The organism is Streptomyces sp. NPDC001914, from assembly GCF_042891215.1.
Lineage (GTDB): Bacteria > Actinomycetota > Actinomycetes > Streptomycetales > Streptomycetaceae > Streptomyces.
In genome coordinates this window covers 860,130-917,244 of record NZ_JBIASW010000002.1, presented here as the reverse complement: position 1 = coordinate 917,244, position 57,115 = coordinate 860,130, and the positions used below count along the sequence as shown (strand labels likewise).

Below are 57,115 nucleotides of genomic sequence, written 5' to 3'. Positions count from 1 at the left end.
CCTGTTCCGTACACACGGATCTTCCCCTGGTCCGCCAGGTCGCTCAAGAGCACGCGGACCACTCCGAGCGGCATCCTGAGAAGAGCGGCGATCTCGGCCACCGTACGCATCCGGCGGCAGAGTTCGACGATGGCCCGCATCTCGGGCATGACCCGGGTGGTGAGCGAGCCGGCGGTCAGCTCCTTGCGCGCCTCCGGGGCCTCCAGCGCCGCCACGAACGTCTCCACCAGCAGGACGTGGCCGAAGCGCGTCCGTCCGCCGGTGAGCGAATAGGGGCGTACGCGGGCGGGCTTGCGGTCGCCGCCGCGGACCGGGAGCTTCTTGACGACGTTCGACGCGGTCATCAGGCACTCCCGGGAGCGTCGGCCTCGAGAGATTTTCGGAGCTCGATGCGCAGCTCGGGGGTCAGGACGTGTCCGGCCCGGCCGACGAAGAGCGCCATGTGGTACGCCACCACGCTCATGTCGCAGTCCGCGGAACCGTGCACGCCGAGCAGCGATCCGTCGCTGATCGCCATGACGAAGAGGCTGCCCTCGTCCATCGCGACCATGGTCTGCTTGACGCCGCCGCTGTCCATCAGCTTCGCGGCGCCGAGGGTGAGGCTGCCGATGCCGGAGACGATGGTGGCGAGGTCGGCCGCGGAGCCCTTGGGCCCGGCCGGCCTGGCGCTGTCGGCCGTCCTCGCCTCGGCGTTGCGGCCGGGGTCGGAGGAGAGCAGCAGCAGGCCGTCGGAGGAGACGACCGCGACCGACTGGAGGCCGGGCACCTCCTCGACGAGATTGGTCAGCAGCCAGTGCAGGTTACGTGCTTCGCTGCTCAGGCCGAAGGTACTGGTCGCGGTCAACTGCTTGCCTCCTCGACTGTGCCCCCCGATGCTTCTACGTCCTGGGTGCCGGTCCCGTGCGCGGTGGGCGCGGGTCCGGCGGGCGCGTGTGCGGGTGCGGGGGCCGGCGGGGTCTGTCCTTCGGGCGTGGGGGTCTCCGCCGTCCGGTCGGCGATCTCGGCCTCCACGTCGCGACGGCCTTCGATCGCACCCCGGTGGAACCCGCCGAGCCTGCGGCGCAGGGCTTCGGCGTCCACTCCGCCCACGCGGGGCCGCGGGGCGGCGGCGGGGGCGGAGATCTTCGGTGTGCGTTTGGGCAGGCCCTTGTCGGTGAGCCTGGGGTGTTCGTCGGCGACGCGCTCGTCGTCGCCGGCCCGCTCGTGGTCGTCGGGGCCGATGGCGTACGGGTCGGCGGCGGCATCCGCGGGAGTGCCGGCGTGGGTGGCGCCGGCCTGGTGGGGGGCGCCGGGCGTACCGGTGGTGCCGGGGGCCGCGCCCGCGGGGGCCTCGGTGGCCGTCCCCGTGGGGGCGTCCGCCGTCCGAGGGCGTTCCGCGGAGGGTTCGCCGGCGGCCGGCGCCGCTTCGGCGCCGGTGACGCCGGGGGTCGTCGCGTCCGTGGCGGGAGCCGGCTCGGCGGCGTCGGGCGCCTCGGCGGGGGCCGGGGCGGGTGCGTCGGCCGTTCCGGCCGTCCCCGTCGTGCCGGTCGGTTCCTCGGCCGCGTCCGACGCGGGGGCCTCCGGGGCGAGCTCCGGGAGCAGCAGCTCCATCGTCGTCTCGGACGGGCTCTCCGGTTCGGGCACGCGGGGCGCCGGGATGACCGGGACCTGGGTGGCCGGTCCTGACTCGGCGGCAGGTGTCCCCCCGGGTTCCGTCTCCGGTTCGGTGGCGGATTCCTGGAGGGTCGCCTCGGCCGCCGCGATCAGCGGGTCCTCGTCGTCGGCCGGGGCCGTCGCCGAGGCGCGCAGGATCGAACGGCCGCGCAGCACATTGGAGTTGGCCTCGGCGTCGGCGCCGGGCAGGGTCACCGCGGGAGCTCCGCCGGCCAGCCGGACGGCGTCGGGGACGGTGGACGCCGGGGCGGCGGCGAGCAGCGCCTTCGGCAGGACGACCACGGCGGCCACCCCGCCCTGCTTCTGCTCGCGCAGCTTCACCCGCACGCCGTGCCGGTGGGCGAGCCGGGCCACGACGTACAGGCCGAGCCCGAGTCCCTCGCCGCTCTCCTGGTCGTAGGTGTCCTCCGGGTCGAACTCGGAGAGGCGGGCGTTGAGGTGCCTCATCCGCTCGTCGGTCATGCCGATGCCCTCGTCCTGCACGGAGAGCATCACGTCACCGCTCTCCAGCAGCCAGCCGGAGACCTCGACGGGTACGTCGGGCGGCGAGAACGCGGTGGCGTTCTCCAGGAGTTCGGCCACCAGGTGGCTGATGTCGTCGGCGGCGTACCCGGCGATGTGCGCGTGCGGGGGCAGCGCGGCGATGCGTACCCGTTCGTACCGTTCGATCTCGCTGACCGAGGCCCGCGCGATGTCCACGAGCGGGACCGGGCCCGCGTGGTGCTGGACGTGTTCCGCGCCCGCGAGGACGAGAAGGTTCTCGCTGTGCCGCCGCATGACGGTGGCGAAGTGGTCGAGCTTGAAGAGGGTGGAGAGGCGGTCCGGGTCCTGCTCGCGCTCCTCCAGGCCCTCGATGACTCCGAGCTGGCGCTCCACGAGGCCGAGGGTGCGCAGCGCGAGGTTCACGAAGGTGCTGTGGATGGTGCCGCGCACCTGCTCCAGGTGGGCGGCCGCCTCGGCGAGTTCGCCGCGCAGCCGGTCGCGCTCGTCGGCCATCTGCTGGCGCTGGCCGATGAGGTGCTTGCGGTCGCCTTCGAGGGTGGTGTTCCGCTCGTGCAGGGTGGCCACGTGCTGGTGCAGCGCGTTGACGGAGCGGACGACCTGGGCGAACTCGTCGTTGCGGCCGGTGAACTTGACCGGTTCCGCGGAGGACGGGTCGGCGGCGAGCCGGGCCGAGCCGAGCCGCAGGACGGCGAGCGGCCTGGTGAGGGTGCGGGCCATGGCCATCGTCATGCCGGCCGCGACGAGCATCAGGACGCCGAGGAGGGTGACGCGCAGCTCCAGCGCGGTGACGTCGTCGTCCCGCAGCTTCGCGAGGTCCTTGCTGCGGTGGTCGTTGAGGGAGGCCTCCGCGCCGCGCATCAGGTCGATCCGGGCGGACAGGGCCGCGTCCAGCTTCTTGGTGTTGGTGCCGAGCCCGGCGTCGGAGAGCGTGGGCTGCCCGGTGAGGTTCGCCAGGTACTTCTCCGCGGAGCCGACGTCCGGACCGGTGACCGTGGAGTCGTACGACGTCACGGCCTGCTTGGGCGCGGTCTCGCGGAAGTCCGCGACGGCCGCGTCGGAGCGGAGGCGCGCCTGCTGGGCGGCGGCGCTCAGCGCGTCGCGCTGCTTGGTGTCGGCGGCCGAGGTGACGTTCGTGGTGCTCGTCAGGCCCGTGACCGGGTTGTAGACACTCTGGGTGGTGTGCGGGATGCCGAGGGCCGCCAGGAGCAGTCCGCGGGCTGCGGCGGACTGCTGGACGGCGGTGTCCAGCTCGGCGAGGGCGTGTGCGCCGGAGCCCGCGCGCGGCGGCATCCGATCGGCCAGGTCCTCGGCGAGGGCGTGGAGTTCGGCGATGGCGTCGGAGTACGACTGGTGCGCCTCCAGAGCGGTGCTCTTGCCGGTGAGCGCCGCCCGCCTGAGCGTCGCGATGCCGTCGAGGTCGTCGAGCAGGGCGGCGGGGGCGTCCGCGTCCGCGCGCAGCTCCTCGACCTGCCGGTCGACCAGGGCGCTGCGCTTCTCGGAGGGCGCCTTGGCCCGGGGCCTGCCGGCCGCGACGTACGTGGTGACCTCGTCGCGCTCGTCGGCCAGCGCGTGCGCGAGGGTCAGCGCCTGCTGGGTGCGCTGGGCGAGCGTCACCAGGTTCTGGGAGTCGTTCAGTTCCTGTGAGGCGGTCAGCACCATGGGCGCGCCGGCTCCGGCGATGGCGGCCGCGACGACCGCCACGGCCACGATCAGCCGGTTGCGTACATGGGCGGTCCTGCCCCGGCCCGTGGAGCCGGTGGCGTCGCCGACGGCGCCACCCTCTGTGGAGTTGGAGGCCGTCTTCTTGCCTGTGCGCCTCGGCCGCGTCTTCTGCACCGGTGCTCGCATTCCTGACTCGTGTACCCATTTGGGGCCCGGGTGACGTCCCGTCAATCGCGGCGTACGCCCGGTACGGCTCCCGACCCTCCCAGTGCCGGTGGGCAGTGGTCCCGCATCATCTGACCCGCCACCCGAAGGAGTGAACATCGGAGGGGAGTTGGCGGGCAAGTCTCCCCGGCGCCCGCGACCGGCCCGCGCGGCGGGCCGGTTGGACGTCGGGGACGGGCTTTGGCAGTATTCGCCGCCACGTTTTGCCGGAGTCGATCATTCCAGGCCAAACCCGGCGCCGGAGCCGCTGAACCGCACGTCGGGCGTTCCCCGGGTCCTTTCGGCTCCCTTGTGAAGGGCTCGTGCAGACTGGCGGAATGCGCGCTGAACTCGTGTCGGAGTCCGGGGACCCGGACCGCCCCAATGAGGACTTCGCATCGGTCGGGCTTCCGGCTTCAGGACAGGGCGGTTCACTGATCGTGCTCGACGGGGTGACACCGCCCCGGGGTGACGACGGCTGTCTGCATTCCGTCCCCTGGTTCTGCGCACGGCTCGGCGGGGCGCTGACCGAACTGTCCGTTTCGCAGGGGGATTTACCCCTCCCGGAGGTCCTGTCCCGGGCGATTCGCCGTGTCGCCGACGCCCACGCCGACACCTGTGACCTTTCTCACCCGCGCACGCCTCAGGCAACCGTGGTCCTCGCGCGGTGGTCCCCGTCGCAGGTGGAGTACCTGATCCTCTCGGACTCGGCCCTGCTGGTGGAGTCCCCCGCCGGAGAGGTCACCGTGCTGCTGGACGACCGGCTCGACCGGCTCCCCCGCGCGTCCCTCGTCTCGGACGCCGTCGCCGACTCCACCGTCCGCAACAAGGAGGGCGGCTTCTTCACGGCGGCCGCGGATCCCTCGGTGGCCTCCCGGGCGGTGACGGGGACGCTTCCCCGGTCCTCGGTGCGCGCCCTGACGGCTCTCACGGACGGCGCCACCCGGTGGGTCGAGAGGTTCCACGCGGGCGACTGGGCCGAGCTGTTCGCGCTGGTGCGCGAGGAGGGCTCCGCCTCGCTCGTCGAGCGCGTACGACACCTGGAGCGCACGGACGCCGCGGACCGGCCGGGGGCCCGGAGGGGCAAGACGCACGACGACGCGACGGTGGTGTTCGTGGAGCTGTGAGGGAACCCGGACGGCACGGCGAGCGCGGCCGCGCCGACCGGCGGGCCGAGCCTCGATCACCGGCCCGGCCGGGCACGTCCCGCGACGAAGGCCACGGGCCACGGACGCCGATCCACCGAGGCCACGTCCCGTAGGGAGAAGCACCGGCGCCGGTTCGGCGCGGGCCGGCCCCACGGGCGGAGCTGCGGACGCCGATACAGCCGGAACCGGTTCCCTCGGAGAGGACCGCGGACGCCGGTCACGGGGGCGGAGCTGCGGGCGTCGGTCCGGCGGGGGCCGCCTTCCTCGGCGAGGGCCGCGCGCTGGTCCGGGGCGGGCTGCTTGCCTCGGCGTGAGGCGTCGGCGCCGGTCCGGCGGGGGTTACTTCTCCATGCCGCGGTTGAGCTGGTTCAGCAGGCGGGCGAGTTCCGCCACCTCGTTCTGGTCCCAGTGGGCGAGTTGGCGGACATAGCGGGCCCGGCGGGCCTCGCGGACGCTGGAGACGCGACCGCGGCCCTCGTCGGTGAGGTGGACGAGCCAGGCGCGGCCGTCGGCCGGGTCGGGTTCGCGCGCGACCAGGCCCAGTTCCTCCAGGGCGCGGAGCTGACGGGACATCGTGGCCTTGCCGACGCCGATGTAGGCGGCGAGTTCCGTGGCGCGCTGGCGGCCGCACTCCTCCAGCCGGACGAGGAGTCCGTACGCGGCGGACTCCAGGTCCGGGTGCACCTCGCGGGCCATCTCCCCCTGGTTGGCACGGGCGCGGCGCAGGAACACGGTCAACTCGCGTTCCAGGGAAAGGAACTCGCGGTCCCCGACGTCGCGCGTCACGGGCCGGTCCACACCATTTCCCGACACGCCGGATTCGACCGGACGTCCGCCGTCGTTCCCGCCCTCGTGCACGTCAGCACCCCTGACCCGGTTTCCCGATCCTGAAAGTTTCTGCCAGAACTCACCGTTGCCGCAGCTCCGCCAGTATTTCGCAGGCGTAGACCAACGGCAGCCTCCGGCCCCTCTTCCCACGCCGTCGTCTACGTGCGTAGCTTCTTTATCAGACACCTTTACTGGCATGCGCACGCCACTCCCAGGCCGACGACGACCTGATCCCCCCGGGGCACGCATGCCCGCGCTCTCCCCCCACCGAGCTCCACCGAGCTCCCCCAGGGCTCCGGAGCTCCCTCGCCCTTCGGAGGCACGCACATGTCCGTGCACAGATCCGGAACGGCCCGCCGCCTGCGTGTGCTCGCGGCCGGAACCCTGCTCGCCGCCTTCTCCCTCCTCTCCACCCTCCCCTCCTCCGCCGCCGACGTCCCCGCCCGGGGCACCGCCCGGATGGGCATCGGAGTCGTCGCCCACGACGGTCAGGGCGGCACGCCGACCACCGGCAACGCCACCCAGACGGAAGGGGTCGACGTCGCCGGCTACCAGGGCAACGTCGCCTGGTCGACGCTGTGGAACAGCGGAGTCAGGTGGGCCTACACCAAGGCGAGCGAGGGGACGTACTACACGAACCCGTACTTCGCCCAGCAGTACAACGGCGCCTACGACATCGGCATGATCCGCGGGGCGTACCACTTCGCGACCCCCGACACCACGACGGGCGCCACCCAGGCCAACTACTTCGTCGACCACGGCGGCGGCTGGTCGGGCGACGGCAAGACGCTGCCCGGCACCCTCGACATCGAGTGGAACCCGTACGGGGCCGCCTGCTACGGGAAGACACAGAGCGCGATGGTGAGCTGGATCAGCAGCTTCCTCAGCCAGTACAAGGCCAGGACCGGCCGTGACGCGGTGATCTACACGGCCGCGAGCTGGTGGACGCAGTGCACCGGAAACTACGGCGGCTTCGCCTCGGCCAACCCCCTGTGGATCGCGCGGTACGCCTCCGATCCGGGGACGCTCCCGGCGGGCTGGGGCTACTACACGATGTGGCAGTACACGTCGTCGGGACCGACGGTCGGGGACCACGACAAGTTCAACGGCGCCCTGGACCGGGTCAAGGCCCTCGCCACCGGCTGACCGGCACCCGCCCGGGCCCCCGCCGGGGGCGGGCACACCCCCGCCGTACGGCGCGGGCGCAGGGCACGGCGAAGGCCCGGGCCTCCCTCACGGGACCCGGGCCTTCCCTTCCGGCGGCGTCCGTCACGCCGCCACCGGAACCTCCGGCACGGCACCGTTCGTCGCCGGCGCCAGTGCCAGCTCCAGGACCTGGCGGACGTCCGTGACGGTGTGGACGTCGAGCTTCTCCAGGACCTCGGCCGGGACGTCGTCCAGATCGGCCTCGTTGCGCTTGGGGATGATCACGGTCGTGACACCCGCCCGGTGCGCGGCGAGCAGCTTCTGCTTCACCCCGCCGATCGGCAGGACCCGCCCGGTCAGCGAGACCTCACCGGTCATGGCCACGTCCGTGCGGACCAGCCGGCCCGACAGCAGCGACGCCAGGGCGGTCGTCATCGTGACACCCGCGCTCGGGCCGTCCTTCGGGACCGCGCCCGCCGGGAAGTGGATGTGCGCGCCACGGTCCTTCAGGTCGCCGACGGGGAGTTCGAGCTCCGCGCCGTGCGAGCGCAGGAAGGAGAGCGCGATCTGCGCCGACTCCTTCATCACGTCGCCGAGCTGGCCCGTGAGGGTCAGACCGGCCGCGCCCGTCTCCGGGTCCGCCAGCGAGGCCTCCACGTAGAGGACGTCACCGCCCGCTCCCGTGACCGCCAGACCGGTGGCGACACCCGGCACCGCCGTGCGGCGCTCGGCCGGGTCCTGCGCCGACTCGGGCACGTGGTGCGGGCGCCCGATGAGCTCGCGCAGATCGGCGTCGGTCACCGTGAACGGCAGCTCCCTGCGGCCCAGTTCGTGCTGGGCCGCGACCTTGCGCAGCAGTCGGGCGATGCCCCGCTCCAGGTTCCGCACGCCCGCTTCCCGGGTGTACTCCCCCGCGAGCTTGCGCAGCGCGCCCTCGTCGAGGACGACCTCGTCCTTCTCCAGACCGGCCCGCTCCAGCTGACGCGGCAGCAGGTGGTCCCGGGCGATGACGACCTTCTCGTCCTCGGTGTAGCCGTCGAGGCGGACCAGCTCCATACGGTCGAGCAGGGCCTCCGGGATGGCTTCCAGGACGTTGGCCGTGGCGAGGAACACGACGTCGGAGAGGTCGAGTTCGACCTCCAGGTAGTGATCGCGGAAGGTGTGGTTCTGCGCCGGGTCGAGGACTTCGAGCAGCGCCGCCGCCGGGTCGCCCCGGAAGTCGGAGCCGACCTTGTCGATCTCGTCGAGCAGGACCACCGGGTTCATCGACCCGGCCTCCTTGATGGCGCGGACGATCCGGCCGGGCAGCGCGCCGACGTACGTACGGCGGTGTCCGCGGATCTCGGCCTCGTCGCGGACGCCGCCGAGGGCGACGCGGACGAACTTGCGGCCCATGGCGTGCGCGACGGACTCGCCGAGCGAGGTCTTGCCGACCCCGGGCGGGCCGACGAGCGCGAGCACGGCACCGCCGCGCCGGCCGCCGACGACTCCGAGACCGCGCTCGGAGCGCCGCTTGCGCACCGCGAGGTACTCGGTGATCCGCTCCTTCACGTCTCCCAGACCCGCGTGCTCGGCGTCGAGCACGGCCTGTGCGCCCCTGATGTCGTACGCGTCCTCGGTCCGCTCGTTCCACGGCAGCTCCAGGACGGTGTCGAGCCAGGTCCGGATCCAGCTGCCCTCGGGCGACTGGTCACTGGACCGCTCCAGCTTCTCGACCTCCTTGAGGGCGGCCTCGCGGACGCTCTCGGGAAGGTCGGCGGCCTCGACCCGGGCGCGGTAGTCGTCGGACTCGTCCTCGCCGTCCTCACCCTTGAGGTCGCGCAGCTCCTTGCGTACGGCTTCGAGCTGGCGGCGCAGCAGGAACTCGCGCTGCTGCTTGTCGACGCCCTCCTGGACGTCCTTGGCGATGGACTCGGCGACGTCCTGCTCGGCGAGGTGCTCGCGGAGCTGTTCGGTGGCGAGCTTGAGCCGGGCCACCGGGTCGGCGGTCTCCAGCAGCTCGACCTTCTGTTCCACGGTGAGGAACGGTGAGTAACCGGAATTGTCGGCAAGGGCGGAGACGTCGTCGATCTGCTGCACCCGGTCCACGACCTGCCAGGCGGCGCGCTTGCGCAGCCAGCTCGTGGCCAGAGCCTTGTACTCCTTCACCAGGTCGGCGACCCGGCCGGGCAGCGGGTCGGGCACGGTCTCCTCGACCCGGGTGCCCTCGACCCACAGTGCGGCACCGGGACCGGTGGTCCCCGCGCCCACCCTCACGCGCCCGCGCCCGCGGATCAGCGCGCCCGGGTCGCCGTCGGCCAGCCGGCCGACCTGTTCGACCGTGCCGAGCACGCCGGTGCTCGCGTAGGTCCCGTCGATGCGCGGCACCAGGAGTACCTGGGGCTTGCCGGGCGTTGAACGGGCGGCGGACTGGGCCGCCTCCACCGCGGCGCGCACATCGGGATCGTTCAGATCGAGCGGAACAACCATTCCGGGCAGCACTACCTCGTCGTCGAGCGGCAGCACGGGCAGGGTGAGTGATGCGGACGTCGAAGCCATGATCTCCCCTTCGGCATTCAAGTTGAGCTATGTCGACTCAATGCACGGGGGCTCCGCAATGTTCCCCGGCCGCCGTTCGCTCTGAGCGATCGCTTGCCTGCCGCTGATCCGCGGGGGAAGTCCGCCACCGGTCCGCGGGGAACTGGGGGCTCGACCGGGGACTCCGCCACCTGTCCGGCGTCCGGGAGGAAGTCCTCAACCGATCAGCAGGGGATGTCCACCGTCGATCCGCGGGAGATGCCCGCCGCCGAACCGCGGGAGATGTCCCGTCGCCCGGGATGCGGGGTGGCCGTCCGCCTCGGATCGTGGAGGCATGAACCATCACCTCGCCCAGAACAAGCTCGACATCGACACCCGGCTCGTCACGACCGGCGCCGTGCTCACCGCGGCCGGCGCAGTGGTGGCGTGCACCGGCATGGTCATCGCGGCCGCCGCCGTGTTCGCGGCGGGCCGGCGCATGATCCGCGCCATGGACGTGCCTCCGTCGCAGGTGGCGGCCATGAAGTGGCGGCAGGCGAAGGAGGCCTCCCTGGCGGGCGTGCAGGCGTGGCAGACCGCCTCCGACTCCCAGAACGGCGCGCCCGTCCGTTGACCGCCCTCCCTCCGACGGCTCAACGGGCCGCCTCCCGTCCGCCGGGACGAGGAGAAGGCCCGTGAGCCGCGAAGGGGGGCCGCGGCGACCGGGTCCGAAGCCCCGGGCGGAACCGCCGGCCCGCAATACCCTCCGCCCCCCGGCGACCTCCGACCCGTGCCGCCCCCTGCCCGCGACGGCTTCCGGCCGTGGCCATCTCTGGCCCGCGACCATCTCCGAGCCGTGACCATCTCCGGCCCGCAACCACCTCCGAGCCGTGACGACACCGGGGAAGGGGGGCAGCAGTCGGCTCCCGAGTCCCGGGCGCGACCGCGGGCCCGTGACGGACTCCGGGCCGCGGTGGACTCCGGGCGGCGGCGGACTCCGGGCTGCGGCGGACTCGGGACCGCGACGCCCTCCGGCCCGCAAGGCAAGCACCCTCCGGCCGGTGACCACTTCCAGCCCCCATGACTCCGACCACCTCGGGCCCGTGACGGCCTCCGGCCCGGGGGTGCGTCAACCTTGGGTGAAGCGTCGTCACCCCGGGGGCCGAGGGAGCTGTCCTGCGGGAATTCCCGCGACCCGTACAGGTGAAAATGCCAGGATGGCGGCCATGACCGCCCCCTCGTACGAGACTCCCGAAGTCCTCGACCGCCGCCAGGGCCCGTACGGCGAGGTCGTCCTGCGGCGTCACGGCGACCTGCTGCAGATCATCGCCAACGGGTGCTTCCTGATGGACACCTCCGACGGGCGCTCCGAGCGGCTGCTCATGGACGCCGCGTACGACGCCCTGGACGGGCGCCCGGAGCCGAGCGTGCTGATCGGCGGGCTCGGCGTCGGGTTCTCACTGGCGCACGCCGCGGCCGACCGGCGCTGGGGGCGCATCAGTGTTGTCGAGCGCGAACGGGCGATCATCGACTGGCACCGGGCCGGGCCCCTCGCCTCGCTCTCGGCCCCGGCGCTCGCCGACCCGCGCACGGAGATCGTCGAGAGGGACCTCGTCGACTACGTCAATGAGATCTCCAACACGTTCGACGCCCTGTGCCTCGACATCGACAACGGGCCCGGCTGGACGGTCACCGAGGGCAACGCGGGCCTGTACGGGGCGTCCGGACTGGCAAGCTGCGCAAGGGCGTTGAGGCCGGGCGGCGTCCTCGCGGTGTGGTCGGCGCAGCCCTCTCCGGAATTTGAAGGAACCTTGCGGAATGCCGGATTCCGACAGGTCCGTACCGAAGTAATCCCCGTTGCCCGGGGCGTTCCCGACGTGGTGCATCTCGCGGTGAGGCCTGGATAGCCGAGCCGTACCCACTGCCCGTACCCTGCTTGCCTGACGCGGATCATTCAAGCGTCAAGCGCAGTCATGGGATCACCCCACGGATTCCGGAAAGCACACTTCAGGGGCGGGCGATGGAGCAGACACACACCTCCCAGAACGGCACGGCGGCGACCCCGGGCGCTCAGCGCCGGGTTTTGGTCGTCGAGGACGACCCCACGATCGTCGACGCCATCGCGGCCCGTCTGCGAGCCGAGGGATTCCTCGTGCAAACCGCGGGTGACGGCCCTGCCGCCGTCGACACCGCCGAGGCTTGGCAGCCCGATCTGCTGATCCTCGACATCATGCTGCCCGGCTTCGACGGTCTGGAGGTCTGCCGGCGCGTGCAGGCCGCCCGCCCGGTGCCGGTGCTCATGCTCACCGCGCGCGACGACGAGACCGACATGCTGGTCGGGCTCGGAGTCGGCGCCGACGACTACATGACGAAGCCGTTCTCGATGCGCGAGCTGGCCGCCCGGGTGCACGTCCTGCTCCGCAGGGTCGAGCGCGCGGTCGTCGCGGCCTCCACCCCGCGCAGCGGCATCCTGCGGCTCGGCGAGCTGGAGATCGACCACGCGCAGCGCCGGGTGCGGGTCCGCAGCGAGGACGTGCACCTCACCCCGACCGAGTTCGACCTGCTGGTCTGCCTCGCCAACACCCCGCGTGCCGTACTCTCGCGCGAGCAGCTGCTCGCCGAGGTGTGGGACTGGGCGGACGCCTCCGGTACCCGGACCGTCGACAGTCACATCAAGGCGCTGCGCCGCAAGATCGGTGCCGAGCGGATCCGTACGGTGCACGGTGTCGGCTACGCACTGGAGACCCCGACTCCCTGAGCCGGGACTCCGTAGGTACGTCGGAACCCGTGCGAGCGGGACCTGCGTGAGGGGCTGATGTGATGAGCGGACTCGGAGAGCGGGGACGCGGGCTCGGCGAGCGCGCGTCCGCGGAGCGCAGGAGCTCGGGGTGGGGCGAGGTGCGGCCCTTCTCGATCAAGACCAAGCTGGGCGCGCTGGTCGTCATCTCCGTGCTCATCACCACCGGTCTGTCGATGATCGCGGTGCACACCAAGACCGAGCTCCGCTTCATCACGGTCTTCTCGATGATCGCCACGCTGCTGATCACCCAGTTCGTGGCGCACTCGCTCACCGCGCCGCTGGACGAGATGAACGCGGTGGCCCGGTCGATCTGGCACGGCGACTACACCCGCCGGGTGCGGGACGACCGGCGGGACGAGCTCGGCGACCTGGCCCAGACGATCAACCTCATGGCCGACGAGCTGGAGGCCCAGGACCGTCAGCGCAAGGAGCTCGTGGCGAATGTCTCGCACGAGCTGCGTACCCCCATCGCGGGGCTGCGGGCCGTCCTGGAGAACGTCGTGGACGGTGTCTCGGAGGCCGATCCCGAGACGATGCGCACCGCGCTGAAGCAGACGGAGCGCCTCGGTCGGCTGGTGGAGACGCTTCTCGACCTGTCGCGGCTGGACAACGGCGTCGTACCGCTGCGCAGGCGGCGCTTCGAGGTGTGGCCGTATCTGTCCGGGGTGCTGAAGGAGGCCAACATGGTGGCCTCCGCGCGCGCGGACCTCACCTCGGGCTCCGGCGGCGGCCACACGCGCACGGACGTCCATCTGCACCTCGACGTGTCCCCGCCCGAGCTGACCGCGCACGCGGACCCGGAGCGGATCCACCAGGTCGTGGCGAATCTCATCGACAACGCGGTCAAGCACAGTCCGCCGCACGGCCGGGTGACGGTGCGGGCCCGGCGCGGCGACCTTCCCGAGTCGCTGGCCCTTGAGGTCCTGGACGAGGGGCCCGGCATCCCGAAGTCGGAGTGGCACCGCGTCTTCGAGCGCTTCAACCGCGGCGGGGTGCCCGCGCCGCACGGTCCGGGCAGCGACGGCGGTACGGGACTGGGGCTCGCGATCGCCCGCTGGGCGGTGGATCTGCACGGCGGACGCATAGGTGTGGCCGAATCTCAGCGGGGATGCCGCATCCAGGTCATCCTTCCGGGCCTCCCTTCTCTGCCAAGTTGACGTAGAGTCCGAACCGGAGCCACAAGATCCACCGCTGTCGCCCGGTGCGTACACGTGTGATCAGGCACAGGGCCGCGTGAAGCACGCCGCGACCCGTGGTCGACGTACCCATTCTGAACCGGAACCTCGCTTGTTTCCCGCCATTTCCATGGGCGAAACACGGATTCCGATGTGACTTACGCGACGTTGGACGGGCCCGGCCTGACCTTCTCGGCCAGGGAGGCGTAGCCTTTATTCCCGCTGTCCATCACCTTGCGAAGCGGAAGAGGGCGGTTAGCGCCGTGTCGCCACAGTCCCCCAGTAACTCGAGTGTCTCGACCGATGACCAAGCCGCCGGGAAGAACCCCGCGGCCGCCTTCGGTGCCAACGAGTGGCTCGTCGACGAGATCTATCAGCAGTACCTCCAGGACCCGAATTCGGTAGACCGAGCCTGGTGGGACTTCTTCGCCGATTACAAGCCGGGGGCGCCCGCCGCCTCGGCTCCGGCGGGTACTGCGGCCGCGGGGGCCGCAGGGACCACCACCACGGCCGCTCCGGCCGCTCCGGCGGCTCCCGTGCCGCCCGCGGCGCGCCAGGCTCCTCCCCAGGCCCCGGCCGCGCCCGCGCCCGCTCCGGCCGCCGCTCCCGCGGCTCCGAAGCCCGCCGCCGCAGCGCCGGCTCCCGTGAAGGCCGCTCCGGCCGCCGCCGCGAAGCCGAAGGCCGCTCCGGCCGCCGAGGCGCCCGAGGGCCCCGAGTACGTCACCCTGCGCGGTCCCGCCGGTGCCGTCGCGAAGAACATGAACGCCTCGCTGGAGGTGCCCACGGCCACGTCCGTGCGCGCGGTCCCGGTGAAGCTGCTCTTCGACAACCGCATCGTCATCAACAACCACCTGAAGCGCGCCCGGGGCGGGAAGATCTCCTTCACCCACCTCATCGGGTACGCGATGGTGCAGGCCATCAAGGCCATGCCGTCGATGAACTGGCACTACGCGGAGAAGGACGGGAAGCCCACCCTCGTCAAGCCCGCGCACGTCAACTTCGGCCTCGCCATCGACCTGGTGAAGCCCAACGGCGACCGCCAGCTCGTCGTCGCGGGCATCAAGAAGGCCGAGACGCTGAACTTCTTCGAGTTCTGGCAGGCCTACGAGGACATCGTCCGCCGCGCCCGTGACGGCAAGCTGACGATGGACGACTTCACCGGGGTCACGGTCTCCCTGACCAACCCCGGCGGCCTCGGCACCGTCCACTCGGTCCCGCGTCTGATGCCCGGACAGTCGGTCATCATGGGCGTCGGCTCCATGGACTACCCGGCGGAGTTCCAGGGCACCTCCCAGGACACCCTGAACAAGCTCGGCATCGCGAAGGTCATGACGCTCACGTCGACCTACGACCACCGGGTCATCCAGGGCGCCGCCTCCGGCGAGTTCCTGCGCATCGTCGCGAACTACCTGCTCGGCGAGACCGGCTTCTACGACGAGATCTTCGAGGCGCTGCGGATCCCCTACGAGCCGGTCCGCTGGCTCAAGGACATCGACGCCAGCCACGACGACGACGTCACCAAGGCCGCCCGCGTCTTCGAGCTGATCCACTCCTACCGGGTCCGCGGCCACGTCATGGCCGACACCGACCCGCTGGAGTACAAGCAGCGCAAGCACCCCGACCTGGACATCACCGAGCACGGCCTCACGCTCTGGGACCTGGAGCGCGAGTTCGCCGTCGGCGGCTTCGCGGGCAAGTCCCTGATGAAGCTGCGCGACATCCTCGGCGTCCTGCGCGACTCGTACTGCCGCACCACCGGCATCGAGTTCATGCACATCCAGGACCCGAAGCAGCGCAAGTGGATCCAGGACCGCATCGAGCGTCCGCACACCAAGCCGGAGCGCGAGGAGCAGCTGCGCATCCTGCGCCGGCTGAACTCCGCCGAGGCGTTCGAGACCTTCCTGCAGACGAAGTACGTCGGCCAGAAGCGCTTCTCCCTGGAGGGCGGCGAGTCCGTCATCCCGCTCCTGGACGCCGTCATCGACAGCGCCGCGGAGTCCCGCCTGGACGAGGTCGTCATCGGCATGGCCCACCGCGGCCGCCTGAACGTCCTCGCGAACATCGTCGGCAAGTCGTACGCGCAGATCTTCCGCGAGTTCGAGGGCAACCTCGACCCGAAGTCGATGCACGGCTCCGGCGACGTGAAGTACCACCTGGGCGCCCAGGGCACCTTCACGGGCCTCGACGGCGAGCAGATCAAGGTCTCGCTGGCCGCCAACCCGTCCCACCTGGAGACGGTCGACCCGGTCATCGAGGGCATCGTCCGCGCCAAGCAGGACATCATCAACAAGGGCGGCACGGACTTCACCGTCCTGCCCGTCGCCCTGCACGGCGACGCGGCCTTCGCCGGCCAGGGTGTGGTCGCCGAGACGCTCAACATGTCGCAGCTGCGCGGCTACCGCACGGGCGGCACGGTCCACATCGTCATCAACAACCAGGTCGGCTTCACCGCCGCGCCGGAGTCGTCGCGCTCCTCCATGTACGCCACCGACGTGGCCCGCATGATCGAGGCGCCGATCTTCCACGTGAACGGTGACGACCCCGAGGCCGTCGTCCGTGTCGCGCGCCTGGCCTTCGAGTTCCGTCAGGCGTTCAACAAGGACGTCGTGATCGACCTCATCTGCTACCGCCGCCGCGGGCACAACGAGTCCGACAACCCGGCGTTCACGCAGCCGCTGATGTACGACCTGATCGACAAGAAGCGCTCGGTGCGCAAGCTCTACACCGAGTCCCTGATCGGCCGCGGCGACATCACCCTCGAAGAGGCCGAGCAGGCGCTCCAGGACTTCCAGGGCCAGCTCGAGAAGGTCTTCACCGAGGTCCGCGAGGCCGTCGCGCAGGCGCCCGAGGCCCACGTCCCGGACGTCCAGGCCGAGTTCCCGGTCGCCGTGTCCACCGCGGTCTCCCAGGAGATCGTGAAGCGGATCGCCGAGTCCCAGGTCAACATCCCCGACAACGTCACCGTGCACCCGCGGCTGCTCCCGCAGCTCCAGCGCCGCGCGGCGATGATCGAGGACGGCACGATCGACTGGGGCATGGGCGAGACCCTCGCCATCGGTTCGCTGCTCCTGGAGGGCACGCCGGTCCGGCTGTCCGGCCAGGACTCGCGCCGCGGCACCTTCGGCCAGCGCCACGCGGTGCTGATCGACCGGGTCAACGGCGAGGACTACACCCCGCTGCAGTACCTCTCGGACGAGCAGGCCCGCCTCAACGTCTACGACTCGCTGCTCTCCGAGTACGCGGTCATGGGCTTCGAGTACGGCTACTCGCTGGCCCGCCCGGACGCGCTCGTGATGTGGGAGGCGCAGTTCGGCGACTTCGTCAACGGCGCGCAGACGGTCGTCGACGAGTACATCTCGGCCGCCGAGCAGAAGTGGGGCCAGACGTCCGGCGTCACCCTGCTCCTGCCGCACGGCTACGAGGGCCAGGGCCCGGACCACTCCTCGGCCCGCATCGAGCGCTTCCTCCAGCTGTGCGCCCAGAACAACATGACGGTCGCCCAGCCGACGTCCCCGGCGAACTACTTCCACCTCCTGCGGTGGCAGGTGCACAACCCGCACCACAAGCCGCTGGTGGTCTTCACCCCGAAGTCGATGCTTCGCCTCAAGGCCGCGGCCTCGAAGGCGGAGGAGTTCACGTCGGGCCAGTTCCGCCCGGTCATCGGCGACGACTCGGTCGACGCGGCCGCCGTGCGCAAGGTCGTGTTCTGCGCCGGCAAGCTGTACTACGACCTGGAGGCCGAGCGGCAGAAGCGCGGCTCCACGGACACGGCGATCATCCGCATCGAGCGCCTGTACCCGCTCCCGGGTGCCGAGCTCCAGGCGGAGATCGCCAAGTACCCGAACGCCGAGAAGTACCTGTGGGCCCAGGAGGAGCCGGCGAACCAGGGTGCCTGGCCGTTCATCGCGCTCAACCTGATCGACCACCTGGACCTCGCGGTCGGCGCGGACGTCCCGGGCGCCGAGCGCCTGCGCCGCATCTCGCGTCCGCACTCCTCCTCCCCCGCCGTCGGTTCCGCGAAGCGGCACCAGGCGGAGCAGGAGCAGCTGGTGCGTGAGGTGTACGAGGCGTAGGCCTCCGGCACGACAGCATGAAGGGGCCTGGCCCCGAGCCCATGCGGGCTCGGGGCCAGGCCCCTTCGCGCTGGGCGGTACCCGAGACCCGCCCCCGCTTCTCCAGGAAGCCGGACGTCCGCCGTGTACGACGGCTCGGCCGTGTTCAGGTCGTCAGGGGCTCGAAGTCCCAGTACGGACGTTCGCGGGACCGCGCGGCGCGCGTGCGGGGATGGCCGGGGCCCAGTGTCGCCGCCAGATCGTCGAGGGCCCGCGCCTCCAGCCGGTCGGCCTCGGTGCGGTGGCCGGTGGTCCGCAGATCGGCGCAGAGGGCGACACGCGCGGCGAGCGTCAAGGGGTGCGCGGATCCGAGGACTTCGCCCCGCTCGGCCCTGGACAGAGTGTCCCGGCTCATCACGAGTGCCGTCTCGTGATCACCGGTGAGGGCTGCGGAAGCGGCGGCGTTGAGAGCGCAGCCGAGCGCCCAGGGATGGCCCGGTCCGACGGCTCGTGCCATGACGGCCGACGCTCGGCCCGCCAGTACGGCGGACTCCTCCCGTTCGCCGGCCGCGCGCAGGACCAGGGCCAGGTTGGTCTGAGCCCCGGCGACGTACGGGTGTGCCGCGTCGAGCATGCTTTCGTAGCGGGCGACGACGGATTCCATGGTCGTGCGGGCCCCGGCGAGGTCACCGTGCTCGCGCGCGAAGCAGCCGTGGGCGGTGGCGAGGATCAGACTCAGTGGGTCGTCCTCCCCGAGGACCCACTCGCCGCGTGCGCTCAGGGACGCGAACAGGGAACCGGCCTGCGCGAACTCCCCCGCCCGATCGTGGCACATGGCCAGATTGTGCTCGGCGTGCAGCGTCTGCGGGTGATCGCGACCCATCTGTGCGCGGTGCCGTTCCACGCAACGCCGCTGAGCGAGGAGTGCCTCCCGTTCACGGCCCAGCAGGCGCAGGTCGATGGCGCAGGACGTCTCCGAGAGGAGGGTCCAGGGGTGTCCCGTGCCAAGGGTCTGGTAGCGGGCGTGCAGGGTGCTCCGGTCGCTGTCCAGCGCGCCCCCGTATGCGCCGAGCAGGCGAAGCGAGACGGCCAGGTTGTTCCGCGCCGCCAGAACGTCCGGATGGTTCTCGTCCGCGAGGAACTCCTCGTGGGCGTCGCAGACCTCCCGGGACAGCGCGTACGCCTCTTCGTAGCGTCCCAGGGCCCGTAGGTCCGCGGCCAGACCGGCCACGGCGCGCAGATACAGCCGCGGGTCCTCGCCACGGTCCCGGGCACCCCGGTGGCGCTCGGCGGCGGAACGGCTCACGGCCTCGCTGTGCCGGTAGTCGCCCACGGCACGCAGCAGATTCGCGTAGTGGTGGCTCAGGTCCCAGAGGCGCGGATGGTCCTCACCGAGCAGGGACTGCCAAGCCGGGACCGCCTGTTCAGCGAGGTGAAGACCTGTGCCGTACTCGCCCGAGAGATACAGGTGGCGCAGGCAGTCGACGACGAGATCCTGTACGGCGGGATCGATGTCGTGCAGCGAGTCGGCGTATTCCAGGTGAGGGACGATCTCGGCGTAGACCGGCCACGCCTCCGGATCCCCCGGGCGACCCGGGGCTGCTGCGGCGAGCGAGGCGCGAGCGGCGGCGGCGAACCGTTCCGCGGTGTCCACCGGCATGTCCTGACGAACCATCTGGTGCACCATCCGGTGCAGGTACAGAACCGTCTCCCCGGACTCCAGCCGGGCCACGGAGTACTGCGACAGCTTCCGGACGGTCCTGTCCCACAGGTCCTGGTCGCTCACCAGTCCGGCCAGTTCCGTCGGCCGCGCACGCTCCGGCACGCCGCGCAGAAGGCGAACGGGTACGGAGCCGGGCGAGAAGAACGCGCACAGGCGCAGCAGGTCGACGGACTCGGGGACGGTCTCGCGGAGTCGGTCGAGCAGGATCGCGCCGGCCGGGCGGAGAGCGACCGGGAAGTCCGTGGAGGCGGCGAGGAGGTCGCGGTGGGCGCCGCGCTCCAGCAGGGCCATGTACTCCTGGACCGGCAGGTCCGAGTCGTTCAGCCAGCCGGCGGTCTGGTCGAGCAGGAGGGGCAGATCCTCAAGCGCCTCCGCGAGTCGGTACGCCTCGTCCGGGGTGACCCGGGGTGCGCGACGCCGGATGAAGTCGACGGACTCACCGCGTTCGTAGAGCGGAACGTCCAGCAGTTCGACGCCCTGCTGCGCCCAGGCGGAGTTTCGGGTGGTGATCAGGACATGGCCCGTTCCGGTCGGCACCAGATCGGTCACGCCGTTCACCTCGTCGGCGCTGTCCAGGACGAGCAGCCAGCGGTCGTACGGCACGCCACGGCGCAGCGCCTGCTGGACCGCGCGGATGCGCTCGCCGTACCCCTGGCCCGTCGTCAGCCCCAACGCCGTTGCGAGTTGGGCGAGTTGCTCACGGAGCGTGCCGAGCTGGTCGGCGGTCGCCCACCACACCACGTCGTACTCGGAGCCGAATCGGTAGATGTACTCGGCGGCCAGCTGTGTCTTTCCGACCCCCGACATGCCGCGGAGCGCCACCGCACCGGACTCCGTGCCCCGGAGCCGCTCCGCCACGCTGTTGAGCAGCGCGTCGCGGCCGGTGAAGTCGGTGTTGCGCCGCGGCACACCGCCCCACACCGCCGGGCCGTCGGACGGGAAGCGGGGACCCGGCCTGCCGGCTTCTTCGGGGAGCGGTGAGGTCGGCAGGCCCAGCCGCTCCAGCAGGAGCCGTTCGGCATCCTGCGCCCCGCCGCGCGACAGGTCGAGGGGTTCGAGGGCGGCAACCGCCGACGGCAGGGACGCCGTCGTGACCACGACGGCCACGAAACGGTCGGCGTTCGGGAGAACGACCTCCCGCAGGGCCCTGTTCCAGTCGTCGGTGCTCCGCAGGCCCACTTGGAAGTACGCGTCGTGAAGGACCAGGAGCACGGGTCCCGGGGCCGGGAGGTACTCGCGCAGTGCGTCGGCCGTGGACATGGCGTCCGGTGGATCCCAGCGGTGCAAGGTGACCGTCCGGCCGCGCCGCTCCAGCCGGTCCGCGATCCACACGGCCCAGTCCCGGTTGAAGCCCGTGTGGCTGATGGTGACGGTGGGGTGGCCGGTGCCCGTGATGACCGGGGCGGACCTGACGGCGGCGTCCGATGGCTCGGTGTCGCGGGCCGGTGCCGGGCGCCGGTGGGGAGACGGCCCGGCCGCACGGGCCCGTACGACGTCCGCGAGCTGGGCCGCCGGAGCACGCCCGGGCTCCCGCTCCCAGATCTCCGCACGCAGTTCGGCCTTGCGGATGGGTACGCCCCACTGGTTGCTGACCGTCAGCCACAGTGCGGCGGAGCCGGGCAGCGAACCCGTGGAGACGCGGAAGGCGGCCGGCCCATAGGTGCCTCCGAACCTGTGCAGGACCACGCTGGGGTCGTCCAGCGCCGTACAGACGAAATGCGGGGAGCCGTCGAGAGCGACGGTGAAGGTGAACTCCTCGTCGGGGTAAGGCCATCCCGCCTCCCCCGAGGGCAGTGGTCCGCGGAGGTCGACCGTGACGAGGTAGTCGCGGTGGGTCTCGGCCCGTCGTGGCCAGGCGACGACGGGTTCGACAAGGAGGGGGAGCCCGTCGGAGGCGGGCAGGGAACTCATCGCGCTCCGCCTTTCCCGGCCTCCCGGGCCGTCAGTCGCAGCGTCGTCAGGGGGTGACCGTAGTAGTGGAACATGAAGGCGTACAGCAGCCGCAGGATTCGTTTCTGACCCACCTCGTCGACGAGGCCGTCGTCGTCTCGGATCGGCGGGATGACGGACGGCGGGCCGAAGACCTCGGCAGCGCGGGCTCTGAACGACAGCAGTGTGTGAGTGACGGGCCGGTGAGGATGCTCGGCGACCTGCTCGACGAGGTCGCGCACCAGCGAGCGGGCTTCCTTGTCACCCACCTGCCCCGACGTGACGATGCAGCCGCCGGCCCCCTTGCGCAGGAAGAGTTCGGCGAATCCGCGCAAGGCCTGTTCTCCTTGGGCGCTGTTGAGGACGGCCCGTCCGGAGTGACAGGCGTTGAGGCACACCAGCGACCGGTCCGCGCGCAGCGCGCCCATGGCCTGGCCGTTCAGCTCGGCCCAGGTGCGATTGCCGAGAGTGAGGCGTGGGACGGTCTCGCCGTAGGTGCCGTGGCAGCCCATGTAGACGAGTCCGGTGGGTTCGCCCGGAGTGTCGAGGGAATGGAGGAACGCGCTCATCCGGGCGTGGAGTTGGTGGGCGTACGGGTGGAAGACACGTCCGTCGTCGGCCATTTCGTGGTGAAGGTAGCCGAGTACGCGACCACGGCAGGCCATCGTCTCGCGCGGCAGGTCGTGCCCGCTGTCGTGCACGGTCGTCCACCGGGACATCACCACCTCCGCCCCCAGCCATGCCTCGCGGAGCCCCCGTGCGCGGTCCCCGGGCAGCAGGAAGAGCTCCCAGGGGAGTTCGTAGCCGGTGTCGTCCCAGACGAGGAGCCTCAGCGTGGCGCCGTGCCGGGCACGGACGCGGTTCAGCCAGTCGCCGAGTTCCGGTTGGTTGCGCGACCACAGATGGATGGCGTGCAGGACGTCGGCCGGGTATTCGCCGTCGCGGCGGATGTTGCCCAGTCCCGCTCCGGGGGCGTTGAGCCGTGGTGATTCGGCCCCGCCGCGCACGGTGAGGTCCCCGCACCAGCCGGACACCCGGTAGGCGTCGCGGCCCGCGCTGTCGTGGGCACGGACCACGTACAGCAAGGCGTCCCCGTCCTGGAGGTGCTGGTACGGATGAGCGACTGCGCCTCCGACACCGAACGCGGTCTCGCGCGGCTGCCGGAGGTTGCGCAGGGAAGCCGGGGCGCGGCGGGCCGCCTCCTTCAGACCGGGCAGGGACGCCCGGCGCACCATGGAGCCCGTACCGGACAGCCACCGGGCGCCATGCTGTGGATCAGTCCCCATGACCTGCCCGTCCCTCGACGACGGTGGCTCCGAGCTTCTCCGCCAAGGCGAACGGCAGGTCCCCGTAGGGCGATCGTGCCGCGTCGACGACCGCCACACGCAGTCGTCCGCGGTCCAGTGCGGCGAGGGGAGCCGCCGCGGCGAGACTGTCCTCGACGCCTTGGGCCGCAACGGGTCCGTGCAGACGTCCGGTATGGCTGGCCTGCAACGGCACGTTGCCGCGGCCGTCGGTCACCACGACCAGCCATGCCTCTGCCAGGGTGCTGCCCTGCAGGCGAAACGCCTGGCGCAGCACCCGATCGGCCTGCTCGATGCCGTGGGCGAGGGGCGTCGCGCGCCCCTTGGCCCGGTAGAGGGCGGCGAGCACCCGTGGGTCCAGTACGCCTCGCGCGGCGAACGACTCGGCACGCAGTTCGTTCGGCGCTTCGGCGCCACCGACCTCGATGACCTGAAGGGCGGCCCGCGTGGTGTAGGCCCACTGGAGGAAGGGGGTGAGGGCGTCCTGCCAGTCCCACTCGCCCCGGCACGTATGGTCGAGCAGAAGGGTGAGCAGATGTTCGGGGGCGGGCGCACGGACGTTGCTGTGCAGGTCGGCGGGAACGACGGTGAACTCCGTGTGCCCCCGGACCCGTTGGTACAGGGCGGCCTCCCGCACGGTCCGCACGAGCGCGAGGTCGCGCAGGTCTCTCGCGCGCCGGGTACCCACGACGGTTCCGCGCACCGCGGCGGGCCCGGAGCGCCGCTGCCACGGGTTGCGCAGCGGCGTGAACTCGCGCAGTGCCACCGCCTCGTCCTCCGGGTACGGTGTCCCGGCCGGGGCGCCCGGCGCCGCACCGACGCCCTGGGCCGCGCCGGGGGCCAGCAGTGGCGCCTCGTCCGCAGGTCGGGGGTTCTTCTCGCTTCGGGCTCCCCGGCGTGTGCCTTCGCCGGACGGCGGCAGCGGTGGGGACGGCGGAGGCAGGCGGGGTGTTTCGCCGTCGGCGCGGTCGGTGGCGGGCGGTGCTCCGGTGATGCGCAGCCCGATGAGCCGTGCCGCGTCGTCACAGTTCCGCGCCGTCACTTCGCCGTGTCCGCCCAGTGTGGCGAGGGCTCTCGCCAGCCGTGCGAGGGCAAGGCTACGACGTGGGCCGGCACCGGCGCCGAGGATCTCCTGTACGCGAGTGACCGCCTCGTCCGTGCTGAAGGCCGGCTTCTCCGGCATCGCCGACGTCATGCGGGGCCATTCGCCCGGAACCGTGCGCAGTCCCGGCACTGCGAGCCGAAGCGCGAATCGATCGAGGAGGTGCGGAGTGACCCGGCCTGCGTCCTCGGAGCGGCAGACCGCGAGCCACCGGGCCCGTGGTCTGTCATGGAGGCGTAGCCCCGGCTGCTCGACGCAGACGACGTCGGCGCCGACAAGCTGCACGGCTGCCCTCGTCCCGGCGAAGCTGAGGTGCGCGAGATCTGGCACGACAGCCAGGGGTGGCGGGCCCGTCTCGGTCATGAGGGGGCCGGGCGCGACGGAGAACGCGAAGCCGTCCCGCTGCCGTTCGAGGCGGGACGTGGTCCAAAGATCCTCCTCGCGAGTGGCCGCGCCGAGCGGGATACGGGCCGCGGGCCGGCCCGGTTCACCGAGGATCGCGGCGAAGAGCCCGGCGACGGGTCGGACCAGCCGGGGATCGAGGTCGAAGAGCAGCACGCCGGACAGAGCCGGGTCGAGGGCCGAGCACCGGAAGACGAGTTCGAGTCGTCGCACGTCGTCGAGCGGTTCGGCGGCCATGAGGGTCATCGGGCGCGTTCATCCGGCGTCGAAGAGATCTTTGATCCTGGCATCGTCGTCAGGCCCCCAGTCGAAGGTGCCGCCGTGTGCCGTCTCGGGGCGGCGATGGCGCAGGGCGAGTGGCAGGACGCGGAGCAGATGGTCCGGAGCGACACGATCGGAGCCTTCCAGGGCGGCAAGGGCGCGAGCGGCCTGGATCGCGACGATCTCACCGCGCTGTCCGACGGCGTCGAGGCGGCCGGCCGCCTCGGCGCACAGCCGCACGACCCGGTCGGGCACGTCGACGCGCGGAAGCCGCGACCGGGCGGCTTCGAGGCGGTCCCGCACCGCGGCGTTGTCCCGCTCGGCCTTCGCGAGCCACTCGGAGTTCTCCAGCGACCGCGCTTCCTCGAAGGCCAGGACCGTGCGGATCATGCGGTGCCGGGCGTCCGCGTCCAGATCCGTCGCCGTCACCATGAGACCGAAGCGGTCGAGGAGTTGTGGCCTCAGTCCGCCCTCTTCGGGGTTCATCGTGCCGACGAGACCGAAGGCGAGTGGCTTCTCCGTGGCCAGTCCCTCGCGCTGCACGGTCAGCACGCCCGTGGACACGACGTCCAGGATGATGTTGACGACGTGGTCGTCGAGGAGGTTCACCTCGTCGACGTAGAGGATGCCCTTGTCATGCGCTTCTTCCAGGAGCCCGGGCTGCTCCAGCGTCTCGCCGCGGATCAGCGCGTCGAGCCGCCAGCCCCCGACGACCCGGTCGTCGGTCGCGTTGATGGGCAGGGTGACCGGCAGCTCTCCATGAGCCATGAGCGCGAAGCCGCGGACGAGGGTCGACTTGGCCGTACCGCGAGGCCCGGCCATGAGTACGCCGCCGATGCGCGGCGCCACTTGGTTGAGCTCCAGGGCGAGTTTCAGTTCGTCCTGTTCGACGACACGGCTGTACGGAAGGATCGACCCGCGCCATCGGCTCGTCTCCGTCACCGCGGCGCTCACGAGGCGACCCCGGCCGCGCCCTCCGCCGTGTCCGCAGCTCCGGAGGTCTGCCATCGGAAGGTGATCTGCAACTGGGCCTCGGCCCCGCTCTTGACGAGGGCCGCCACTCCCGCGTCGACCTTGATCGAGAGCTGCATCTCGATCTCGTCGGGCCGCAGGCTCGCGTCGAGTTCCTCGAATCTCCTGACGGCCTGCGCCGCGCACCGGCGCGCGAGGTCCAGTCCGTCGCTGTAGGCGTCGCGGGCGACCTCGACCACCCGGTGGGCCGCTCCTCCCCTCGTGTCTTCGTCCCCGTAGACGAGGTCGAGACCTCCGGCGGCCGGTTCACTCTCCACTTCGACTGGAATGGGTCCATCCGCGCCCACCGGGACAGGCCCCACTAAGATCACCACGCGCCCCCCTGATTGAACTCTCGTGCAGTGCATGGCCGTTGAGAGAGAACTGGGTCATTCCCCGGCACACTGGCGGTTATGCGCACCGGGGCTCGGCATCGGCGGTCACGTCTCCTGTGGTTCGAAGTCCCAGAAGGGCCTGTTGCGGGAGCGGGCGGAGACGGTGTGGACGTGCTGGGCGCCAAGGGTGGCGGCCAGGTCGTCGAGGGCCGCCTGTTCGACCTTCTCCGCCTGCTGGCGGTCCCGCAGGCCGCGCAGGTCGGCCGCGAGCGCGATGCGGGCCGAGAGGGTCAGCGGATGGGTGCGGCCGAGAACCTCGATGGCGCGGGTGACCGTTTCCTGGGTGAGCGCGGCGGCCGACTCGGGGTCGCCGATGAGGTTGCGCAGGGCGGCGGCGTTGATGGCGCAGCCGAGCGTCCAAGGATGACGCTCTCCCAGGCTCGCCTTCATGTCGGCCAGTGCCTGCTCGATGACGACATGGGCTTGGTCCCGTTCGCCGACATTGCGCAGGACCAAGGCATGATTGGCACGGACCCCGGCGATGTAGGGGTGCCCCTCGGCGAGCATCACCTCGTATCGCGCGACGACGGCCTCACCGATCTCCCGCGCCTGGTCGATGTCGCCGTGCTCACGGGTGAAACAGCTGGTGGACGCGGCAAACCTCAGCGTTTGCGGGTCCGACTCGCCGAGGGCACGCTCGCAGCGCTCCAGCACCCGGGTGAGCAGGGTGCCCGCCGTCAGACGGTCCCCGGTGCGATACAGACACAGAGCGAGGTTGTGCTCGGCTTCAAGGGTCTGCGGAGCATCGGCGCCCATCACGCGACGGTACTCGCGCACGTTCTTGTCCTGGATGGACTCGGCCTCGGTATAGCGACCGAGCAGGCGGAGGTCTACGGCGTAGTGGAGTTCGGAGGACAACGTCCACGGATGCCGGGCCCGCAACAGCTGTCGGCGGGATTCCAGCGTCTGCCGGTCGATGTCCAATGCCGCTTCGTAGTGGCCGAGCAGCCGCAGGGACACCGCCAGGTTGTTCCGGGCACCCAGGGTGCGGGAGTCGGCGTCGCCCAGGAGGTCCTGGTAGGCCGTGAAGATCCACCGGGAGAGTTCCAGGGCCTCGTCGTAGCGGGCGAGGCCGCGCAGGTCGGCGGCGAGGCCGGTGGCGGCGCGCAGGTGTTCCAGGTCCTGGGGGCCGCGTTCCTCGCGCAGATGCTCGACGGCGGCGCGCTCGATGGCCTCGGTGTGCTGGTAGTCGCCGACTGCGCGCAGCAGGTTGGCGTAGTGGTGGGTCAGCTCGTAGACGCGCGGGTGTTTTTCGCCCAGCAGGGGCCGCCAGGCCTCCATGGCGCGTTCGCCGAGCCTGATGCCCGACTGGTATTCGCCCGAAATGTACATGTAGCGAAGGCAGTTGAAGACCAGCGTCTGCACCGCCGGGTCCTTGCTCTGCAGCACGTCCGCGTACTTCAGGTGCGGGACGATCTCCGCGTAGCCGGGCCACAGGCGGGTGTCCGTGGGGCGGCGGGGGTCGGCCGCGGCCAGGGCGCGGCGGACCACGTCGATGAACTCGCGGCGGTCCTCGTCGGGCATGTCCTTGTGGACGATCTGGTGGACCATGCGGTGCAGGTACAGGGACTCGCCGGAGGAGGCGGCCTCGTCGCCGGCTCCCGCCTCGTGGGACTCCAGGCGGACGACGGAGTACTGGCGGAGCTGGTTGATCGCCCTGTTCCAGAGCAGCGGGTCGTTGAGCAGGCCCGCGATCTGCTCCGGCAGTTGGTCGTGCGGCATCTCCTTCAAAAGGCGTACGGGGATGAAGCCCGGCGCGAAGAAGGTGCACAGGCGCAGCAGGTCGACGGACTCCGGGACGGTGTCGCGGAGTTTGTTCAGCAGTATCGACCAGGCGGTCTGGAAGGCGACCGGGAAGTCGGCGGAGATCTTGACGACGTCCTGGTCGATGCCGCCGTCGAGGAGGGCGATGTACTCCTGGACGGACAGGTCCGAGTCGTTGAGCCAGCCGGCCGTCTGGTCCAGCAGGAGGGGCAGGTCCTCCAGGGCTTCGGCGAGCTGGTCGGCCTCGGGTTCGGTCAGGCGGGGTGCGCGGCGGCGGATGAAGGCGACGGACTCGTCACGGGCGTAGACCGGCACCTCCAGGAGCTTGCTGTTGTGCTCGCTCCACTCGGGGTTGCGCGAGGTGATCAGCACGTGGCCGGGACCGGTGGGGACGAGGTCGTAGATCTGGTCTGGCTCGTCCGCGCCGTCCAGGATCAGCAGCCAGCGCGCGTACGGGTCGCCCCGGCGCAGCGAGTCCCGTACGGCACGCAGCCGTTCGCCGTACTCGGCACCGGTCGACAGGCCCAACTGCGGTGCGAGTTCGGCCAGTCGGCGCCGGTAGGTGACCCGCTTCTCGGCGTTGACCCACCAGACCACGTCGTACTCGGAGCCGAAGCGGTAGACATATTCAGCCGCAAGCTGGGTCTTGCCGACGCCGGACATGCCGTGCAGCGTGACCACGCCCGCGCCCGCCTCGGCGCCCTGGAGCAGGTGGTAGGCGTCGTTCAGGAGCGGCTCGCGGCCCGTGAAGCGCGTGTTGCGGCGCGGGACTCCGCCCCACACCTCGGGCATGGCGGCCGGGAACCGGGGGCCGCGCCGGACGCCCTCGACGGACTCGGGGAGAGGGTCGGAGGGCAGGTCGAGGCGTTCCAGGACGCGGCGCTCGGCTTCGTCGGACCCCATGTTGTTCAGGTCGGTCGCGCCGAGGACGGTGGTGGCCGTCGGCAGCGTGGCGTTGGTGACGGAGACGGCGGCGAAGCGGGACGGGTCGGGGGCGACGACCTCGCGCAGCGCGGCGTTCCACTCCTCGTGGGTGCGCGGGCCGAGCTGGAAGTACCACTCGCTGACGACGATCAGGATGCGGCCCTTGGCCAGCGTCAGGTCACGCAGGAGGTCGACGAGGGGCACCTCGGCCGGTGAGTCCCAGCGCTGGTACACGACTCGGTGTCCGCGCCGTTCCAGGCGGTCCCCGATCCAGGCCGCCCAGGCCCGGTTGAAACCGGCGAAGCTGATGGTGACGGTCTGCTTCGCGGGCCCCCTCTCGGCTGGCCCGACCGGTGTACGAGCTCCAGACATGCAGCGGCCTCCCCGCGCGTGATTTTAGAACCGCCGCGAGGGTCGGCGATAGGGCGCAGACGCACGCCGGTCGCTTGCTCCACGGTTCCTTCCCATACGTGTTCAGCGTCGATCTTGGCGCACGGACCCTCCCGCGTCCGGGAACCGACTTCTTTCGGCGAGGATGGCTCAATCGAGACGGGCCATGGCCTGATCGACCGGCGCGCGGGGCACGTACCGGGGTACCGACGCGACTCGGCCGGCCTCCGCCGCGCCCCCCTTGGGATGCGGGGTTCATTCGCCCGGTGCGTGGCGCCGGTTCCACAGTCCCCGGGCGGCCTGGACGTACGCCGTCGCGCGCGCCGCGTGTCCGCGGGGCGGCGGCTGCTCGGCGAGCCGTTCGTACACCTCGACCATGCGGTCGACGAACTGGCGTCCCCGCACGGTGAGATCACCCGATCCGACGAGCGCCGGCAGGACGGCCCCGACCTGTGCCTGACAGCGCGCGTGCTGCGCCCAGGCGGCGTCGCGGCGGGCGGGAAGCGTGGCGGCGAGCGCGCTGCGCTGGAAGAAGTCCGCGAGCGCGAGGTGGGAGTAGGCGCCCTGCAACAGGCCGTCGTACGGGCGGGGATCGGGGCGCCAGGGGGCGAAGTGACGTCGAGCCGGGCTCGCGTGATGGAGCGTCATCATGTCGCCGAGCGCGGCGAGTTTGGTGTGCTGGATCTCGTGGACGAGGGTGGCGGCGAACGCGGTCGCCGTCGCGGGCGCGCTGCTGAGGACCGCGCCGAAGGCCTCACGCCGGGTGCCGCTGCAGCTTCCGCCCGTGCCGCCCGGGACCGAGCCCGGTGGCGCGGCCAGCGGGACCAGGCAGCGCAACAGGGTCACCGACTCCGCGAGCCGGTGCTCGCCTCCCGTCGCGAGCGCCGCGGCGGTGCCCGACCAGGTGTGCAGCCAGTGCTTGCGGTCGGCCTCTTCGAGGGTGGCCGGGCCGCTCAGGGTGTCCGGGCGTGGTCCGCCCCGGGCGGTCCGGTACGGGTCGAGATCGTCCAGCGGTACCGCGGCGGAGCCCGGCACCAGCCCGGGCAGCGTGTACGCCGATGTCCAGGCGGCCGACTCCGACCAGGCGCCGGTACCGCTCTGCGGGCGGACGAGCACGTCCGCCTCGCCGCGCCGCCGGAGCGTCAGCAGCCCCCGCCGGTGCACGATGCTCACCTCGGTCTTCGAACCGGGACCGCCCGTATGCAGGGTGCCGAGCGAGGGCAGCGCCAAAACGCCGCCGTGGGCCGTCAGCCGCAGCGAATAGGACACCCCGGCACGGGCGGCGGCCGCGGCGGCGAGCGCCCCGAAGTGCGCCAGCGCGCGGGCCTGTTCACGGCCGTCCCGCCCGGGAGCCGATCCGGGTCCGAGCGCGCGCAGGGTGTCCCTGGCCCAGGGGCCGATGAAGGGGTGACGGAGGAGTGCCCGTACGGGAGCATCACGTTCCGGGTTAGCGGACACGGGCTGCGCCTCTGCCAGCTGTGCGGAGCCGGCGGGCTCCTGCGCTCCGTCCACCGAGGGTGAGGAACCGGCGAACCCGTACGATCCCTCGGCCACCGACGGGGGACCCTCTTCAGGCCGTTCCCGGGGATGGGGGTACCGCTCCAGCCGCTCGGCCTCCTCCAGCAGGGACCAGTCCTCGCGCAGCCGCTTCAGCGCGGCGGCGGGACAGAGGTCCGGAGCGGCCGACTCCGCCGCGTCGAGGACCGCGCGGAGCAGGAGCAGCCGTCTGGTGTGCTGGTCGCGGACGAGGAGCCCTAGGGTCTCGGGGCCGCCTTCGGTACGGCCGAGTTCGTCCACGGCCCGTTCCGGGACCGCGGGCAGGATCACGGGACATCTCCTTCGGAAGCGGCGGAAGCCGCGGGGGCAGGGGCGGGGGCGGTAACCCGTCCGCCGGACACGGCCGCGGTGGCCGCTTCCGGCACGGTGGCCGCTTCGGCAGGCGCGGCGGAGACGGCTCCCGCGAGCCTCCCGGCGACATGACGGATGAAGCGCTGGAGGTCGGCGCAGTACACGGACGGGTTGGCGAAGCCGTGGCCGGTCCGGTATCGATGCGCGTAGTGTCCGCCGCCGCACACCGAGAGCAGGGGACAGGCCCGGCAGACCGCGGCCAGCGAGGCGGCGCCCGCCTGCCTGGCCGCGACACCGGGGTGACGCAGGGCCTGGTCGAAAGGGTGCCGGAAGACGTCGAGGCCGGTCCTGGCCGCCCCCTCGTAACAGGACTTGAGGGAGTCGACCTGCTCGATGGAGCCGTCCGTCTCCACCACGACGGCGTCGAAGGGCGCGAGGCCGAGGGACTCGGTGGCTGCGGGCATCCCGAGGAGCAACGCGAGGCACTCCTCGAAGAGCCGCACGCGCGTCTCGCGCCGACCGGCCCGCCACCAGCGGTCGAAGACGGCGCACAGCCAGTCGCCGTAGGGAGTTCCCGGGCCCTGCCGGTGCGGTGGGGGCGCGGACCAGTTGCCGTGCGGGAGCAGCAGGTCGAGGGCCGGTGGCCGCAGCGCGAGCAGGGACTCGTACAGCTCGACCGGGTCCGTCGTGGGGTCGACGACGGTGAGGATCCCCGCGTACGCCTCCGGGTGGTGCTCGGCGATCAGCCGGGCGCCGCGCGCGGCGGCGGGCCAGGACGGGCGGCCGGCGTGGTCGGTGCGCAGCGTGTTGTGCTCGGGCAGACCGCCGTCCAGGCTGATGCCGACGCGGACGGAGTGCCGGGCCAGCGCGGCGAGCCGCCGTTCGGTGAGCAGGGTGGCGTTGGTCTGGACGGTGGCGTGCACGGTGCAGTCGTCCGGGACCCGGTCGCGTACGAGGCCGGTGAACCGGGTGAGGGTGTCCACTCCGGCGAGCAGGGGTTCGCCGCCGTGCAGGACCAGGGACAGATCCGTCAGGCCGTGGGCCGCGGCGTGTTCGCCGATCCTCCGCGCGGTCCGCTCCAGGACGCCGGGCGGGGCCGCGGCGGGGCGGGTGCGCCAGCTGTGGTCGGGGCCTTCGTACAGGTAGCAGTAGCGGCAGGCGAGGTTGCAGCGGCCGTGCATCTTCACGATGAACTGCCGGAAGGGAAAGGGTGGTTCGGTCGTGGGACCGTCCGGAGAGGACGGTACGGAGTGCGGCACGGTCACACCGGCCGGTACGGGCACCGGCAGGAGTGAGGGCACGGGTATCGGTGTCGGGGAGGTCGCCTCTGCAGACACTCCGGCACCCCCATGAAGTACAGCCGCACGATCCCACGCCGCGAACCGCGCCACGGCCCCCTGCCCGTACCGGGCGGCATGCCCGCCCGCACACCGGCCACAAACACCGGTCGTCCGAGATTGTCCGGTTCAATCATGAGGGTGGCCTTGAACTGACACACCATGAGCGACACTTGTTCGATTCGTCACTCACTTCGCTTTTCAGAAAGCGTTGTTGAACCCCCACAGGATCTCGCTGGGTTCCTCCGAGCGGGCACGCAGGTCGGCCAGCACCTCCGTCAGGACCGGGTGCTGGACGGTCCGCAGCTCCGCCAGGTCCAGCTCCAGCAGATCGGGGACAGGGAGATCCGCGGCCTCGTCCCCCGCCCCGTCCCCGTCCCCGTCTCGCACACCATCCCGTACGTCGTCCCGTGCACCCATGTCGTCTCCCTCGCCTTCCCTGACTCCGCCCCGGCGGCCGCCGGCAGGCGCTCTTACTCCAGCTCGGCCAGCCGCTGCGCCGTCTGCCGGGCCGTCGGTTCGCCCGTGCTCGCGACGCCGTCCGGCAGCCTGGACCAGTCGGTCCGTGCGGACCGGTAGGCCTCGCGCGCGGCACGCGGGCGCGCCGCCGCTTCGTAGGACATACCCCGCCAGTGCTGTGCCCGAGCGGCCAGTTCCACGGCCTCCTGGCGCGTGCGCTCCGTCTCCGCGTCCTCCTCGGCCTCGCGGGCCGACTCGGCCGCGGCCCGGAAGGCGTCGATGGCCTCGTCGAGCCGCGCCTTGCGGCCGAGGCTCTGGTACGCCTCGAACTGGGCCTGGCCGAGCTCCAGCCAGCAGCGGGCGGTGGTGAGCGGCGGGCCGTCCTCGAGGGCCGCGAGGCCGAACAGGTGCTCCGCCTCGCGCAGGTCGACCCGGTCACCGCGGGCGCGGTAGCGCAGCATGAGCGCACGGCCGAGGAGCAGCAGGCGGTGGGCGAGTTGGCGGCTGCCCGCGGGCGTCTCGGTGCGGCAGTCCCGCAGCACCCGGATGGCCCGGTACAGCGTCTCGCCCGGGGCGCGCCCGCTGTCCGCCACGGCGTGCCGCAACAGGGCCTCGCCCCACTCGGCGAGGACGTCGGCGTGCGCGGGCGCGTCCCGGGGCACTCCCCGGGAGGCCTGCTCGAACCGCGCGGCGGCGTCCTGGAGTTCGCGCGGGTCGCCCGTGTCGGCGTACCGGGCGACGTGGATGCGCCCGGCCCGCACCAACAGGGCGGAACGCAGGCCCTGTTCGCGGGTCAGCGCGAGCGCCTCCTCGACATGGTCCCGCGCGTCGTCCAGTGAACCGCCGGATCCCAGGAGCGCGTCGACGAGGTCGAGGAGGATGCGGACGCGCGAGGACTCGCCGTCGAGGGCGGGTGTGTCCCGCGGTCCGGTCTCCAGGGCGGCGCGCAGGGAGCGCGCGCCCTGTTCCGCGTACAGCCTGGCCTGTTCCTGGTCGGCGGTGGCTCCGGACAGGCGCAGCAGGACCCGGCCGTGGGCGAGCGGGAGCCCGGAGGGGCGGCTTCGCCGGTCGGGCCAGGCGTCGGCGAACGCCTCCAGCATGCCGACCGCGCCCTGGAGGAGCGCGCTGTCGCCGCCGAGGCGCCACTGCGCCTCCAGCGCCCGTACCCGTTCCAGGGTGAGCCGCAGGGCCTCGGCCGCGTCCAGGTCGGGCGCGGCACAGGCCACCGCGTACTCGCGGTCCGCGCGTTGCAGCAGGTCGAGCGCGCCGCGCCGGTCGCCGCGCCGCCTGCGGTCGGTGGCGGCGGCGTGCAGCACGCGGGCCAGGACGGCCCGCTCGCGCAGGGCCCGCGGGTGCGCGACGGCGCGTTCGGCGGCGGCCTCGGCCTCGCGCAGCAGGTCCGCGCCGCCCTGCACCTCCCACAGGAGCAGGACGCAGTTGGCGTACTCGGCCCACAGTTCGGGGTCGGCGCCGGGGAGTTCTTCGTGTTCGGTCGCGCCGCGCAGCAGTTGGACGGCGTCGATGAGGTCCTGCACCATGCCGTCGCTGCCGAACTGGCCTGCCAGCGAGCGGGCTCTGGGCACGGCGGGGTGGGTGGGCCGCCGGCCGGTCGGGCCGTCGGGCCGGCGGGTGGGCGCGTATCCGGCGAAGTGTTCCGGCAGCGGCATGAATCGCTCCAGTACCCGTGCGGCGACCTCGGCGAAGGGCTGGGGCACGAGGGTGGCGCCGCCGTTGTCACCGTTCTCGCCCGGGTATCCGGCGCCGGGCGAGAACGGCGGTCCGGAGCCGGCCTCGCCGAGCTGTGCCAGGGCCAGGGCGGGGAAGTTGGGGCCTCCTTTGCCGAAGCGGTGCTCGATGTATTCGGAGCAGTGCTTGAGCACGAGCATGGCCTCGTCGAGGCCCAGCGGGGACAGCAGGGCCTCCTGCGCGCCGGGCGCGAACTCGTACCACTGGGTGCCGTCCGCGCCGTACTCCTCGGCCTTGGCACGGGAGACCAGTCCGCTGAGCAGGACTTCGGCCAGTTCGGCGGGCCCGGAGTCGGGGAGCATGGTGCGCTGGACGAGTTGCATGACGGGGAGACTGAGCGGGGCGGCGGCGAGATAGCCGGCCAGTCGCCCGGCGGCCTTGGAGGCGTTGGAGCGGAACCGGCTGACCAGTTCGAGTCCGGACATCCGGCGGCCGGGCCGGGCGCTCGGGGCGGGCTCGTGGTTCCTGCGCACCCAGCCGACGGCCCCGGCCACGGGTCCGGCGCCGGCTCCGGACAGCAGTCGCGCCCAGGCGCCGAGCGCGGTGGGCTCGGGCGGCAGGACGGGTACCGGGAGCGCGCCGCCGCGTGCTTCCGGCGGGGTGCCGGCGGACAGCCGGACCCTGAGCGTGGCGGCCCCCGCGAGGGCTTCGCCGCGTGTCAGTTCGCCGTACGACACCGGAAGGCGGGTGCGGTTCCACATGCGCTGCGGCAGCGGCTGGAGCACGGCGGCGGGGCCGAGCCGGGACAGGTGGTGCAGGAGCCGGTGGGCGTGACCGCTGTGCCACAGGGGGCCGGCGCAGTCGCTGACGAGGAGGGTGACACGGCGTCCCGTCGGGTCGCTCAGCCGGTCGGCGGAGTGCAGGGGGGCCGCGCCGGGCTCGGGGCTGCGGCTGACGGCGGGTCCCTCGTCGGGGCCCTGGTGGAGGTGGCTGATCTGGATGTCCCGGAAGGCGCCGAGCCGGCTGAAGACCTGTTCCAGTTCGGCGAACATCCGGTCCCACACGCGCATGGAGGATGAGGCGTCCAGGACGAGCTGGAGGGTGGCGTCGGCCCGGGTCACGCCGCGGAACACCGGCAGGACCAACCCGCCCGCCCGGGCGGTCCGTTCGGCGGTCTCGGGCTCGTCGAGGACATTGCGCAGCGGTGGTGCGGCGGTGCGGTAGCCCTGCAACGGGCGTAATGCGCGCTGGAGTTCGAGGGGGGAAGGGAACGCGGGCGCGGCGGGGACGCCGACCGGCAGCACCGCCGACCGGCCCTGACCGTAGCCGCGCGGCGCGCCGTCGCGCGGCACCGGGTAGAGCGCGACGCGCCGGTCCGTCTCCGTGTCCTGCCACGCCGGTCCGTGCCGGTCCCCGGGCGCCGGGCGTTCGCCTCCCCGCGTGTCCGGGCGCCCTGCCACGGGGTCCTCGGCCGCCGCCCGGCCGCCGGACGGCGGCACGCTCCCCTGTTCGTCGCCGGTCCGGTCCGTCGGGCGGGACCAGCGCGCCAGCCACAGCGCGTCGGCCAGTTGGCGGGCATCGGGATCCAGCCCGGTCTGCCGTATCCGGGCGATGAGTTCGGCGATCGGGTCGCCGCCGGTCATCAGCGCGTCACCTCGGGCGGTCGAGTCGCTGGATGAGCAGGTCGGCGAGCCGGTCGCGGCTGGGCGGGGCCGCGGCGTCCGTGAGGTAGATCGCGTTCAGGAGCTGGTCGGCCGCGACGAGTTCGCTGCGCGAACGCTCCAGGAAGTGGGTGATCAGGTCGTCCCCGGCCCGCGCCGCCTCGTCGCCCAGGTGGGCGCGTACGAACGTGGCGAGCCGCTTGTGGTCCGGTCGGCCCAGTTCGAGGTGGATGCAGCGGCGCATGAGCGGGGCGGGGAAGTCGCGTTCGCCGTTGCTGGTCAGGACCACGAAGGGGAAGGCGTGGCAGCGCACCCGGCCGTCGCGCACCAGCGCCTTCGTGCCGTCGGCGGTGAGCACCGCGGCCTCGCCGCCGGGCAGCCGGTCGGCGACGCGCTGGAGCTCGGGGATCTCGAACTCGCCCTCCTCCAGGACGTTCAGGAGGTCGTTGGGCAGGTCGATGTCGCTCTTGTCCAGTTCGTCGATCAGCAGCACGCGCGGGGTCTCGGAGGGCAGCAGCGCGGTGCCGAGCGGGCCGAGCCGGATGTAGCTGCCGATGCCCTCGACGGAACCGGGGGCGCCGGGTGCGGCGGGGTCCGCGCCGTGCGGGGCGGCGAGCTGCACGTCCTGCAGCCGGGCGATCGCGTCGTAGTGGTAGAGGCCGTCCCGCAGTGTGGAGCGGCTGACGATCGGCCAGCGCAGGACGTTGCCGAGGCCGAGTTCGTAGGCCACCGAGTGCGCGAGCGTGCTCTTGCCCGCACCGGGGCTGCCGGTGACCAGCAGGGGCCTGCGCAGATAGAGCGCCGCGTTGATCATTTCGAGTTCCTCGGCGCCGGGCCGGTGCAGTTCGGCCAGATGCCGGTACGCGCCCAGCCTGCGGTCCTCGGAGCCGTCACCGTCGGTCCCGGCGGCGTCCCGGCTCGCGAAGTCGCGCCACGGCGGCGGGGCCGGAAGCCGGTTCAGGCCGTCGTGGGGTTCGCCTGCGCCTCGGTAGATGAGCCACTCGCTGGAATCGGTCATTGCCCAGTCCTCGTCGTCACTCGTCCACCCCGGCAGCCGTCGATCGTCGCCTCACCGTATCGATCCGCGGAGGGCCCCGTAAGGCCCCAAGAGGGGCTCGTGGCAGCCCACTTCGGCCTGCCTCGAGCATCGCGCGACAGCGGGTCCACCGATCCGGTCATGGCGCCTCCAGCAGGTCTCCGGTCCCGGGCAGGGGCCGGCGCGGGTCGTCGTAGAACAGGGCGATCCCATGGGCCCAGTAGGTCTCCGGCCGGCCCTCGCGCAGTCCGGCCCGCAGGGCGTGCACCAGGGCCGGGAGCCGGTCCGCGCCGCCCGCGCCCGCCACCGTGTCGCCGGCTCTTCGGTGGAACTCGCCGCAGACCGCTTCGGACTGCCCGCGCCAGCGCCGCCACAGCGCGACGCCGTATCCGCCGTGCACGATCCGGACGAGCGCGACCGGGTCGTCCGCGAAGCGGTGGTCCCCGTAGCGGCAGAGCACCGGGACGGTCTTGTGCGGCAGGCCGCGCAGCGAGTCCGCCGCCGGTACCGGTACCCGCAGACCGTCCTCGCAGTCGAGGACCTCGGCCTGCGCGCCGTGCGCGTGGATCCACCGCCAGCGGGCCTCGCGTTCGTGCTGCTCCTCGTCGGCGGGGAGCGGTTTTCCGGCGTGGGCGGCCGTGTCGGCGGGTTCGGGGAGCTGTTCCCGGTCGGCGCAGCGCACGACGACGGGCCGGTGGGCGCCGAGCGGCACCTCGTCGGGCCCGAACCGCCAGGCGTCGACGTCGAGTCCGAGCAGCAGATGCGGCAGCGCGACCTGGAGGTCGGCGGGCCGCCCGGGTTCGTCGCACTGGCGGAAGGCCTCCGTCAGGGGCGCGGCGAGTACGGCGGGCAGCTCCTCCAAGGGGGTGCGTTCGCCGTCCCGCAGCCGCAGCACCTCCCCGGTGGGGCGCCCCACGGAGACGTGCCAGTCGCAGCGGCCCGGCTCCCAGCCGAGCTGTTCGATTTCGAGGAGGACGTAGAGGCGGGGCGCACGGTCGGCGCTCTGCGCGGTGGCGTGCGCCGCCTCTGCTTCCGTCGCCGAGGGGACGCGCGGCGCCACCTGGAGCCGTTCGATCCACTGCTGGCCGAGGCGGCGCCGGTACGCGGGCCCCGGACGGCCCTCGGCGGTCTGCCGCACCCACTCCCACAGCGCCCGTTCGGCGGCCCGGGTGCCCGGCGTGACGAACGGGCGCTCGGCCGACATCGCCCGCATGGCGTAGTCGAGGACGAGGTCGAGGGCCCCGTCCTGGCGCGGGCTCTCGTACAGCGCCCCGAGTCCGTCGCGCCAGCCGCGCGGGGCCGGGTGCGGGATCGCCGCCCGGTCGCCCAGCAGGGATTCGAGCAGGCCGAGCAGGGCGCGGGTGCTGACCGGCGGCGGCAGATCGGCGAGCCGGCCGAGCAGTTGGGTCCGCTCCTCGGGACTGAGGGCCCGGCCGGGCCGGGCGCCGAGCTGGTTCTGGACGTCGGCCCAGGTGCTGCGGTCGGTGTCCGGGTGGCGCTGCCGGTCGCGGTGGTAGCGGTCGTGCGCGTGGAAGACGGCGTGGTACGGGTCGTCGTGCTCGGCGGCCGGCTCCTCGGCCGGCACCGGAAGCGACCGCAGCTGCTCCACGCCCGTGCAGGTCCCGCCGAGCCCGCGGTCCGTGCGCGACTTGAGGACACCGACGACCTCACCGCGTACGGGGTCCACGACGGGTCCGCCCGAGACGCCGGGCGGCAGCACGTCGCCGCCGAGGCGGATCTGTTCGTCGTCGGACCAGCCGCCGAGCGTGCCCTGGACCGTGCAGGTGCCGCTCAGCCGGCGCAGCTCCCCGCCGACCACCGACCAGCCGGAGTAGAGGACGACGGACTCCTCGTAGTAGGCGGCCGGGCGTTCGGTGACGTACGCGCAGTCGTGGTCCACCGGCTCGCGCAGCCGCACCAGGGCGAGGTCGGGGGACGGCCAGGTGCCCCGTGACGGGATCGCGGCACCGTCCGGGAGGACCGTCGCGACCTCGCCGGTGACGGCGGACGTGCCGTGGCCCGGACCCCTCTCGTACACGACCGTCACCTCGTTCCCTTCCCCGCTCCGGACCACATGCGCGCAGGTCAGAACCCAGTTCGGCGCGATGAAGAAGCCGCTCCCGAGGAACGTGCCGGGTTCGTCGAGGGCATACCCGGGGCCCGCACGATGGATGCGCACGGTCGCGGCCATGACGAGATCACGCAGCGCACGGTGAGCGTTCCCGGGGCCGCCCGGTGCGCCCGGGGCGTGCCCGTCCGTCATGCTCCGCCCCCGCCGGAGGGGCCGACGGCGGCGCCGTGCGCCGGGGCGCCGGGAGACGCGCCCGCGTACGGTGCGGCGGTTCCGTCCCCTCGCCGGCCGGGTGGCCCCGCATCCGGGCCGGCTGTCCCGCCCGCATCCGGGCCGACTGTCCCGCCCGCATCCGGGCCGACCGTTCCTCCCCCGTCCGGGCCGGGTGTCCCGCCCGCCTCCAAGCGAGCTGTCCCGCCCCCGTCCGGGCCGGCTGTCCCGCCCGGTTCCAGGTCGGGTGGACCGCCGTTCCAGGTGAGCGTCACCGTGATGCCCGCCTTGGCCTCGCCGTCCGCGAGCAGTCCGACCACCTTGCCGGCCTTCGCCGTCAGCTCGATGCCGAACTCGACGCTGACCTCGTCCGGCCGCACCGCGCGCAGCGGGGCGGCGAGCGAACGCGCGACCCCGGTGATCAGTGACTGCAGGGACTCAACCTGTGCCTCGACGCGCTCCGCGAATCCGACGTCCGTCAGCGACAGCTCGCCGCCGGGATCCTCCAGTTCGTCCGCTCCCGAGATCCGGGCCCACACCGGTGTCCCGTCCGGCATCTCGATCCGCGCGATGCGCGTCACCGCGTCGCTCATGGCATCCCCCGTTCCCCCACGCCCCCGTGGTCCGAGCCGACCTTGCAGGCTAGCGGCAGGGGCCCGCGCACGACAGAGGCCCTCCACGGGCCCCTGGGGCCTGCCTATCCTTTTCCCAGCGTTCCACTTCCCTTTCACCCACGGAGCACCATCCATGTACTTCACCGACCGCGGCATCGAGGAACTTGAGAAGCGGCGCGGCGAGGAAGAGGTCACCTTCGAGTGGCTCGCCGAGCAGCTGCGTACGTTCGTCGACCTGAACCCAGACTTCGAGGTGCCGGTGGAGCGGCTGGCGACCTGGCTGGCCCGCCTGGACGACGAGGACGACGACGAGGAGTAAGGGGACGGGCTGCGCTTGCGCCCGGGGCCCGAGGCCGGGCGGCGCTTGCGCCCGGGTCCCTGTCAGTCGTACGCGCGCAGGTGGTCGTAGGCCAGACCGAGGGCGCCGCGCAGCGTCAGGACCGCGCCGGCGACGATCCAGCCGCCGCTGCGGCGCCGGATCCCCCAGGCGGTGAGCGGTACGCCGACGACGAGCTGGGCCGCGGCGAGGGTGCGCGCCCTGGGGCCGCGCAGCCAGGGCCCCAGACCGCCGCTCTCCACGACGTCGAGTTCGGCGCCCACGGCGGCACGCCAGCCGGTCCACTCGATCTGCTCGGCGTCCGGCAGGATCCGCACCGCGTCCCGGAGCCGTTCCACGGGTTCCCCGGGGTCGACCCCGGCCGGGAGGACCACCCCCGCGCGGGTGAGGACGGCGAGCAGACCGGTCACGCGCGCGTGTGCGTCGGACACCGGGTCGGGCCGCGTCAGCGGTTCCAGCAGCTGCATGTCGAGCACGGGGTCGAGCCCCAGACGGGCGGCGAAGGTGCGCATCGCCTCGTCCTCGCCGACCGGGGTGCCGTTCGCCAGCCATTCGTAGCCGACGGTGCGCCGGAAGCCCGAGGCCAGGGTGAAGCCGCTGCGGTCGGTGTCCCACCACAGCGCGAGGACGGGCCAGGGCGCGCCGACGGCGAGCGCCGCGGCCCAGCCGGTGAGCACGCGGTCGACGGGTTCCGCACCGTCCTGCCAGGGCTTGCCCTCGGGGACCAGGACGCTCCAGTCGGGGCCGGCTCCGGCGAGCAGCATCCGCTCGCGCAGGAGTTGGACGGCGGGGCCGACCGACTCCGGACGGGCCCGGCACAGGAGCAGGGCGCCGGGGGCCGGACGGCCTCCCCTGGGCGCGCCGGAGGGAGTCGACATAGCCCCACTTTAGGGCGAATTGCCCGCTTCGATGCACCCATGATCCCCAAAACGGGTGTCTTGACTTTCCGTATCCGCGATATATCGTGAATACGGGAGACGCGATATGCCGCGTCGAGCTCGGGCTCTTACGCGGGTCCGGTCCGGTCGAGGAGGTCTGCACCATGTCCGAGTGGTCCGTGACAGAGCCGAGGAAGCTCTCCTTCGACGGTCCCGTGCAGACACTGCACGTACGCATCGTCAACGGAACAGTGAACGTCGTGGGGACCGACGAGGGTTCCGCCCGGCTGGAGGTGTCCGAGCTGGACGGCCCCCCGCTCCAGGTGACCCAGGAGGGCGGCACCCTCACGGTGGCCTACGAGGACCTTCCCTGGAAGGGATTCCTGAAGTGGCTCGACCGCAAGGGCTGGCGCCGTGCGGCCGTGGTCTCCCTGGCCGTCCCGACCGGCACGCACGTCGAGGTGGGCGTGGTCGGCGCGGCCGCCGTGGTCTCGGGGACTGACGGACGCGTCCAGGTGAAGGGCGTCACCGGCGACACCACGCTCGTGCGCGTCGCCGGCCCCGTGCGCGTGGAGACCGTCTCGGGGAACCTGGAGGCCCAGGCCGTCACCGGCGACCTCCACTTCAACTCGGTCTCCGGCGACCTGACCGTCGTCGAGGGCTCCGGAACCTCCGTGCGGGCCGAGTCGGTGAGCGGTTCGATGATCGTGGACCTCGACGCCACGGGCTCGCCGACCGACGTCCGGCTGTCGAACGTCTCGGGCGAGATCGCCGTCCGGCTCCCCCACCCCGCGGACGCCGAGGTGGAGGCGAACACCGCGAGCGGCAGCGTCTCCAGCGCGTTCGAGGACCTGCGGGTCAACGGCGCGTGGGGCGCCAAGAAGATCACCGGCAAGCTCGGCGCGGGCAACGGCAGGCTGAGGGCGATGACGGTCTCGGGCTCGATCGCCCTGCTGCGCAGGCCCCCGACGGAGGACGAGCCGCCGTACGAGGACGCCCCCGGCCCCCGGGAGACGGCCCCGCCTGCCGACTCGGACACGGCGGCCGACGCGACAGCTGACGCGACAGTCGACACGCCGGCTGACACGACGGCTGACACGACGGCCGACGCTGCCACTGGCGGCGCGGCCACTGACGGCGCGGCGAACGGCACCGCGAACGGCACGCCGGGCGACGATGCCACCGAGGGCCGGCCGGCCGACTCGACCGACAAGAAGGTGCTCTGACATGGCCCCCGTCTTCGCCCACGGCCGACTGCGCCTGTATCTCCTCAAGCTGCTGGACGAGGCCCCGCGCCACGGATACGAGGTGATCCGCCTCCTGGAGGAGCGCTTCCAGGGCCTGTACGCGCCCTCGGCGGGCACCGTCTACCCCCGGCTGGCGAAGCTGGAGGCCGAGGGACTCGTCACGCACACCTCCGAGGGCGGCCGCAAGGTCTACGCGATCACCGACGCGGGCCGCGCCGAACTGGCCGACCGCAGCGGTGAGCTGGCCGATCTGGAGCTGGAGATCCGCGAGTCCGTCGCCGAGCTCGCGGCGGAGATCCGCGCGGACGTCCGGGGCGCGGCAGGTGACCTGCGCCGCGAGATGCGGGCAGCGGCCACGGAGGCACGCCACGGCTCCAGGGCGGGCGCCGGGCCGAGCCGGCACGACGGTCCCGCGGACGGGTCCGGCGGTCTCGACGACTTCCAGGACAGGGAGTCGTGGCGGGCCGCGAAGGAGGAGATGCGGCGCGTCCGTCACGAGTGGAAGGAACAGGCCCGCCGCGCGAAGGACGAGAGCCGCCGCGCCCGCGACGAGGCGCAGCGCGCCCGCCGCCAGGCCAAGGAAGCCCAGGAGAAGGCCCGTGCGCAGGCCCAGGAGGAGATGCAGCGCATGGCCAAGCGCGTCCAGGACCAGGTCCAGGACCACTTCGCGCGCGGGGACTGGCCGACGGGCGTGCGCGAGGGGCTGACCGAACTGGCCAAGGAATTCGGCGACTTCGGGAAGAACTTCGGCAAGGACCTCGGGAAGGATCTCGGCAAGGACTTCGGCTTCGGCCGCACTCCCTCCGGGGCGCCCTCGGACGCGGAGTACTCGACCACGCCGGAGGACTTCCCGGCCGCGTACGAACCGGCCTGGGCCCACGAGGACTCCACGGGCAACCCCGCCCGGGACCTGGACCGCCTGCTGGACCGCTTCCGTGACGACATCCGCGACTCGTCCCGGGACCACGGAATCACGGAGGACCAACTCCGCGACATCCGCGCCCACTTGTCGAAGGCAGCGGCCCACATCGGCTCCACTCTGCGAAACACGCGGCCGTAACAGCCGCCGCAACTCCCCCGATGCCGGCGCCTGGCGCCTCCGTCGCCGGGCACCTCGGTCGGGCACCTCGGTCGGCGGGACCACGTGCGTGGCCTCGCCGACCCGGCCGGCCTCCGGTGCCACGGGCCGCCACCGGCCGAGGCCCGAACACTCAACGGCTCGCGCCGGGCTGCTCGGCCGCCGCCCTCAGGTCACCCCGGCTGACATCGGTCCGGGTCCGCGTCGCCGGCCCCGGTGACACCGGTCCGGGTCCGCGCCATCGGCCCCGGCTCACACCGGCCCGGGTCCGCGCCGCCAGCCTCGGGCCACCCGGTCGGGCGCCAGCCCCCACACAACTCGCCGCGGTGCCTGCACGGTTCACGCCGGCTCAGTCACCGGCCGACCCGGCCACCGCACACCCCGGGTCCGACGGGCACGACCGGTACGGGCCTGTGCCGACCCCGCGCCACCACCGAGCCCGCCCCGCGGGGCGCACCCCGGCCCCGTCCGGAGCAGGCGGGGCGCATCCCGAGCCCCGCCCTACCCGGCCTCCGCCACCCCGGTCTCGCCGGGTGAGTCGGTTTCGCCGTACAGGACGCGTGTCACCGAACCGTAGGTGACGTCGTGATCGGCCAGGGCCTCGGCGGCCACCCCGCCCCGCAGGGTGATCGCCAGGAGCAGGTGCTCGTCCCCGATATGCCGGTCACGTCGGGCGGCGGCGATCCGCAGGGCTCGCACCAGCACGTCCTTCGCCTCCTGCCCGAAGGGCCGCCTGCGGGCCCGCCTGCCGTTCCCGCCCCGCCTGCCCGCCTCCAGCGCGCCTTCTCCGTGGGCCTCCTCGATCCGGGAGACGATCTCGGACAGGTCGATGCCGAGCCCGGACAGGGCGTCCGCGTCGGCGCGCGAGAGCCCGCCCCTGCGCCGCGCCTCGGCGAGGTCCCGCTCCAGCGACTCCCGGAAGCCCGGCTCCCCGAGCGAGGAGACGGCGAAGGAACCCCGGCTGCCCTCCCGGTCAAGGAGGGCGAGCAGCATGTGCTCCTCCTCGACCGTCTCGGCGCCCACTCGTTCGGAGTGCGACACCGCGCCCTCGACGACGGCACGCGCGTCCTTGGTGAAGCGTTCGAACATCACTGCCTCCCGTACTTCTTGTGCACGGCCTGCCTGCTCACTCCGAGTTCCGCGGCGATCTCCTGCCACGACCAGCCCTGATGGCGCGCACTGCGCACCTGTACCGCCTCCAACTGCTCCAGCAGCCTCCGCAGCGCGGAGACCGCTCGCAGCCCGATCCGCGGATCGCGATCACCCGCGCGCTCGGCAAGATCCGTTGCTTCGGTCATGCTGTCAACTTACGTTGACAGCCCCCCTCCTGTCAACCAAAATTGACAGCAACCCAGGGGCGGACCCTCGGCAGGGCATGCGAAACGGCGGGCCCGGAAACCCGGACCCGCCGTGAATGACCGTCGCCCGGCCGGCCGTACGCACACGGCCGGCCCCGCGGGGCGGTCAGCCCGTCGTCAGCACGATCTTGCCGAACAGATCGCCCGACTCCAGCCGCTCGAACCCCTCACGGGCCCGGTCCAGCGGCAGCACCTCGTCGACGACGGGCCGGACCCCCGTGGCCGCACAGAAGGCCAGCAGGTCCTCCAGCTCGTCCTTCGTCCCCATGGTGGAGCCGACCACCTTGAGTTCGAGGAAGAAGATCCGCGTCAGCTCGGCGTGCGAGGGCCGGTCACCGCTGGTGGCACCCGAGATCACGACGGTTCCGCCGGGGCGCAGCGACTTGACCGAGTGCGACCAGGTGGCCGCGCCGACCGTCTCGATGACGGCGTCGACCCGCTGCGGCAGCCGCGCCCCGGGCTCCAGCGCCTCGACGGCACCGAGTTCGAGCGCACGCTTGCGCTTGGCCTCGTCACGGCTGGTCGCGAAGACGCGCAGTCCGGCGGCCCTGCCGAGCACGATCGCGGCGGTGGCGACGCCTCCGCCGGCCCCCTGGACGAGGACGGAGTCGCCGGGCCGTACGCCGGCGTTGGTGAACAGCATGCGGTACGCCGTCAGCCACGCGGTCGGCAGACAGGCGGCCTCCGCGAAGGACAGCTCCTTGGGCTTCGGCAGCACGTTCCACGTCGGTACGGAGACCTGCTCGGCGAAGGTGCCCTGGTAGCGCTCGGTGAGGATGGACCGGGGCTCCTTGGGGCCGACCCCGTGCCCGCTCTGGCCGATGACGGAGTGCAGGACGACCTCGTTGCCGTCCTCGTCGACTCCGGCGGCGTCGCAGCCGAGGATCATCGGCAGTTTGTCCTCGGCGAGGCCGACTCCGCGCAGCGACCACAGGTCGTGGTGGTTGAGGGAGGCGGCGCGGACGTTCACGGTCGTCCAGCCCGGCCTCTGTCCGGGGGCCGGGCGTTCCCCCAACTCCAGGCCGTTCAGCGGCTGGTCACGGTCGATTCGGGCGGCATAGGCAGCGAACATGACCTTGACGATAGGCTCCGCCCCCGGCCGGGGGAACCGCCTCCGTCTGTGACACGTCCCCCACCGGCCGCGTGGCCCCGGGCACAGACGTCCTTCGCCCCCTCCGCCCCTGCCCGTCCCGTACCCGGGGCTCCGCCCCAGACCCCGCTCCTCAATCGCCGGAGGGGCTGAACTTTTGCCCGCCGGGGAGTTCCAGCCCGTCCGGCGATTGAGGACGAGGCCGTCCAGGCCGAAGCGGGGGTCCGGGGGCGCAGCCCCCAGAAACGGGACGGGAAGGGGCGGAGGGGGCGAAAACAGGGCCGGCCCCGCCGGGAAGGGTCCCGGCGGGGCCGTGCGAGGCGCTGCGCGTCAGCGGCGGGCGACGCCCTCCGCCCGGGCGGCGGCAGCCACCGCGGCCGTCACCGCCGGAGCCACCCGCTCGTCGAACGGCGAGGGGATGACGTAGTCCGCGGCGAGCTGGTCCCCGACGACCGCGGCGAGCGCGTCGGCGGCGGCGATCTTCATGCCCTCCGTGATCCGGGAGGCCCGGACCTGGAGCGCACCGGCGAAGATCCCCGGGAAGGCCAGCACGTTGTTGATCTGGTTCGGGAAGTCCGAGCGCCCGGTCGCGACGACGGCCGCGTACTTGTGGGCGATGTCGGGGTGCACCTCGGGGTTCGGGTTGGCCATCGCGAAGACGAAGGCCCCCTTCGCCATGGAGGCGACCGCCGGCTCCGGCACCGTACCGCCGGAGACGCCGATGAAGACGTCGGCGCCCGCGAGCGCCTCCTCCAGCGAACCGGAGATCCCCGCCTTGTTGGTGATCTCCGCGAGCTCGCGCTTGACGTCCGTCAGGTCGTCCCGGTCACGGGACACGACGCCCTTGCGGTCGGCGACCGCGACATCGCCGAGGCCCGCCTCCAGCAGGAACTTGGCGATGGCGATACCCGCCGCGCCCGCGCCGGAGATCACCGCGCGCAGGTCGCCGAGCGAGCGCCCGGTGAGCCTGGCGGCGTTCCGCAGGGCCGCGAGGGTGACGACCGCGGTCCCGTGCTGGTCGTCGTGGAAGACGGGAATGTCCAGCCGCTCCTGGAGCCTGCGCTCGATCTCGAAGCACCTCGGTGCCGAGATGTCCTCCAGATTGACGCCGCCGAACGAGGGAGCCAGCCGGACCACCGTCTCGACGATCTCGTCGACGTCGGTGCAGGCGAGCGCGATGGGCACCGCGTCCACTCCGCCGAACTGCTTGAACAGGATGGCCTTGCCCTCCATGACGGGGAGCGAGGCCTCCGGGCCGATGTCGCCGAGCCCGAGCACTGCCGTGCCGTCGGTCACCACAGCGACCACGGACGACTTCCACGTGTAGTCGTGGACGAGTTCCGGCTGCTCGGCGATCGCGCTGCACACCTTCGCGACGCCGGGCGTGTAAGCCAGGGACAGGTCGTCCTTGTCGCGGACGGGCACCGTGGCTTGCACAGCCATTTTGCCGCCGCGGTGCAGCGCGAAAGCCGGGTCGAAGGAATCGAGGGGCTCTGCCCCGCCTTCCTGATCCGTACTGCTGTCGCTGCGAGGATTGACGATCTCCGCTGCCACTTTGTTTACCCCTTAAGTCTTCAATGTTTGAGGGTGTCCACTCCTGGTTGAGGGGTGGGCGGGCACCGCGCAGGCCCTGCCGCCGTGGTTGCGTACGGGCCGCTGCGCGACGGGCGCGCCGCACACGCGCCCTGAGCCCCGGATGAGGGGTGTAAAGAACCTTCTTACCGGACGGACCGTGCCGAGGACGAGTCCATAGAACCAAGATCACACCTCGGTGAGATGACTCATGCCTTGATCCATTGACACTTCCGGACATGTCCTCGTTCGGCCATGAGTGCCGCGTAGCGGTCTTCCGCTTCTTGCGATGCACCGAAGATCTTCCGGCCGGAAGAAAGGATTCCCGGACAAGATCCGGCCGGACATGACTGACCAGTAACGCTTCGGGGGTCACCCGTTATCCGATTTTGACATAGCGGTCACCCTGAATCTCGCGGTCCGAATGGCAAGATGCCGTCATTACACGAGGTCGCGACACTCGAAGGTGTGTGTTTCCGTCGACCTATCGGCTACTCCCTGATCCGCCGGAGGAACCCTCATGACCGCACGCACCACCCGTCGTAGCAAGGCCGCTCAGTCCCGGATAGCAGCGGTCGGCGCGATCGCGGTCGCCGGCGCCCTGATCCTCACCGGCTGCGGTGACCAGACGGACAAGAGCAGCGACACCGGCAGCTCGGACACGTCCTCGTCCTCCGCGCCGCTCGCCGGCAAGCTGCCTGCCGACATCAAGAAGGCAGGCGTCATCAAGGTGGGCTCCGACATCGCCTACCCGCCGGTCGAGTACATGGAGAGCGGCAAGGCCGTCGGCATCGACCCCGACATCGCGGACGCGCTCGGCAAGCAGCTCGGCGTCAAGTTCGAGTTCCAGAACGGCAAGTTCGACCAGCTCATCGTGGGTCTGCAGTCCAAGCGCTTCAACGCCGTCATGTCGGCCATGAGCGACACGAAGGACCGCCAGAACGGCATCGACTCGGACACCGGCAAGAAGGCCGGCAACGGCATCGACTTCGTCGACTACTTCACCGCCGGTACGTCGATCCTCGTCCAGAAGGGCAACCCGAAGGGCATCCAGTCCCTGGACGACCTGTGCGGCAAGGTCGTCGCGCTGCAGAAGGGCACGACGTCCGAGGGCATCGCCAAGGCCCAGAGCACGAAGTGCACGAAGGACGGCAAGAAGGCCATCACGCTGCAGACCTTCGACACCGACCCCGAGGCGCTGCTCCGTCTGAAGCAGGGCGCGTCCGTCGCCGACCTGAACGACTTCCCGGTCGCGGCCTACAACGCCAAGACCTCGGGCGGCGGCAAGGACTTCGAGGTCGTCGGCGACCAGATCGAGGCCGGCCCGTACGGCATCGGCGTCAGCAAGGAGAGCACCCAGCTCCGCGACGCTCTCCAGGCGGCCATGACCGCGATCATCGAGAACGGTGACTACGCGAAGATCCTGGAGAAGTGGAACGTCAAGGACGGTGCGGTGACCGAGGCCAAGATCAACGGCGGCTCCTGACCCTGCCTGACGCAACACTGAAGGGCAGTCACTGTGACTGACACTGTCGACAAGACTCCGGCGTCATCCGTGCCGCCGGAGCAGATCAAGGCCATCCCGGTGCGCCACTACGGCCGCTGGGTGGCCGGGGTCCTGGTCATCGCGGTTCTGGCGCTGATCGTGCTCGCGTTCTCCAACGCGAACATCAACTACAGCATCATCCCGGACTACCTCACGGACTCGACCATCCTGTCCGGCGTCTGGCACACGCTGTACATCTCCGTGCTGGCGATGCTGCTGGGACTCGTGCTGGGCGTGATCCTCGCGGTCATGCGGATGTCCTCGAACCCGGTGACGAGCACCGTGTCGTGGCTGTACATCTGGTTCTTCCGCGGCACTCCGGTGCTGGTGCAGCTGCTCCTCTGGTACAACATCGCGCTCGTGTTCCCCGTCCTCAACCTGGGGTTCTACAAGGACGAGATGAACCAGGTGATGACGCCGTTCCTGGCGGCTCTGCTCGGACTCGGCCTCAACGAGGCCGCGTACATGTCGGAGATCGTCCGGGCGGGCATCCAGTCCGTCGACCTGGGCCAGACCGAGGCGTCGCACGCGCTCGGCATGACCCAGGGCAAGACGCTGCGCCGGGTGATCCTCCCGCAGGCGATGCGCGTGATCGTGCCGCCCACGGGCAACGAGTTCATCAACATGCTCAAGACCTCGTCGCTGGCCTACGCGGTCCAGTTCAACGAGACGATCAAGGCGGCCACCGACATCTCCAGCACCTCGCTGGCGGTCGTCGAGATGTACTTCGTCGCGTCGATCTGGTACCTGATCCTGACCAGCATCTTCAGCGTCTTCCAGTACTACCTGGAGCGCCGCTACGCCCGTGGTTCGTCGCGCACCCTGCCGCCGACCCCGTTGCAGCGTCTGAGGAAGAACCTCCGTCTGTTCGGTTCCTTCCGCCGCCCGGAGGTGGCCCGATGAGCAGTCTCAGCAAGGACATCACCCCGAGCACGAGCGGCCGGCCGATGGTCAAGGCCGAGGGGGTGCACAAGTCCTTCGGGCTCGCGCACATCCTCAAGGGCATCGACCTGGAGGTGAACCCCCGCGAGGTGTTCTGCCTGATCGGTCCGTCGGGTTCCGGCAAGTCGACCTTCCTGCGGTGCATCAACCACCTGGAGAAGATCAGCGCCGGTCGCCTGTACGTCGACGGTGACCTCGTGGGTTACCGCCAGAAGGGCGACAAGCTCTACGAGCTGAAGGAGCGCGAGGTCGCCGCCCAGCGGCGGGACATCGGCATGGTGTTCCAGCGCTTCAACCTCTTCCCGCACATGACGGCGGCGGAGAACGTCATGGAGGCACCCGTACAGGTCAAGGGCGAGACCAAGGCCGTCGCCCGTGAGCGTGCGGAGCGGCTCCTCGACCGGGTGGGACTGGGTGACCGCAAGGGTCACTACCCCGCCCAGCTCTCCGGCGGCCAGCAGCAGCGCGTGGCCATCGCCCGTGCGCTGGCGATGCAGCCCAAGCTGATGCTCTTCGACGAGCCGACCTCGGCTCTCGACCCGGAGCTCGTCGGCGAGGTGCTCGACGTCATGCGGGACCTCGCGGAGGACGGCATGACGATGATCGTCGTCACCCACGAGATGGGCTTCGCCCGTGAGGTCGGAGACTCGCTCGTGTTCATGGACGACGGTGTCGTGGTCGAGTCCGGCAACCCGCGCGACGTCCTGACGGACCCCCAGCACGAGCGCACCAAGTCGTTCCTGTCGAAGGTCCTCTGACGAGAACGCCGTGCCCCCGGGCGCAGGGACAAGGGGCGGTACGGGTCTCCCGTACCGCCCCTTCCTCATGCCCCCGTTCCCGCTCCCCCCGTCGTCCCTCGCTTCCCGCTACTTCAGGAGGGCGGGGTTCTGGATCAGCGCGGTGAGCTGGGCCCGGGTCAGCGGGGGATTCACGAGCATGGGCCCGAGCCGGCCCCTGCCGTGGAAACCGGTGCTGGCCCGTACCGTGAGCGACCGGCCGTCCGTCAGCCGCAGGACCGCGTCGTACTCCCGGCCCCCGGCAGGCTCCGGGGCCAGGTCGGAGTCGGCCGCGGGCGTCTCCCAGACGCCCAGCAGCGCGCCGTCGGAGAGTTTCTGGGTGGTGCAGTCGATGCGCCCGTCCTTGGCAGCGTCCTTGCAGGGGTTCTCCGGGCCCGCACCGCCCGCCCCCGTGTCGGTCTCCGAGCGGGTGGCGATGTGCACGCTGATGTAGCCGACGCCCTCGGGCCGGGTGACGGCGTAGTCGCCGCCGTACCGGCCCAGGGGCTTCGGCAGCGCGATGCTCTGCGACTGCTTCATGACACGCGCCAGCGAGATCTCGCTGATCCTCCCGGTCCCGGGCGGAAGCAGCTTCGCGAAGCGGCCCGCCTTGGTGGCACGGTCGGCCGCGGTGGGCGAGTTCGCCACGCTCGCGCCGTGCCCGGCGCCCGGCACGCCGGGGCCGAGGAGCAGACCGGCCGCCGCGGCTGCCGCGACGGCGCCCGTCACCGTCGCGCGCCGGCGCCACCGCACCCGCGCGGCCTTCGCGAAGACCGCCTCGCTGCCGCGGCCCATCGGCACCTGGATCTCGTCCACGGCGCGTGCGAGCAGGTCCCTGACGTGCTCCGTCTCCGCCTCCGCCGTTTCCTGATTCACGCGTATTCCTCCCGCACCGCGGCCTTCAGCGCCGCGAGTCCCCTGGCCGTGTGGCTCTTGACCGTGCTCTCGCGCATGTCGAGCACCTGGGCCGTGGCGGCCACGCTCAGGTCCTCCCAGTAGCGCAGGACGAGCACGGCCCGCTGCTTGGGTGTGAGTTCCGCGAGCGCGGCCCGCACCATGAGTCCGGTGTCGCTGTCGACCGACCGCCCCGCCACGTCCGGCACGTCGCCGTACGCGTGCTCGCGCCGCCAGAACCGGCGGCGCGCGGAGATGAAGGTGTTGACCAGCGTCTTGCGCGCGTACGCCTCGAGACTTTCGAGACGTCCGCCGTGCCGGCGCGCGCCGAGGACGACCTTCACCAGGGTCGTCTGGACAAGGTCCTCGGCCTCGTCGCGATTGCCGCACAGCAGATAGGCGCTGCGGAACAGCGCCGACCGCCTGCACTCCACGAAAGCGTGCAGAGCGGCTTCCTCGCCGCGCGTCATCCCGCCCCCTTTCCGGCCCGCGCCCGCGGACCGCCTCACCCCTCCAGTGCGGCGGGAGGTGCCGCAGGACGCAGTGGAGGCGGTACGGATTCTCCGTACCGCCTCCAACAGGGTTCGCGGGGGGCCTACTTGACCGCGAGGACCAGCGCGTCCGAGGGTGAGCGCCACACCGGGCGGGCCTCGCCGAAGCCCTGTTCGCGCAGCACGCGCGCGTGCCAGTCGGCGGACGGGGTGTCGCCGTCGGCGTGCTCGCCGTAGATCTCGAAGCGGCGCGCGGTGGGTCCGGCGAGGACGGGGTCCTGGGCGGCCACCTCCCACCATTCGGCCCAGTCGAGGGCGCCGACCTGCTTGGCCTGGTCCATCCGGGCGTGCCGCTGGGCGCGGTCGGCCGCGTTGATGCGGGGTGTCGTCTCGTCGACCATGTGGTCGGCGTTCATGAACACACCGCCGTCGCGGACGAGTTCGGCGATCTGGCCGTAGAGGGCGGTGAGGGGTTCGCTGTGCAGCCAGTGCAGGGCCGTGGCGGTCAGGACGGCGTCGTACGTGTCGTACGGCAGCCGGTCGCGCCACCGCGGGTCCTTGAGGTCGGCGGTGACGAGGGTGACCCGGTCGTCGCCGGCGAAGGTGCCCCCGGCGATGGCGAGGAGGGCCGGGTCGAGGTCGACGCCGGTGCTGGTGGCTCCGGGGAAGCGGGCGAGCAGCCGGGCGGTGATGGTGCCGGTGCCGCAGGCGAGGTCGAGGACGCGGGGTTCGGGGCCGACGAGCGCCTCGGTCATGTCGAGCATCACCCGGAAGCGCTCCTCGCGGTCCGGCATGTACCACTCCTGCTGCCGGTCCCAGCTCCGTTGCCATGCCTGCCAGTCGGTTCCGGTGCCGATGGCCATGAAAGCCCCTCCTCCAGTCGACCACGTAATACCCTGTAAGCGCGATCAGCTGTTACCTGACCACCGTCACGACGATAGAGCGCCTCCGTAAGGACTACAAGTGGAACTGGCCTATTACTCGGATTACGCCGTCCGTCTCGTCAACACCGAGGAACCGGTCCGGGGCAAGGACTCGCTGACCTCCGTCGAGGCCGTCCGTGACCTGTTCGGGGGCAATGCCTCGGCGGCCCGCCGCGCCACGGAGGCCGACGTCACCCGCTTCCGTTCGGTACGCGGGCGGCTGCGCGCGGTCTTCGAGGCGGCGGCCGGCGGCGAGGAGACGCTCGCCGTGGACCTGCTGAACTCACTGCTCCTGGAGTTCCCGGTGAGCCCGCAGATCTCGGGGCACGACCACCGCGACGACGACGGCCGCCCGCTGTGGCACATGCACCTGGCGGACCACCCGTCGAACGCGACCGCGGGCTACGCGGCGATCGCGGCGATGGGCCTCGCCTTCCATCTGACCGAGTACGGCGTGGACCGGCTCGGCCTGTGCGAGGCCGCGCCCTGCCGCAACGCCTACCTGGACACCTCGACCAACCGCTCCCGGCGGTACTGCTCGGACCGCTGCGCGACCCGCGCCAACGTCGCGGCCTACCGCGCCCGCAAGCGCCTGGAGGCGGACCGGGCGGGCAGCACGGGCCTCGCGGCCACCAGCACCCAGCGGACGACGGCGAACGGCGACCGCTGACCCGCTGCCGGCGGGCGGAAACGGAACCGCACCTTCCCGAGGACGAGTTCCTCGGGGACGGTTCCGTAGTCGGTGCTGTCCCCGCCCGCGAACGCGTTGTCCCCGAGCACCCACCAGCCGCCCTCGCGCCGCTCCGCGATCCGCTTCACGACGAGCAGGTCCTGCTGGAACGGATGCCGCAGGACGACGACGTCGCCCGGCCTCACCCGCGCACCCCACTGAACGACCAGCCGATCCCCGTGCTGGAGTGTGGGCACCATCGAAGGGCCCGTCACCTCAGCCGCCCCGAACGGCAGCAGAGCCTTTCCCCGCTCGGTCTCCTGCGACAGCTCCGGCATCAACGGCACCTCCCCGGTCCTATCCTCCACCAGTCCCAGTTTCACCCCGGACTTTTGACGTAAGCCCATGGGGGCACCCGCGAAATCCCCTCTCCCACGGAGTAATGTCCCACCTGAGAAGACGATCACGAGGAAGGACAGCTCAATGCTCTCCCGCCTGTTTGCCCCCAAGGTCAAGGTCAGCGCGCACTGCGACCTGCCCTGCGGCGTGTACGACCCGGCCCAGGCCCGCATCGAGGCGGAGTCGGTCAAGGCCGTCCAGGACAAGATGGCCGGCAACGACGACCCGCACTTCCAGGCTCGCGCCACGGTCATCAAGGAGCAGCGCGCCGAGCTCGCCAAGCACCACGTCTCGGTGCTCTGGAGCGACTACTTCAAGCCCCCGCACTTCGAGAAGTACCCGGAGCTGCACCAGCTGGTCAACGACACCCTCAAGGCCCTCTCGGCCGCGAAGGCGTCCACCGACCCGGCGACGGGCCAGAAGGCGCTGGACTACATCGCCCAGATCGACAAGATCTTCTGGGAGACCAAGAAGGCCTGACCTTCGTCCGGGCCGCCCGAACCGCCTCCGCGCGGATCGCGTCGCCCCTCCTGTGCGCACCCGGACCGTCGGGCCGCCGCTCCCGGCGGCCCGACGGTCCGGGTGCGCACTGCTTTCCGGGGCCGTCCGCGGCGACGGGCGTCCCCGGTCACACGGGCAGCTGGCGCATCTCGATCACCCGCAGGCCCAGGGCCTGGAACCGGGTGAGCAGTCCGTAGAGATGGGCGTCGTCGATCACGGTGCCGAAGAACAGGGTCTGTTCCTTCGTACGGACCCGGTCGAGTTCGGAGAAGGCCGAGGCGAGCGTGTCCGAAACAAGGCCGGCGATGCGGAATTCGTAGCGCATACGAGCACTTCCCTCGGGGCCGGGGCGCGGGTCCGCTGCGATGCCCTGCCATCGTCGGCCGCGCGCACCGATGTGGCATCCCCCGGTGCGGGCGACCTGCCCCCGGCCCCGAACACTCCCGCTCACACCCTCGCCCCTCCACCTTCCTCCTCCGCCCCGGCACCCTGCCCGCCGGGCACGGGAAACAGCCGGAAAAGGACCCGGAAAGGGCCCCGAGAATCCCCGGAGGGTGAGCGGACGGCACCGGCCGGCACTCCCCGGAGCCGGTTCCGGCCCTTTCAGCGGGTGACGCGGGGGGCGCGGCGGCCGGTGCGCGAGCTCACCCGCGAAGGGTGATCCGGCGGGGCGGGGGGTGACCGCACTCTGGAGCCGGAGCAAGACGTCGGGCGTCAGAGAGGGCACCGCTCATGGCCTGCATCCAGCGGCAGATCCGGCCCGCGCCGGGTGTGCCGTGCCCGGGGCCCGTCCGCCACGGCCCGAAGGACCCCGAACGGTCCTCCGCGGCGCCGCGGCCCATGGGGCCTGCGCGGCGCACGCCGCCCGCACGGCCGGTGCCGCCCCCGGACGACCCTGACACCGCACCGATCACGCCGAGTACACCGGACGGCGTCGTCACGGCCCGTCCCGTGTGTCCGGGGGGTCCCGCTCGCCCCCCTCCTTCGAGCGTCTGTCCGCGGCGGACACCGCGGCACCGTCACCGTCCGCCGCACCACCGCGCTCTGCGCACCGACCCGCCAGGCCCTGCCGGCCGGCCGCGAACCCACGACGGCCGGGCCTGCGCGGAATCCCCGAGATCGCGACCCGGCGCCCGGCGACAGTTCGATCCGCCCGACACCCAGGCAACGCTCGCGGAGATGTCGCACAACCGACAGGAGTTCGACCATGAACGGCTCGACGGTCAATCTGGCAGCGGACTACCCCCTGCTGCAGGTCTTCTGGACCACGATGTGGTTCTTCCTCTGGATCCTCTGGTTCATGCTGCTGTTCCGCGTCATCGGGGACATCTTCCGCGACGACGAGCTGAACGGCTGGGGCAAGGCCGGCTGGTGCGTCTTCGTCGTCATCCTGCCCTTCCTGGGCATCTTCGTGTACCTGATCGCGCGGGGCCGCGGCATGGGTGAGCGCGAGATGAAGCGCATGCAGAAGAGCCAGGAGGACATGAACGCCTACATCCGTGAGACCGCCGGTTCCACCGGCACCGGAAAGGCCGACGAACTGGCGAAGCTCGCGGATCTCAAGAACCACGGCCACATCACGGCGGAGGAGTTCGAGACGGCCAAGGCCAAGGTCCTCGCCGCCTGACGGCACGGACACCCCCGCGCACGCACGACCACCGCCGTCCCCCGGGCCAGTGATCCCCCGGGGGGCGGCGGTCCGTGTGCCATTCTGGGGACGTGGCGAATCCCCGACCGCTCGAAGACCTGGTCCGGCTGCGGCAGGCACGCGACCGGATGAACCGCGAGTACGCGGAGCCGTGGGACATGGCCACGCTCGCGCGCACCGCGCTGATGTCGCCCGGGCACTTCCAGCGCAGCTTCCGGGAGGCGTTCGGCGAGACGCCGTACACCTACCTGATGACCCGCCGCATAGAGCGCGCGAAGGCGCTGCTGCGGCGCGGCGACATGACGGTGACCGAGGTCTGCTTCGCGGTGGGCTGCACCTCGCTCGGTTCGTTCAGCTCGCGGTTCACGGAGCTGGTGGGCGAGACGCCGAGCGCCTACCGGGCCCGGCCGCACGACCACGGCGCCCCCATTCCCTCCTGCGTGGCCCGCCGGCTCACCCGCCCGGCCCGCCACCCCAACCCGGAGGCGGAACCGGGCACACGCCTGTGAGAGGGTCCCCCGCTTTCCCGACCCGCCGTTCCGGCTCACGGCCTAGGTTGGAGACATGGATCTGAAACTGTCCCAGTGCTTCATCTCCGTCGACGACCACGACAAGGCGCTCGCCTTCTACCGTGACGTGCTGGGCCTGGAGGTCCGGGGTGACGTCGGGTTCGAGGGGATGCGGTGGGTCACCGTCGGCTCGCCGCTCCAGCCGGACGTGGAGATCGTCCTGGAACCGCCGGCGGCGGACCCGGACGCCTCACCCGCGGACAAGCAGGCCATGGCCGCCCTGCTGGCCAAGGGCATGCTGCGCGGAGTGATCTTCTCGACGACCGACTGCGACGAACTCTTCGAGCGGGTCCGCGCCTCGGGCGCCGACGTCGTCCAGGAGCCCGAGGACCAGCCGTACGGCCTGCGGGACTGCGCGTTCCGCGACCCGGCGGGCAACCTCCTGCGCTTCGCGCAGAAGC

At 71.9% G+C, this 57,115-nt stretch carries 46 protein-coding genes (2 of these 46 only partly in view); 18 read left to right on the top strand and 28 right to left on the bottom strand.

Annotated features, from left to right (window positions below; genetic code table 11):
- The 3 genes in view from ACFYYF_RS09075 to ACFYYF_RS09065 are tightly spaced (each overlapping or abutting the next) and all read right to left on the bottom strand, a layout consistent with a single transcriptional unit that may run on beyond the window.
- Window positions 1-344: the 5' portion of a DUF742 domain-containing protein gene (locus ACFYYF_RS09075; protein ID WP_361683417.1), read on the bottom strand. Its footprint begins 67 nt before the window's first position; 344 of the gene's 411 nt are visible here — the first part of the coding sequence; the start codon lies at window positions 342-344; its stop codon lies beyond the left edge, outside the window.
- A complete protein-coding gene (locus ACFYYF_RS09070; protein ID WP_361683419.1) occupies window positions 344-844 on the bottom strand; it encodes a roadblock/LC7 domain-containing protein in 501 nt (166 codons plus the stop codon). The genes ACFYYF_RS09075 and ACFYYF_RS09070 overlap by 1 nt, the downstream gene beginning before the upstream one ends.
- Window positions 841-4,005, bottom strand: a complete 3,165-nt coding sequence (locus ACFYYF_RS09065; protein ID WP_388772866.1) for a nitrate- and nitrite sensing domain-containing protein — start codon at window positions 4,003-4,005, stop codon at window positions 841-843. Before ACFYYF_RS09065 ends, ACFYYF_RS09070 begins: the two co-directional genes overlap by 4 nt.
- Window positions 4,006-4,361: 356 nt before the next feature.
- On the opposite strand from ACFYYF_RS09065, the gene ACFYYF_RS09060 reads away from it, so the two are divergent.
- Entirely contained in the window at window positions 4,362-5,150 is a 789-nt protein-coding gene (locus ACFYYF_RS09060) for a protein phosphatase 2C domain-containing protein (RefSeq protein WP_388772863.1), read from the top strand.
- Between the two features lie 360 nt (window positions 5,151-5,510).
- Here ACFYYF_RS09060 and ACFYYF_RS09055 read toward each other — a convergent pair whose 3' ends face one another.
- Window positions 5,511-6,029: a MarR family transcriptional regulator gene (locus tag ACFYYF_RS09055; protein ID WP_361683425.1), complete on the bottom strand. Its 519-nt coding sequence runs from the start codon at window positions 6,027-6,029 to the stop codon at window positions 5,511-5,513.
- Window positions 6,030-6,326: 297 nt separating this feature from the next.
- Between ACFYYF_RS09055 and ACFYYF_RS09050 the strand changes: the two genes are divergently transcribed.
- The gene (locus ACFYYF_RS09050) at window positions 6,327-7,145 is read left to right on the top strand and encodes a lysozyme (RefSeq protein WP_361683427.1); all 819 of its coding nucleotides are present in this window, start codon (window positions 6,327-6,329) and stop codon (window positions 7,143-7,145) included.
- A 123-nt stretch (window positions 7,146-7,268) separates the two neighbouring features.
- On the opposite strand, the gene lon is transcribed toward ACFYYF_RS09050, so the two are convergent.
- On the bottom strand, window positions 7,269-9,683 hold the full coding sequence (lon, locus tag ACFYYF_RS09045; RefSeq protein WP_388772860.1) for an endopeptidase La: 2,415 nt from the start codon (window positions 9,681-9,683) through the stop codon (window positions 7,269-7,271).
- A 313-nt stretch (window positions 9,684-9,996) separates the two neighbouring features.
- On the opposite strand from lon, the gene ACFYYF_RS09040 reads away from it, so the two are divergent.
- The 5 genes from ACFYYF_RS09040 (at window position 9,997) to ACFYYF_RS09020 (ending at window position 17,689) form a co-directional block, all read left to right on the top strand.
- Window positions 9,997-10,275: a hypothetical protein gene (locus ACFYYF_RS09040; protein ID WP_361683431.1), complete on the top strand. Its 279-nt coding sequence runs from the start codon at window positions 9,997-9,999 to the stop codon at window positions 10,273-10,275.
- 592 nt (window positions 10,276-10,867) lie between these two features.
- Window positions 10,868-11,548 (top strand): spermidine synthase, encoded by a 681-nt coding sequence (locus ACFYYF_RS09035; protein ID WP_388772856.1) that lies wholly within the window; start codon window positions 10,868-10,870, stop codon window positions 11,546-11,548.
- A gap of 113 nt (window positions 11,549-11,661) precedes the next feature.
- Window positions 11,662-12,399: a response regulator transcription factor gene (locus ACFYYF_RS09030; RefSeq protein WP_037620929.1), complete on the top strand. Its 738-nt coding sequence runs from the start codon at window positions 11,662-11,664 to the stop codon at window positions 12,397-12,399.
- A 62-nt stretch (window positions 12,400-12,461) separates the two neighbouring features.
- Window positions 12,462-13,598, top strand: a complete 1,137-nt coding sequence (locus ACFYYF_RS09025; protein ID WP_361683433.1) for a HAMP domain-containing sensor histidine kinase — start codon at window positions 12,462-12,464, stop codon at window positions 13,596-13,598.
- A gap of 281 nt (window positions 13,599-13,879) precedes the next feature.
- Window positions 13,880-17,689: a multifunctional oxoglutarate decarboxylase/oxoglutarate dehydrogenase thiamine pyrophosphate-binding subunit/dihydrolipoyllysine-residue succinyltransferase subunit gene (locus ACFYYF_RS09020; RefSeq protein ID WP_388772851.1), complete on the top strand. Its 3,810-nt coding sequence runs from the start codon at window positions 13,880-13,882 to the stop codon at window positions 17,687-17,689.
- A 145-nt stretch (window positions 17,690-17,834) separates the two neighbouring features.
- Here the strand turns inward: ACFYYF_RS09020 and fxsT (ACFYYF_RS09015) are convergent, their stop codons facing one another.
- From fxsT (ACFYYF_RS09015) to ACFYYF_RS08955, 13 genes are all read right to left on the bottom strand, one after another.
- A complete protein-coding gene (gene fxsT, locus ACFYYF_RS09015; RefSeq protein WP_388772848.1) occupies window positions 17,835-21,302 on the bottom strand; it encodes an FxSxx-COOH system tetratricopeptide repeat protein in 3,468 nt (1,155 codons plus the stop codon).
- Entirely contained in the window at window positions 21,299-22,606 is a 1,308-nt protein-coding gene (locus ACFYYF_RS09010) for a CHAT domain-containing protein (protein WP_388772845.1), read from the bottom strand. Before ACFYYF_RS09010 ends, fxsT (ACFYYF_RS09015) begins: the two co-directional genes overlap by 4 nt.
- Complete coding sequence (locus tag ACFYYF_RS09005; RefSeq protein ID WP_388772843.1) at window positions 22,596-24,374, bottom strand: magnesium chelatase; 1,779 nt, start codon at window positions 24,372-24,374, stop codon at window positions 22,596-22,598. The genes ACFYYF_RS09010 and ACFYYF_RS09005 overlap by 11 nt, the downstream gene beginning before the upstream one ends.
- 9 nt (window positions 24,375-24,383) lie before the next feature.
- Window positions 24,384-25,343 (bottom strand): AAA family ATPase, encoded by a 960-nt coding sequence (locus ACFYYF_RS09000; protein WP_388772840.1) that lies wholly within the window; start codon window positions 25,341-25,343, stop codon window positions 24,384-24,386.
- Entirely contained in the window at window positions 25,340-25,678 is a 339-nt protein-coding gene (locus ACFYYF_RS08995; protein ID WP_388772838.1) for a CU044_2847 family protein, read from the bottom strand. The genes ACFYYF_RS09000 and ACFYYF_RS08995 overlap by 4 nt, the downstream gene beginning before the upstream one ends.
- Before the next feature lie 162 nt (window positions 25,679-25,840).
- The gene (gene fxsT / locus ACFYYF_RS08990) at window positions 25,841-28,855 is read right to left on the bottom strand and encodes an FxSxx-COOH system tetratricopeptide repeat protein (RefSeq protein WP_388772835.1); all 3,015 of its coding nucleotides are present in this window, start codon (window positions 28,853-28,855) and stop codon (window positions 25,841-25,843) included.
- Window positions 28,856-29,128: 273 nt separating this feature from the next.
- Window positions 29,129-30,697, bottom strand: a complete 1,569-nt coding sequence (locus tag ACFYYF_RS08985) for an aKG-HExxH-type peptide beta-hydroxylase (RefSeq protein ID WP_388773005.1) — start codon at window positions 30,695-30,697, stop codon at window positions 29,129-29,131.
- Window positions 30,697-31,902 (bottom strand): FxsB family cyclophane-forming radical SAM/SPASM peptide maturase, encoded by a 1,206-nt coding sequence (locus tag ACFYYF_RS08980; protein ID WP_388773002.1) that lies wholly within the window; start codon window positions 31,900-31,902, stop codon window positions 30,697-30,699. The genes ACFYYF_RS08985 and ACFYYF_RS08980 overlap by 1 nt, the downstream gene beginning before the upstream one ends.
- Before the next feature lie 357 nt (window positions 31,903-32,259).
- The gene (fxsA, locus tag ACFYYF_RS08975) at window positions 32,260-32,478 is read right to left on the bottom strand and encodes an FxSxx-COOH cyclophane-containing RiPP peptide (protein ID WP_388772834.1); all 219 of its coding nucleotides are present in this window, start codon (window positions 32,476-32,478) and stop codon (window positions 32,260-32,262) included.
- 53 nt (window positions 32,479-32,531) lie between these two features.
- Window positions 32,532-35,846, bottom strand: a complete 3,315-nt coding sequence (locus tag ACFYYF_RS08970; protein ID WP_388772833.1) for an SAV_2336 N-terminal domain-related protein — start codon at window positions 35,844-35,846, stop codon at window positions 32,532-32,534.
- A gap of 7 nt (window positions 35,847-35,853) precedes the next feature.
- Window positions 35,854-36,882, bottom strand: a complete 1,029-nt coding sequence (locus tag ACFYYF_RS08965) for an AAA family ATPase (protein ID WP_388772830.1) — start codon at window positions 36,880-36,882, stop codon at window positions 35,854-35,856.
- Between the two features lie 157 nt (window positions 36,883-37,039).
- Window positions 37,040-39,163: a trypsin-like peptidase domain-containing protein gene (locus ACFYYF_RS08960; RefSeq protein WP_388772822.1), complete on the bottom strand. Its 2,124-nt coding sequence runs from the start codon at window positions 39,161-39,163 to the stop codon at window positions 37,040-37,042.
- On the bottom strand, window positions 39,160-39,774 hold the full coding sequence (locus ACFYYF_RS08955; protein ID WP_388772819.1) for a CU044_2847 family protein: 615 nt from the start codon (window positions 39,772-39,774) through the stop codon (window positions 39,160-39,162). Before ACFYYF_RS08955 ends, ACFYYF_RS08960 begins: the two co-directional genes overlap by 4 nt.
- A 154-nt stretch (window positions 39,775-39,928) precedes the next feature.
- Between ACFYYF_RS08955 and ACFYYF_RS08950 the strand changes: the two genes are divergently transcribed.
- Window positions 39,929-40,114 carry a DUF6104 family protein gene (locus ACFYYF_RS08950; protein WP_037674049.1) on the top strand — a complete coding sequence of 62 codons (186 nt, stop codon included), beginning with the start codon at window positions 39,929-39,931 and terminating at the stop codon, window positions 40,112-40,114.
- Window positions 40,115-40,176: 62 nt separating this feature from the next.
- On the opposite strand, the gene ACFYYF_RS08945 is transcribed toward ACFYYF_RS08950, so the two are convergent.
- Entirely contained in the window at window positions 40,177-41,010 is an 834-nt protein-coding gene (locus ACFYYF_RS08945) for a hypothetical protein (RefSeq protein WP_388772816.1), read from the bottom strand.
- Between the two features lie 164 nt (window positions 41,011-41,174).
- On the opposite strand from ACFYYF_RS08945, the gene ACFYYF_RS08940 reads away from it, so the two are divergent.
- Both ACFYYF_RS08940 and ACFYYF_RS08935 read left to right on the top strand, forming a co-directional pair.
- On the top strand, window positions 41,175-42,236 hold the full coding sequence (locus ACFYYF_RS08940) for a DUF4097 domain-containing protein (RefSeq protein ID WP_388772813.1): 1,062 nt from the start codon (window positions 41,175-41,177) through the stop codon (window positions 42,234-42,236).
- Between the two features lies 1 nt (window position 42,237).
- Window positions 42,238-43,317 (top strand): helix-turn-helix transcriptional regulator, encoded by a 1,080-nt coding sequence (locus ACFYYF_RS08935; RefSeq protein ID WP_388772811.1) that lies wholly within the window; start codon window positions 42,238-42,240, stop codon window positions 43,315-43,317.
- A 519-nt stretch (window positions 43,318-43,836) separates the two neighbouring features.
- On the opposite strand, the gene ACFYYF_RS08930 is transcribed toward ACFYYF_RS08935, so the two are convergent.
- The 4 genes from ACFYYF_RS08930 to ACFYYF_RS08915 form a co-directional block, all read right to left on the bottom strand.
- On the bottom strand, window positions 43,837-44,424 hold the full coding sequence (locus ACFYYF_RS08930; protein ID WP_388772809.1) for a Clp protease N-terminal domain-containing protein: 588 nt from the start codon (window positions 44,422-44,424) through the stop codon (window positions 43,837-43,839).
- The gene (locus ACFYYF_RS08925; RefSeq protein WP_148010429.1) at window positions 44,424-44,633 is read right to left on the bottom strand and encodes a helix-turn-helix domain-containing protein; all 210 of its coding nucleotides are present in this window, start codon (window positions 44,631-44,633) and stop codon (window positions 44,424-44,426) included. The genes ACFYYF_RS08930 and ACFYYF_RS08925 overlap by 1 nt, the downstream gene beginning before the upstream one ends.
- Before the next feature lie 166 nt (window positions 44,634-44,799).
- Window positions 44,800-45,765 carry a zinc-binding dehydrogenase gene (locus tag ACFYYF_RS08920; protein WP_388772805.1) on the bottom strand — a complete coding sequence of 322 codons (966 nt, stop codon included), beginning with the start codon at window positions 45,763-45,765 and terminating at the stop codon, window positions 44,800-44,802.
- A 348-nt stretch (window positions 45,766-46,113) separates the two neighbouring features.
- Window positions 46,114-47,337 carry an NADP-dependent malic enzyme gene (locus ACFYYF_RS08915; RefSeq protein WP_365495707.1) on the bottom strand — a complete coding sequence of 408 codons (1,224 nt, stop codon included), beginning with the start codon at window positions 47,335-47,337 and terminating at the stop codon, window positions 46,114-46,116.
- A 538-nt stretch (window positions 47,338-47,875) separates the two neighbouring features.
- Between ACFYYF_RS08915 and ACFYYF_RS08910 the strand changes: the two genes are divergently transcribed.
- The 3 genes from ACFYYF_RS08910 to ACFYYF_RS08900 are packed head-to-tail and all read left to right on the top strand — an operon-like array spanning window position 47,876 to window position 50,601.
- Window positions 47,876-48,841, top strand: coding sequence for an ABC transporter substrate-binding protein (locus ACFYYF_RS08910; RefSeq protein WP_388772802.1), 966 nt, complete (start codon window positions 47,876-47,878; stop codon window positions 48,839-48,841).
- A gap of 33 nt (window positions 48,842-48,874) precedes the next feature.
- On the top strand, window positions 48,875-49,804 hold the full coding sequence (locus tag ACFYYF_RS08905) for an amino acid ABC transporter permease (protein ID WP_361683461.1): 930 nt from the start codon (window positions 48,875-48,877) through the stop codon (window positions 49,802-49,804).
- Entirely contained in the window at window positions 49,801-50,601 is an 801-nt protein-coding gene (locus ACFYYF_RS08900; RefSeq protein ID WP_361683463.1) for an amino acid ABC transporter ATP-binding protein, read from the top strand. The genes ACFYYF_RS08905 and ACFYYF_RS08900 overlap by 4 nt, the downstream gene beginning before the upstream one ends.
- Before the next feature lie 108 nt (window positions 50,602-50,709).
- Here ACFYYF_RS08900 and ACFYYF_RS08895 read toward each other — a convergent pair whose 3' ends face one another.
- From ACFYYF_RS08895 to ACFYYF_RS08885, 3 genes are all read right to left on the bottom strand, one after another.
- Window positions 50,710-51,495 carry a hypothetical protein gene (locus tag ACFYYF_RS08895; protein WP_388772798.1) on the bottom strand — a complete coding sequence of 262 codons (786 nt, stop codon included), beginning with the start codon at window positions 51,493-51,495 and terminating at the stop codon, window positions 50,710-50,712.
- Complete coding sequence (locus tag ACFYYF_RS08890) at window positions 51,492-51,983, bottom strand: SigE family RNA polymerase sigma factor (RefSeq protein ID WP_388772795.1); 492 nt, start codon at window positions 51,981-51,983, stop codon at window positions 51,492-51,494. The genes ACFYYF_RS08895 and ACFYYF_RS08890 overlap by 4 nt, the downstream gene beginning before the upstream one ends.
- Window positions 51,984-52,108: 125 nt before the next feature.
- On the bottom strand, window positions 52,109-52,867 hold the full coding sequence (locus ACFYYF_RS08885) for a class I SAM-dependent methyltransferase (protein WP_361683469.1): 759 nt from the start codon (window positions 52,865-52,867) through the stop codon (window positions 52,109-52,111).
- 100 nt (window positions 52,868-52,967) lie between these two features.
- Here ACFYYF_RS08885 and ACFYYF_RS08880 point away from each other — a divergent pair, with 100 nt between their 5' ends.
- Window positions 52,968-53,597, top strand: a complete 630-nt coding sequence (locus ACFYYF_RS08880) for a CGNR zinc finger domain-containing protein (RefSeq protein WP_361683471.1) — start codon at window positions 52,968-52,970, stop codon at window positions 53,595-53,597.
- Here the strand turns inward: ACFYYF_RS08880 and sodX are convergent.
- Complete coding sequence (sodX, locus tag ACFYYF_RS08875; protein WP_361683503.1) at window positions 53,501-53,935, bottom strand: nickel-type superoxide dismutase maturation protease; 435 nt, start codon at window positions 53,933-53,935, stop codon at window positions 53,501-53,503. The genes ACFYYF_RS08880 and sodX overlap by 97 nt on opposite strands.
- Before the next feature lie 145 nt (window positions 53,936-54,080).
- Here sodX and sodN point away from each other — a divergent pair, with 145 nt between their 5' ends.
- Window positions 54,081-54,476 carry a superoxide dismutase, Ni gene (gene sodN / locus ACFYYF_RS08870; protein WP_053662116.1) on the top strand — a complete coding sequence of 132 codons (396 nt, stop codon included), beginning with the start codon at window positions 54,081-54,083 and terminating at the stop codon, window positions 54,474-54,476.
- Between the two features lie 148 nt (window positions 54,477-54,624).
- On the opposite strand, the gene ACFYYF_RS08865 is transcribed toward sodN, so the two are convergent.
- Entirely contained in the window at window positions 54,625-54,822 is a 198-nt protein-coding gene (locus ACFYYF_RS08865) for a hypothetical protein (RefSeq protein WP_339131415.1), read from the bottom strand.
- 882 nt (window positions 54,823-55,704) lie between these two features.
- Here ACFYYF_RS08865 and ACFYYF_RS08860 point away from each other — a divergent pair.
- The 3 genes from ACFYYF_RS08860 to ACFYYF_RS08850 form a co-directional block, all read left to right on the top strand.
- Window positions 55,705-56,124: an SHOCT domain-containing protein gene (locus ACFYYF_RS08860; RefSeq protein WP_361694555.1), complete on the top strand. Its 420-nt coding sequence runs from the start codon at window positions 55,705-55,707 to the stop codon at window positions 56,122-56,124.
- Between the two features lie 149 nt (window positions 56,125-56,273).
- Complete coding sequence (locus ACFYYF_RS08855) at window positions 56,274-56,654, top strand: helix-turn-helix transcriptional regulator (protein WP_103551613.1); 381 nt, start codon at window positions 56,274-56,276, stop codon at window positions 56,652-56,654.
- A 55-nt stretch (window positions 56,655-56,709) separates the two neighbouring features.
- Window positions 56,710-57,115 carry the 5' portion of a VOC family protein gene (locus ACFYYF_RS08850; protein WP_355764829.1) on the top strand. Its footprint extends 14 nt past the window's final position, so the window shows 406 of its 420 coding nt (coding positions 1-406); it begins with the start codon at window positions 56,710-56,712; its stop codon lies off the right edge, out of view.

Coding starts and splice junctions, on each gene's coding strand:
- ACFYYF_RS08970 (WP_388772833.1), bottom strand. CDS start 35,846: ATGACCGGCGGCGACCCGATCGCCGAACTCATCGCCCGGATACGGCAG.
- ACFYYF_RS08920 (WP_388772805.1), bottom strand. CDS start 45,765: ATGTTCGCTGCCTATGCCGCCCGAATCGACCGTGACCAGCCGCTGAAC.
- fxsT (WP_388772848.1), bottom strand. CDS start 21,302: ATGAGTTCCCTGCCCGCCTCCGACGGGCTCCCCCTCCTTGTCGAACCC.
- ACFYYF_RS09010 (WP_388772845.1), bottom strand. CDS start 22,606: ATGGGGACTGATCCACAGCATGGCGCCCGGTGGCTGTCCGGTACGGGC.
- ACFYYF_RS09040 (WP_361683431.1), top strand. CDS start 9,997: ATGAACCATCACCTCGCCCAGAACAAGCTCGACATCGACACCCGGCTC.
- ACFYYF_RS08965 (WP_388772830.1), bottom strand. CDS start 36,882: ATGACCGATTCCAGCGAGTGGCTCATCTACCGAGGCGCAGGCGAACCC.
- sodX (WP_361683503.1), bottom strand. CDS start 53,935: ATGCCGGAGCTGTCGCAGGAGACCGAGCGGGGAAAGGCTCTGCTGCCG.
- ACFYYF_RS08910 (WP_388772802.1), top strand. CDS start 47,876: ATGACCGCACGCACCACCCGTCGTAGCAAGGCCGCTCAGTCCCGGATA.
- ACFYYF_RS08930 (WP_388772809.1), bottom strand. CDS start 44,424: ATGTTCGAACGCTTCACCAAGGACGCGCGTGCCGTCGTCGAGGGCGCG.
- ACFYYF_RS09065 (WP_388772866.1), bottom strand. CDS start 4,005: ATGCGAGCACCGGTGCAGAAGACGCGGCCGAGGCGCACAGGCAAGAAG.
- ACFYYF_RS08945 (WP_388772816.1), bottom strand. CDS start 41,010: ATGTCGACTCCCTCCGGCGCGCCCAGGGGAGGCCGTCCGGCCCCCGGC.
- ACFYYF_RS08955 (WP_388772819.1), bottom strand. CDS start 39,774: ATGAGCGACGCGGTGACGCGCATCGCGCGGATCGAGATGCCGGACGGG.
- ACFYYF_RS08885 (WP_361683469.1), bottom strand. CDS start 52,867: ATGGCCATCGGCACCGGAACCGACTGGCAGGCATGGCAACGGAGCTGG.
- ACFYYF_RS08865 (WP_339131415.1), bottom strand. CDS start 54,822: ATGCGCTACGAATTCCGCATCGCCGGCCTTGTTTCGGACACGCTCGCC.
- ACFYYF_RS09050 (WP_361683427.1), top strand. CDS start 6,327: ATGTCCGTGCACAGATCCGGAACGGCCCGCCGCCTGCGTGTGCTCGCG.
- ACFYYF_RS09030 (WP_037620929.1), top strand. CDS start 11,662: ATGGAGCAGACACACACCTCCCAGAACGGCACGGCGGCGACCCCGGGC.
- ACFYYF_RS08940 (WP_388772813.1), top strand. CDS start 41,175: ATGTCCGAGTGGTCCGTGACAGAGCCGAGGAAGCTCTCCTTCGACGGT.
- ACFYYF_RS09060 (WP_388772863.1), top strand. CDS start 4,362: ATGCGCGCTGAACTCGTGTCGGAGTCCGGGGACCCGGACCGCCCCAAT.
- ACFYYF_RS09005 (WP_388772843.1), bottom strand. CDS start 24,374: ATGACCCTCATGGCCGCCGAACCGCTCGACGACGTGCGACGACTCGAA.
- ACFYYF_RS08950 (WP_037674049.1), top strand. CDS start 39,929: ATGTACTTCACCGACCGCGGCATCGAGGAACTTGAGAAGCGGCGCGGC.
- ACFYYF_RS08860 (WP_361694555.1), top strand. CDS start 55,705: ATGAACGGCTCGACGGTCAATCTGGCAGCGGACTACCCCCTGCTGCAG.
- sodN (WP_053662116.1), top strand. CDS start 54,081: ATGCTCTCCCGCCTGTTTGCCCCCAAGGTCAAGGTCAGCGCGCACTGC.
- ACFYYF_RS08980 (WP_388773002.1), bottom strand. CDS start 31,902: ATGCACGGCCGCTGCAACCTCGCCTGCCGCTACTGCTACCTGTACGAA.
- ACFYYF_RS08935 (WP_388772811.1), top strand. CDS start 42,238: ATGGCCCCCGTCTTCGCCCACGGCCGACTGCGCCTGTATCTCCTCAAG.
- fxsT (WP_388772835.1), bottom strand. CDS start 28,855: ATGTCTGGAGCTCGTACACCGGTCGGGCCAGCCGAGAGGGGGCCCGCG.
- lon (WP_388772860.1), bottom strand. CDS start 9,683: ATGGCTTCGACGTCCGCATCACTCACCCTGCCCGTGCTGCCGCTCGAC.
- ACFYYF_RS09025 (WP_361683433.1), top strand. CDS start 12,462: ATGAGCGGACTCGGAGAGCGGGGACGCGGGCTCGGCGAGCGCGCGTCC.
- ACFYYF_RS08900 (WP_361683463.1), top strand. CDS start 49,801: ATGAGCAGTCTCAGCAAGGACATCACCCCGAGCACGAGCGGCCGGCCG.
- fxsA (WP_388772834.1), bottom strand. CDS start 32,478: ATGGGTGCACGGGACGACGTACGGGATGGTGTGCGAGACGGGGACGGG.
- ACFYYF_RS08855 (WP_103551613.1), top strand. CDS start 56,274: ATGAACCGCGAGTACGCGGAGCCGTGGGACATGGCCACGCTCGCGCGC.
- ACFYYF_RS09035 (WP_388772856.1), top strand. CDS start 10,868: ATGACCGCCCCCTCGTACGAGACTCCCGAAGTCCTCGACCGCCGCCAG.
- ACFYYF_RS08890 (WP_388772795.1), bottom strand. CDS start 51,983: ATGACGCGCGGCGAGGAAGCCGCTCTGCACGCTTTCGTGGAGTGCAGG.
- ACFYYF_RS08960 (WP_388772822.1), bottom strand. CDS start 39,163: ATGACGGACGGGCACGCCCCGGGCGCACCGGGCGGCCCCGGGAACGCT.
- ACFYYF_RS08925 (WP_148010429.1), bottom strand. CDS start 44,633: ATGACCGAAGCAACGGATCTTGCCGAGCGCGCGGGTGATCGCGATCCG.